Source organism: Clostridium sp. OM05-6BH, from assembly GCF_003481635.1.
In the GTDB taxonomy this organism is placed as follows: Bacteria; Bacillota; Clostridia; order Lachnospirales; family Lachnospiraceae; genus Butyribacter.
In genome coordinates this window covers 1-57,671 of the sequence record NZ_QULH01000013.1, presented here as the reverse complement: position 1 = coordinate 57,671, position 57,671 = coordinate 1, and the positions used below count along the sequence as shown (strand labels likewise).

The 57,671-nt window shown below is 37.9% G+C and carries 45 protein-coding genes, 1 tRNA gene and 1 pseudogene (1 of these 47 running past the window's edge); 26 read left to right on the top strand and 21 right to left on the bottom strand.

Going from position 1 to position 57,671, the window contains the following annotated elements; all coding sequences use genetic code 11:
* The 6 genes from DXB73_RS10730 to DXB73_RS10705 form a co-directional block, all read right to left on the bottom strand.
* Window positions 1-1,674, bottom strand: the 5' portion of a protein-coding gene (locus DXB73_RS10730) for a hypothetical protein (protein WP_118691134.1). 33 nt of this gene lie to the left of the window's left edge; only the first 1,674 of its 1,707 coding nucleotides appear in the window; it begins with the start codon at window positions 1,672-1,674; its stop codon lies off the left edge, out of view.
* 121 nt (window positions 1,675-1,795) lie between these two features.
* A complete protein-coding gene (locus DXB73_RS10725) occupies window positions 1,796-2,764 on the bottom strand; it encodes a carbohydrate ABC transporter permease (protein ID WP_118691133.1) in 969 nt (322 codons plus the stop codon).
* Between the two features lie 13 nt (window positions 2,765-2,777).
* Entirely contained in the window at window positions 2,778-4,244 is a 1,467-nt protein-coding gene (locus DXB73_RS10720; RefSeq protein ID WP_243104064.1) for an ABC transporter permease subunit, read from the bottom strand.
* Window positions 4,245-4,634: 390 nt separating this feature from the next.
* On the bottom strand, window positions 4,635-5,510 hold the full coding sequence (locus DXB73_RS10715; RefSeq protein WP_118691132.1) for a hypothetical protein: 876 nt from the start codon (window positions 5,508-5,510) through the stop codon (window positions 4,635-4,637).
* A gap of 212 nt (window positions 5,511-5,722) precedes the next feature.
* Window positions 5,723-7,543, bottom strand: coding sequence for a sensor histidine kinase (locus DXB73_RS10710; RefSeq protein ID WP_118697924.1), 1,821 nt, complete (start codon window positions 7,541-7,543; stop codon window positions 5,723-5,725).
* 36 nt (window positions 7,544-7,579) lie between these two features.
* Window positions 7,580-7,954, bottom strand: coding sequence for an Ig-like domain-containing protein (locus DXB73_RS10705; protein ID WP_022024740.1), 375 nt, complete (start codon window positions 7,952-7,954; stop codon window positions 7,580-7,582).
* 182 nt (window positions 7,955-8,136) lie between these two features.
* Here DXB73_RS10705 and DXB73_RS10700 point away from each other — a divergent pair, with 182 nt between their 5' ends.
* From DXB73_RS10700 to DXB73_RS10690, 3 genes are all read left to right on the top strand, one after another.
* Complete coding sequence (locus DXB73_RS10700) at window positions 8,137-8,730, top strand: flavin reductase family protein (protein WP_118691130.1); 594 nt, start codon at window positions 8,137-8,139, stop codon at window positions 8,728-8,730.
* A gap of 105 nt (window positions 8,731-8,835) precedes the next feature.
* Entirely contained in the window at window positions 8,836-10,695 is a 1,860-nt protein-coding gene (locus DXB73_RS10695) for an AAA family ATPase (RefSeq protein WP_118691129.1), read from the top strand.
* Window positions 10,696-10,808: 113 nt separating this feature from the next.
* On the top strand, window positions 10,809-12,113 hold the full coding sequence (locus tag DXB73_RS10690; RefSeq protein ID WP_118691128.1) for a UDP-N-acetylglucosamine 1-carboxyvinyltransferase: 1,305 nt from the start codon (window positions 10,809-10,811) through the stop codon (window positions 12,111-12,113).
* Between the two features lie 136 nt (window positions 12,114-12,249).
* Here the strand turns inward: DXB73_RS10690 and DXB73_RS10685 are convergent, their stop codons facing one another.
* Entirely contained in the window at window positions 12,250-13,164 is a 915-nt protein-coding gene (locus DXB73_RS10685; RefSeq protein ID WP_182448309.1) for an HD-GYP domain-containing protein, read from the bottom strand.
* A gap of 228 nt (window positions 13,165-13,392) precedes the next feature.
* Between DXB73_RS10685 and tmk the strand changes: the two genes are divergently transcribed.
* The 7 genes and pseudogenes from tmk (at window position 13,393) to DXB73_RS10650 (ending at window position 19,005) form a co-directional block, all read left to right on the top strand.
* Entirely contained in the window at window positions 13,393-14,019 is a 627-nt protein-coding gene (tmk, locus tag DXB73_RS10680; protein WP_118691126.1) for a dTMP kinase, read from the top strand.
* A 24-nt stretch (window positions 14,020-14,043) separates the two neighbouring features.
* A complete protein-coding gene (locus DXB73_RS10675) occupies window positions 14,044-14,484 on the top strand; it encodes a YaaR family protein (RefSeq protein WP_022024734.1) in 441 nt (146 codons plus the stop codon).
* A 31-nt stretch (window positions 14,485-14,515) separates the two neighbouring features.
* Entirely contained in the window at window positions 14,516-15,511 is a 996-nt protein-coding gene (gene holB / locus DXB73_RS10670; RefSeq protein WP_022024733.1) for a DNA polymerase III subunit delta', read from the top strand.
* Between the two features lie 34 nt (window positions 15,512-15,545).
* Window positions 15,546-16,457 (top strand): annotated as a pseudogene (locus DXB73_RS10665) (stage 0 sporulation family protein); the annotation flags it as partial.
* Between the two features lie 352 nt (window positions 16,458-16,809).
* Window positions 16,810-17,565, top strand: coding sequence for a tRNA1(Val) (adenine(37)-N6)-methyltransferase (locus tag DXB73_RS10660; protein WP_118691124.1), 756 nt, complete (start codon window positions 16,810-16,812; stop codon window positions 17,563-17,565).
* Between the two features lie 24 nt (window positions 17,566-17,589).
* Window positions 17,590-18,438 carry a 16S rRNA (cytidine(1402)-2'-O)-methyltransferase gene (gene rsmI / locus DXB73_RS10655; RefSeq protein WP_118691123.1) on the top strand — a complete coding sequence of 283 codons (849 nt, stop codon included), beginning with the start codon at window positions 17,590-17,592 and terminating at the stop codon, window positions 18,436-18,438.
* A gap of 69 nt (window positions 18,439-18,507) precedes the next feature.
* Entirely contained in the window at window positions 18,508-19,005 is a 498-nt protein-coding gene (locus DXB73_RS10650) for a hypothetical protein (RefSeq protein ID WP_118691122.1), read from the top strand.
* A 2-nt stretch (window positions 19,006-19,007) separates the two neighbouring features.
* Here the strand turns inward: DXB73_RS10650 and DXB73_RS10645 are convergent, their stop codons facing one another.
* Complete coding sequence (locus DXB73_RS10645; RefSeq protein ID WP_022024729.1) at window positions 19,008-19,349, bottom strand: hypothetical protein; 342 nt, start codon at window positions 19,347-19,349, stop codon at window positions 19,008-19,010.
* Between the two features lie 274 nt (window positions 19,350-19,623).
* On the opposite strand from DXB73_RS10645, the gene DXB73_RS10640 reads away from it, so the two are divergent.
* From DXB73_RS10640 to DXB73_RS10625, 4 genes are all read left to right on the top strand, one after another.
* Window positions 19,624-22,140, top strand: coding sequence for a papain-like cysteine protease family protein (locus DXB73_RS10640; RefSeq protein ID WP_118691121.1), 2,517 nt, complete (start codon window positions 19,624-19,626; stop codon window positions 22,138-22,140).
* 402 nt (window positions 22,141-22,542) lie between these two features.
* Window positions 22,543-23,571, top strand: coding sequence for a hypothetical protein (locus DXB73_RS14405; RefSeq protein ID WP_147354479.1), 1,029 nt, complete (start codon window positions 22,543-22,545; stop codon window positions 23,569-23,571).
* 155 nt (window positions 23,572-23,726) lie between these two features.
* Entirely contained in the window at window positions 23,727-25,325 is a 1,599-nt protein-coding gene (locus DXB73_RS10630) for a protein kinase (RefSeq protein WP_118691119.1), read from the top strand.
* A gap of 154 nt (window positions 25,326-25,479) precedes the next feature.
* Window positions 25,480-27,810, top strand: coding sequence for a hypothetical protein (locus DXB73_RS10625; RefSeq protein ID WP_118691118.1), 2,331 nt, complete (start codon window positions 25,480-25,482; stop codon window positions 27,808-27,810).
* 123 nt (window positions 27,811-27,933) lie between these two features.
* Here the strand turns inward: DXB73_RS10625 and DXB73_RS10620 are convergent, their stop codons facing one another.
* Together DXB73_RS10620 and cdd are read right to left on the bottom strand one after the other, a co-directional pair.
* Window positions 27,934-29,235, bottom strand: coding sequence for a thymidine phosphorylase (locus DXB73_RS10620; protein WP_118691117.1), 1,302 nt, complete (start codon window positions 29,233-29,235; stop codon window positions 27,934-27,936).
* Window positions 29,236-29,311: 76 nt separating this feature from the next.
* Entirely contained in the window at window positions 29,312-29,728 is a 417-nt protein-coding gene (gene cdd, locus DXB73_RS10615; protein ID WP_118691116.1) for a cytidine deaminase, read from the bottom strand.
* 347 nt (window positions 29,729-30,075) lie between these two features.
* Here cdd and DXB73_RS10610 point away from each other — a divergent pair, with 347 nt between their 5' ends.
* The gene (locus DXB73_RS10610; protein WP_118691115.1) at window positions 30,076-31,092 is read left to right on the top strand and encodes a glycosyltransferase family 2 protein; all 1,017 of its coding nucleotides are present in this window, start codon (window positions 30,076-30,078) and stop codon (window positions 31,090-31,092) included.
* Window positions 31,093-31,185: 93 nt separating this feature from the next.
* Here the strand turns inward: DXB73_RS10610 and DXB73_RS10605 are convergent, their stop codons facing one another.
* The 11 genes from DXB73_RS10605 to rpmH all read right to left on the bottom strand — a co-directional run bounded on the left by DXB73_RS10605 (window position 31,186) and on the right by rpmH (window position 40,919).
* A complete protein-coding gene (locus DXB73_RS10605) occupies window positions 31,186-31,707 on the bottom strand; it encodes a DUF4446 family protein (RefSeq protein WP_118691114.1) in 522 nt (173 codons plus the stop codon).
* Window positions 31,708-31,721: 14 nt separating this feature from the next.
* Window positions 31,722-32,714, bottom strand: a complete 993-nt coding sequence (locus DXB73_RS10600) for a ParB/RepB/Spo0J family partition protein (RefSeq protein WP_347474590.1) — start codon at window positions 32,712-32,714, stop codon at window positions 31,722-31,724.
* 9 nt (window positions 32,715-32,723) lie between these two features.
* A complete protein-coding gene (locus DXB73_RS10595; RefSeq protein ID WP_022024104.1) occupies window positions 32,724-33,497 on the bottom strand; it encodes an AAA family ATPase in 774 nt (257 codons plus the stop codon).
* A 199-nt stretch (window positions 33,498-33,696) separates the two neighbouring features.
* Window positions 33,697-34,404: a 16S rRNA (guanine(527)-N(7))-methyltransferase RsmG gene (gene rsmG, locus DXB73_RS10590; RefSeq protein ID WP_022024103.1), complete on the bottom strand. Its 708-nt coding sequence runs from the start codon at window positions 34,402-34,404 to the stop codon at window positions 33,697-33,699.
* Between the two features lie 91 nt (window positions 34,405-34,495).
* Entirely contained in the window at window positions 34,496-36,382 is a 1,887-nt protein-coding gene (gene mnmG / locus DXB73_RS10585; RefSeq protein ID WP_243104066.1) for a tRNA uridine-5-carboxymethylaminomethyl(34) synthesis enzyme MnmG, read from the bottom strand.
* Window positions 36,383-36,441: 59 nt separating this feature from the next.
* Window positions 36,442-37,848 (bottom strand): tRNA uridine-5-carboxymethylaminomethyl(34) synthesis GTPase MnmE, encoded by a 1,407-nt coding sequence (mnmE, locus tag DXB73_RS10580; protein ID WP_118691111.1) that lies wholly within the window; start codon window positions 37,846-37,848, stop codon window positions 36,442-36,444.
* 125 nt (window positions 37,849-37,973) lie between these two features.
* Window positions 37,974-38,762 carry an RNA-binding cell elongation regulator Jag/EloR gene (gene jag, locus DXB73_RS10575; RefSeq protein WP_118508127.1) on the bottom strand — a complete coding sequence of 263 codons (789 nt, stop codon included), beginning with the start codon at window positions 38,760-38,762 and terminating at the stop codon, window positions 37,974-37,976.
* Window positions 38,763-38,838: 76 nt separating this feature from the next.
* A complete protein-coding gene (locus DXB73_RS10570; protein ID WP_118508126.1) occupies window positions 38,839-40,128 on the bottom strand; it encodes a YidC/Oxa1 family membrane protein insertase in 1,290 nt (429 codons plus the stop codon).
* A gap of 32 nt (window positions 40,129-40,160) precedes the next feature.
* Window positions 40,161-40,373, bottom strand: a complete 213-nt coding sequence (gene yidD, locus DXB73_RS10565; protein ID WP_118508125.1) for a membrane protein insertion efficiency factor YidD — start codon at window positions 40,371-40,373, stop codon at window positions 40,161-40,163.
* 7 nt (window positions 40,374-40,380) lie between these two features.
* Window positions 40,381-40,719, bottom strand: a complete 339-nt coding sequence (gene rnpA / locus DXB73_RS10560) for a ribonuclease P protein component (protein ID WP_118508124.1) — start codon at window positions 40,717-40,719, stop codon at window positions 40,381-40,383.
* 65 nt (window positions 40,720-40,784) lie between these two features.
* Window positions 40,785-40,919 (bottom strand): 50S ribosomal protein L34, encoded by a 135-nt coding sequence (gene rpmH, locus DXB73_RS10555; RefSeq protein WP_022024097.1) that lies wholly within the window; start codon window positions 40,917-40,919, stop codon window positions 40,785-40,787.
* A 928-nt stretch (window positions 40,920-41,847) separates the two neighbouring features.
* Between rpmH and dnaA the strand changes: the two genes are divergently transcribed.
* From dnaA to DXB73_RS10500, 11 genes are all read left to right on the top strand, one after another.
* A complete protein-coding gene (dnaA, locus tag DXB73_RS10550; RefSeq protein ID WP_118691110.1) occupies window positions 41,848-43,215 on the top strand; it encodes a chromosomal replication initiator protein DnaA in 1,368 nt (455 codons plus the stop codon).
* Window positions 43,216-43,560: 345 nt separating this feature from the next.
* Complete coding sequence (gene dnaN, locus DXB73_RS10545) at window positions 43,561-44,664, top strand: DNA polymerase III subunit beta (protein ID WP_118691109.1); 1,104 nt, start codon at window positions 43,561-43,563, stop codon at window positions 44,662-44,664.
* A 20-nt stretch (window positions 44,665-44,684) separates the two neighbouring features.
* Window positions 44,685-44,900 carry an RNA-binding S4 domain-containing protein gene (locus DXB73_RS10540; protein ID WP_118691108.1) on the top strand — a complete coding sequence of 72 codons (216 nt, stop codon included), beginning with the start codon at window positions 44,685-44,687 and terminating at the stop codon, window positions 44,898-44,900.
* The gene (recF, locus tag DXB73_RS10535) at window positions 44,900-45,988 is read left to right on the top strand and encodes a DNA replication/repair protein RecF (RefSeq protein WP_118691107.1); all 1,089 of its coding nucleotides are present in this window, start codon (window positions 44,900-44,902) and stop codon (window positions 45,986-45,988) included. Before DXB73_RS10540 ends, recF begins: the two co-directional genes overlap by 1 nt.
* Before the next feature lie 16 nt (window positions 45,989-46,004).
* Window positions 46,005-47,927, top strand: coding sequence for a DNA topoisomerase (ATP-hydrolyzing) subunit B (gene gyrB / locus DXB73_RS10530; RefSeq protein WP_118691106.1), 1,923 nt, complete (start codon window positions 46,005-46,007; stop codon window positions 47,925-47,927).
* A 26-nt stretch (window positions 47,928-47,953) separates the two neighbouring features.
* A complete protein-coding gene (gene gyrA / locus DXB73_RS10525; RefSeq protein WP_118507963.1) occupies window positions 47,954-50,416 on the top strand; it encodes a DNA gyrase subunit A in 2,463 nt (820 codons plus the stop codon).
* A 70-nt stretch (window positions 50,417-50,486) separates the two neighbouring features.
* Window positions 50,487-51,329, top strand: a complete 843-nt coding sequence (locus DXB73_RS10520; RefSeq protein WP_118691105.1) for a fumarate hydratase — start codon at window positions 50,487-50,489, stop codon at window positions 51,327-51,329.
* 60 nt (window positions 51,330-51,389) lie between these two features.
* Window positions 51,390-51,917 (top strand): Fe-S-containing hydro-lyase, encoded by a 528-nt coding sequence (locus DXB73_RS10515; protein WP_022024599.1) that lies wholly within the window; start codon window positions 51,390-51,392, stop codon window positions 51,915-51,917.
* A 248-nt stretch (window positions 51,918-52,165) separates the two neighbouring features.
* Window positions 52,166-52,645: a hypothetical protein gene (locus DXB73_RS10510; protein WP_118691104.1), complete on the top strand. Its 480-nt coding sequence runs from the start codon at window positions 52,166-52,168 to the stop codon at window positions 52,643-52,645.
* A 42-nt stretch (window positions 52,646-52,687) separates the two neighbouring features.
* Window positions 52,688-57,016 carry a cellulase family glycosylhydrolase gene (locus DXB73_RS10505; protein WP_118691103.1) on the top strand — a complete coding sequence of 1,443 codons (4,329 nt, stop codon included), beginning with the start codon at window positions 52,688-52,690 and terminating at the stop codon, window positions 57,014-57,016.
* Window positions 57,017-57,464: 448 nt separating this feature from the next.
* Window positions 57,465-57,552: transfer RNA gene (locus tag DXB73_RS10500), tRNA-Ser, on the top strand.
* The last annotated feature ends 119 nt before the right edge of the window (window positions 57,553-57,671 follow it).

Below are 57,671 nucleotides of genomic sequence, written 5' to 3'. Positions count from 1 at the left end.
TCTGGAAGCCTGGTTACGTGACCACTCAACGCATTTATCATAACCATACTTCTTAGCGCTCTTCTTCATACCAGCAACAATGCTATCAAACTTTTTGTCAGATTTAGCATAGATTGCTTTCCAAGAAGAGTTCTTGATCTCAGTTGTAACCTGATTCCAAGTAGTCTTAAGAGTAGTATCCTGAGTCTCCTTGGAGAATGATGTACCAGGAGCTACAGTATATTTACCTTTCTCCATGTACTCATTGATCGTTGTACAACCAGTCTTATCACGCCAATCTTTCTCGATATCGCTAGATGGAGTAGCGTTGTAGCTTGCCCAGCTCTCCTTGTTGTATGTCTCACCGTCAGAATCCGGGTTAGAAGCATCGAGAGACCATGTTATGTTGTTGATCTGTAACTCGCCATCATGGTAAGATCCCTTATAACCGCCACCCATTGTGGTAGTCTTATCGTTCTGACATTTCATTCCGACATCTGTCAAGTATGCATGTTTCTGATCATCATAATCCCAAGTATAACCCTTTGGACCATATTCCATTGTCATACGACCCTCTGGAGTAGAGAGATAGTTGATAATTTCCATACATTTCTCAGGGTACTCAGTCTTAGCACCGATAGACCAAACTCTATCTCCACCCTGTGTATTCATACCATAAACGATTGGTGAAGCATCTTCTGGTTTCATGCAGTACATAAGCTTGCCGGCAGATGTATGCTCTTTTGTGTTGTAACCAAGAGATCCACTGTAGTTGAAGATGGAGAACAATGTACCACCATTCTGAACCTTAGCGATCATCTCATCATATGTCTGTGTCATAGAGTCAGGGTCGATCAATCCATCCTGATACAGATCGTTGAACCACTTCAACATCTCAAGATATGGACCATTCTCTTCCAATGCATCATGATACTTACCATTGGTTGGATCATATAATCCAAGTGCCAACTCATCGTATCCATAATATGCAGTAGCCATAGCCTTAACATACATTACCATTGCATCATCCCAGTCTGGCCATAAGGATACAGCGTATACCTTATTACCGGAATCATCAGATGGGCAAAGCTTCTGCATGTTCTTCAGCATTTTGTGGTAATCCTGAAGGTTTTTAACCTTTGGATAACCAAGTTTCTTGTAAAGATCCCAACGAGTATCCCATGTATAGAAGAAGGACTCATGATCTTTACTGTTCAATGCCACGTTAGCACCAAAACCATAAAGCTTGTCACTGGCACCATTTGTGATCGTCTTTGTCAACTCTTTGTTTTTCTTAAGAGCATCCGGCATGTTTTTCTTGATGTATGGACCGTACTCATCTAATACATTGTCATCTTCCCATCCGAATAATAAATTATTCTTTACGGCCAAAGGATACTTATCATTATCAGCACCCCATACAACAATATCACCTAAGTTACCACTTGTCATACGTGTCTCAAACACGCCATCTCCCTCAGGAATGATATTCAACTCTACGTTGAATTTCTTCTTAAGGATGTCTGCAGACCAACCGATCTGCTTTCCGGAGAAGTTTGCCAACTGACTGTATACGTTCAATTTGATAACTTCGTTCTTTTTGCTTCCACAACCTGTTAATGCAGATGCAGAACCAATTACCATACTAGAAGCCAACAGTACAGAAAGTAACTTCTTTGAAAAAAGTTTTCTCATAATTTTCCTCCATTCTGAAGTGTTTTAATTCTTCTTATTATTAAGTTCGAATGGCATTACACCATTCGAACTCATTCACTTTACGATTTGGTTCACTAAACCATCAGTGTACCAATATACATTAACCCTTTACAGCACCAAGCATAATACCTTTTTCGAAATATCTCTGCATGAAAGGATATACGCAAAGGATAGGGATAACAGATACCATGGCTACCGTGTACTTGATAACCTTGGTATTCAATGCAGCAGCTGCTGCATCTGATGTCTGTGCACCGGTTGTAGAGTTCATGATCGAGCCCAAGTTACTTGATGTGTTCAAGTAGGTATACAATCTATGCTGCAATGTAAACAACTTAGCGTTACCCTGCATGTAAATCAAGGAATCCTGGAAGGAATTCCAATGACCTACCGCACCGAAGATTGCGATTGTAGCAAGAATCGGCTTACTCAAAGGCCAGATCAACTTGCGAAATACTACCATATATGATGCACCATCAATAAATGCACTCTCTTCCAACTCGCCCGGTATAGACTCTATATACGTCTTAACGAGGATAATGTTGTACGGAGCAACAATTCCTGGGATGATGTATACCCAGTAGTTATTTGTAAGACCTAACATAACTAAGTTCAAGTATGTTGGGATCAAACCAGCGTTAAAATACATTGTGATAACGAGGAAACGATACCATAAACTTCTATGCCACATTTCCTGCTTTGTCACCAAGTAACCAACGAATGCAGAAGCAAGTACCATCAATGCAGTACCAAGAATCGTTCTGCTGACAGATACCAAGAACGCATTTCCCAGATCACCAACTTCACGCAATTTCAAATAGTTATCAATATTCAGTCCCTTCGGGTAGAAATTGATCATACCCTTTTTAACCAGATCATTACTTGAAATCGTATTGATAAACAAGTAATAGAACGGGAAGATACATGTTAATGTAAACACTGTAAAGAATATATAGTTGAGTACATCAAAGACAACGTCTCCGACAGATCTCTTGTACATTCTTTTATGTTTCTTGTTGTACTCTTTTTCTCTTTTAGCATCTAACTTTTCCTGTGCTGTCTTAGCCATACGATTTCACCTCCTATACAATACTCTCGCCGCGCAATGCCTTAGATACACTATTAGCACCAAACAGCAACGCTACGCTGACAACGGATTTTGCCATACCAATTACCGTGGATAGCGGGATACTACCGCCATTAATACCTAAGTCGTATACCCACAGATCCAATACACGGATCGTATCCATGTTGTTCGGGTTACGGAATACAAGGTACTGATCCAAACCATTGCTCAAGCAGCCTGCGATTGCCATCAACAGCAATACGAAGAATGTAGGAAGCAAACCAGGTAAAGTAATGTGACGCATCTTTTGGAATCGACCGGCACCATCTACTGTTGCCGCCTCATATAAGGACTGATCGATACCGGAAATACCTGCGATGTAGATAATAGCACTCCAACCTACACCTTTCCATGTTCCCCATGCCCACATCTTAAGCCATGTATGCTTAGAACTCATCAACCACGCTTTACCCTGTGCGTTCTGTGCAATAACACCAATCTCCTTCAAGAATGTGTTAATGAAACCATCTGTAGAGAAGATAGCCAATGCAACCGCATACACAAGTACCCAGCTGATAAAGTTAGGAATCGTCGTGAATGTCTGTACAAAACGGCGGAATCTCAAGTTCTTCATCTCGCAAAGGAAGATTGCAAAGATCATAGGAAGCCAGCTGGTACCCACTCCCAAGAAACTCATGATCAATGTATTTCTCATGGTATTGATCATATCAGTACGTGTAGCTGAGTTCTGGAACAAATATGTAAACCACTTGAATCCTACGAAGCTACTCATAGAAAGCGTATCTCCTGATTTATAATCGAAGAACGCATATCTCCAACCATACAAAGGCAGGTAGCAGAATACAAATGCTAATGCAATGAATGGAAGGAACATAAGGAATAACTTATACTTTGATTCCATCTCATACTTCTCACCCTTGTCAACACTAGGAAGAGAAATAAATACAACAATTGCTGTAATAAGCATAATAGCTGTTAATACTGCATAACCATAAAATGCTGTTGGGATCTGAGGTAAGATCTTGTTAGCCTTTGTTGGATCTGTAGAAGAATTTACCAGCATATAACTCACTACAGTTACAACTAATCCAAGTGTCTCAGCGACTGAGCCACCCAACGTAAACTGAGCACCTGTTTTCTGCATTCTCAGATTACCGAGGGACATACAAGCTCCCACGCCGAGTAAAATGATACCGATCACCAATATAATAGATGCAATCATTACAACGGCAAAGCTGCTTTCATTGACCCAGTTCATACGGAACGCTCTGGCGAACTCACTTGTCAAACTGTTGTAGGATACTGCTGATGTAAACAGGGATACATTTGAACTGATCATCTTAGCAACTCTAGTTGGATTAAATGTCGGGAAAAATGCACCAACGATCAACAGAATTGTAATGATTCTCTGACAGATGTATAGTCCTGAAGCAGCTCCTTTCTTGTTTTCTTTGTCTTTCATAAATAACCTCCTCGTATTATTTATCGTGCGCTAAGTGCTTTTTAGTGCAAAATTGCTCAAAATCACACCAACGTAGTTACTTCATCATGTAATTATACCTAAAGAATTCGTTAAAAAATACCATAATCTTTCAAGAAAAAATACACGATTTTTTCACACTTTTAACAAAAAATATATAAATTTTTGTGCAATTTATCAAATTTGAGTAAGATTTCCACGATTTTGATTTTCTATAAGGATCAAAGGGGCATAAGTTCAAAAAAATAGCCTGTTAGGGAAATTCAGACCTTTTCACACTTTAATCCTATAAATCAAACAGAAAGGGAGAGATGAGACAATATTGTCTCACCTCTCCACACGATCACTCTCCCAAATGGGATATGCGTTTCATTAGTCTTTCTTTCTCTTAACAACTACTACGATACCTGCAATCACTACAACTGCAACTACTACGATAGCTGCTACTGCTCCACCACTGATAGAAGAAGAGCTACTGCTGCTGCTAGAAGATGAAGAAGATGCGTCTGCTGCAGGCGTTGGTGTTGCTTCTACTGCATCAGGATTATCAACGTCAAATCCGCTAACCTTGAATGTGATCTCTACAGAATCATTAGGTGTTCTAACGCTTGGGCAACTAGGATAAGCACCATTATCCTTCTGATATGAGTTAAATGGATCAAAACGGAACAATCCACTCTCATCTGTGTACTCTGTTGGAACGAAGATGTCGTCCTGAAGTGTTACAGATGTATTATCGATCTTAAGCTTCCAGTCTGTTACCTGGATCTTGCCGTCTTTGTATGCAGACATCGGAATATCTGTACTTACATACAACATGGACATTACTGCCTGCTGGCTGCTCTCTGCGCTTGTTAATACACCGCCCAAATCCTTAACGCCAACTGTGTAAACACCGTTACCTTTGATCTCAGCATCTGTTACTGTTGCGCCCGGAACTTCTGAATTTGCATTGTCTTTACTCTGATACATCTTACCTTCATAAGCACCGTTTGGAAGATTTTTACCATTCAAACCATTCTCTTCCTGATACCATTCATCACGGAAGATCCAAGACTGTGTCTGCTGTAAACCAAAGTATGCATGATATGTAGTCTTACCAGATGCATCGAATGCAGCCTTTGCTGCTTCCTTTGCTGCTTTGCTGACTGTTCCTGCACTTGCATTTGGTGCAGATGTTACTGCAAATGTCAACGCCATTACGCTGGCAGAAGCGATTGCAATGATTTTTCTAATTGATTTTCTCATTGTTATTCCTCCTAATCAATATATTTGTTTGCTTTTCGTTTTGCTGCCTGCAAAACTATTCACTTGCTTATTTTAGCAGAACGAAGCGATATTAAAACCATAATTATTAGACATATTTACCCGAAAAATTCCTTGCCACGTATATTTTTTTCATATTTTTACCAAATAATTGTCCTGTTTTGGATGCGATTTTTGCCAATAACCGCTATTTATTATGGTAATTCCTGCTCATCACTTCGCTCGATTGCTGTCGAAGCATTCTTCGGGATCCGTATTGTCACAACTGTCCCCTCATTCAAACGGCTATCCACCTTTACTGCATACTCTTTTCCATACTGCATGATCAATCGCTGATTCACATTGCTGATCCCAATATGCCCCCTGCTTCCATCTGTTTGTGTCAATGAGTGGCGCAATTCACCCAATTGATAATAATTCATCCCAGTTCCATTATCAATCACTTCTATAATAATGTCTTTTTCATCTTGAGACACTTTCACTTCAAGCCTTCCGTCCTTCGGTTTATTTTCCAGGCCATGTATAAAGGCATTCTCCACAAACGGCTGAATGATGAGTGGCATCACTTCCTGCGTCATATCTACGTCATCATCTACCACAATTTCGGAATGGATACGATCCCCAAAGCGATAGTCCTGTATCCTCATATAATTATCGATCAGTTCTATTTCCGATTGCAAACTTACCAGCTTATGACTGACCTGTATATTCCGCCGCATGATCTTTGCAAGCATTTTGACCAGATCTTCAATCTCCGGCTGATGATTAACCCTCGCCTTCATTCTGATCGTTTCTAATGTATTGTATAGGAAGTGAGGGTTAATCTGACTAGCTAACATTTTAAATTCAACTTCCTTTTGCCGTGTATGCATTTTCTCTTTCTGCACTTTTTCTTCTACCATTGATTCTGTCAGATTTTGGATATCGTCCATCATCGTTCCGAGTTCGGCATAAATTTCGCCGATCTCGTCGTTTCCCCCCACCATTTTTACACGATCATAACGACCGGTTGCTACCAAATGCATCTGATGACGCAATTCTTTCAATCGGCTGGAAAAGCTGGTCGAATATCCTATGATCATCGCAAACGAGATTAGCATTCCAATTCCCACGATCAAATACGCATTAAAGGTAACCTGATTGATCTGCTCCGTGATTCCGGAGTAATCCTGTACACTGACAAGAGAGTAGTAATTGGTCGTATTTTGCGGATGTACTTTCTTATACGTAACAAATCTGTCTTTTCCGATAACACTAAAACGCGTATTTCCCGTCCATCTTGTCGTACCGCGCAAATATGTTTCCAGCGCGAGCTCCTCTGTTCCCGAAACTTCATAGTTCGTATACAACACATTTACATCATTGTACAGAAGAACCGTATTTTCTTCCCGCTCTGCAATTGCCGAATTGATCAGATCCATATTCATCTGCACCGCCAATATGCCAAGCTGCTCCCCGTCAGCACTAATGATCTGTTTTGCGACCTGTATGCACTTTTGCTTTTCTTCTCGGTCTTCACCGTAACACCAGATCAATCCACCTTTTTTATCACATACATCGCTATACCAAGACTGTTGTGTGACAGATGGTCCCAGATAAGTAAACGGCCGATCATAACATAGGGTTTCATTGCTGACATAGATCACTATATCCGAAATCGACTGCTTATACTCCTGCATATAACGATCAATCTCCCACAATTTTCCCTTATCTTTCTGCCATTTCTTTTCATCGGTATAATCTTTTGTGATCATATTAGACAGCACCGTATTTATATTCATGTTTTCGCAAACTTTTTCCATATCCGGCACAGCATCTTCAAGAATACTTGCCATCAAGTGCAATTCTTGTTTTTGCGCCTTCTTATTTTGTTCGATCAAACTGTTGGCTGCTCTATTGTTTAAATATACAGTTACGCCAAAAAAGGGAATAACGCCACCTATCACAAAGACAAGTATCATCTTCCCTCTAAATCGGATATTCTTAAATAATTTAGTCCTCCAACTGCTTTTCACATCAATCCTCCATGCTGCGAACCGGCTCCGTCTCCATTATATTTTGAAACGTAACTGCTGTGGTTCTCGCAGTGCCTTGCCAGACAAAGATGTCACATTCGTTGTGATATTCAGGATATACGTCTCATCTTGTGCATATGGCTCAAGCGGCTCAATTTCGATAATATTTTCTAATGAATTGTATCGGATCGCTGTCTTAAGCGGAGACAGATTTTCCGTTGTGACATACAAATTTACATTATTTACGGTTTTTGGATCCAACGGAACATTAAACTTTACCTTCCAAAGAAAATTTCCCGTTTTGTATTTCAGATCCTGTTTTACTTTTCCCTCTAAATCTTCTGTCATCCCCTCTATCGATAAATAATCCGTCATATCGTTACCACCTTTCTTAACGGTCTCGTCAAACATTGGGAGTCACCCATCTTTTTTGTTATCGTTTTTGTATTTAAAGTGTACCACAAATCATGCAGTTTGTGTAGTCCAAGGCGGGTATCATGTGGTATACTAATACTACTTATATCGGATATGTCTGCCAGCATGTAAATTCTGCCGGCTAACGGATTCCAAATTTCAATACAGGAGGCATTTTTTTGAGCAAAATAAATTTTAAGCCGGGTAATATGCTTTACCCACTTCCTGCGGTTATGGTAAGCTGCGGCGATATCGCACAAGAGTCTAATATCCTTACCGTTGCGTGGACTGGCACCATCTGTACCAACCCACCGATGGTCTATATTTCCGTGCGGCCCGAACGATATTCCTATGCCATGATCCGCGAAACAGGCGAATTTGTGATCAATCTCACTACCAAAAAACTTGCACGTGCAACGGATTTTTGCGGGGTACGTTCCGGTCGTGATCTTGACAAATGGAACGAATGTCATCTAACTAAGATCCCGGCAGATACCGTGCGCTGCCCGATGATCGCTGAATCGCCCGTTAACATTGAATGTCAGGTAACAGAAATAAACGAACTTGGTTCTCATCATATGTTTTTGGCCAAGGTCACCGCTGTACACGTGGACGATGCCTATATTGATGAGAAAGGGACCTTCCATTTGAATGATACCGGTCTGCTTGCCTATTCACATGGCACTTACCACGAATTAGCCAAAGCCACGGGGAACTTTGGTTATTCTGTACGTAAAACACACGGAAAAAAGCAAAAGCGAAAGAAACGGTAAATAATTAACATAATTTTTTGGGGAACATATAATGTATTAGGAGGTCGCGCTTAGGCAGCGTTTATTCCTATCTTTATCGCAAATAGCGATAGAATGGAGTGCAATATGAAAATAACATATCTGAAGATTTGCAATTACAAATCGATCGAACAACTTGAGATCACTGATATTGAAAATGCTTTGATCTTAGTCGGCAAGAATAACACCGGAAAAACAGCAGTAATCGATGCCATTTTACTGGCAATGGGGATGCGTAACTGTGCAGAACATGAATTTTTAGATGCCGGCAAACCCATCTCCATCTCGGTTCATATCGAGTATTCCGAAAGCGATATTATGCTGCTACACTCACGGAGTGTATTGTGCAAAGTGAAAGATTATGAACGATGGCTTGCAGATTTTCAGAGCAAGATCCCGTCCTATCAGGATGGTATTTTGTCATTTACTTTTATCGTCACACCAAATATGGCAACACGATATTCCGATGGATTTTCAAAGCATAACGAATATATCCCGGAAGTACTGCCCAAAATTTATCATATTGATCAAAACCGAAATCTCGAGGCGCTGCAGAATGATGTATTCAGTTTCTATGACAAAGAATCTTTTCAGAAATTAAAAGATAATCAATGTACGTTTGACCCTGCCCGTACCTGCAACCGCTGTTTTCAGTGTATTGGGCTGATCAATAAAAAAACACCGGAGGAACTGACCGTTTTCGAAACTGTGCGCCTCTTACAATACAAATTGTTTCACACCAACCTTACGCAATTTGCAGAAAAAGTCAACCGTTATTTCCATGCGAACGGAAGTCCTTCACAGGAAGTCCGCTACGTACTCGATTACGACACCGACAACCTTCTGCATGTTTCCACACAAATTTATAACAAGGATCGGCATAATCTCGTCGGACCACTCAATATGCTGAGCGAAGGGTTGCGCAGTATTTACGCACTTTCCCTCCTTGAAGCCTATATTGATGAAGAAAATACGCTTCCAAGCATTATTATGATGGAAGATCCGGAAATCTATCTCCATCCACAGCTTCAAAAGAGTGCCAGCGAAATTTTATACCGCCTTTCCAAGAAAAATCAGGTTATTTTTTCGACACACTCACCAAATCTCATTTTTAATTTTTCATCCCGGCAGATACGGGAGGTCGTTTTGAACGAGCGTTACTTCACAACGATTCATACTGAAACAGATGTAGATGAGATTTTGGACGATCTCGGCTATACCGCGAATGATCTGATGAATGTCAGCTTTGTTTTTATCGTGGAGGGCAAGCAGGACAGCAACCGTCTGCCGCTTCTTTTAGAAAAATATTACTCCGAAATTTACGATGAAAACGGCAATTTACAGCGTATTTCCATTGTTCCCGTCAATAGCTGCACCAACATCAAAACTTATGCAAATTTGAAATATATCAACAAATTGTATTTAAAAGACCAATTTTTGATGATACGTGACAGCGATGGCAAAAATCCAAAATATCTCAAGAAGCAGTTGTGCAGCTATTATAGCAAACGCTCTTCGGAAGATGTTGGTAATCTTCCGCGCGTCGAACCCAAAAACGTACTGATCCTTAAATATTATTCATTTGAAAACTATTTTTTGGATCCAAAGGTTATGGCAAAGATTGGCGTGATTAAAAATGAAGAAGAGTTTTACAATATATTGTATAAGAAATTTAAGGACTATCTGTTTAAGCTTAACAGCGTAAAGCGAATGCAGCGTACTCTCAACATCCGCATTCGCAGCAAGCAGGACATCAAAGACAATATTGAGTCGATCAAAATTTATGTGAGAGGTCACAATCTGTTCGACATTTTTTATGGCAGATATCATGGTAGTGATGAGCAGGCGATCCTCAAAAAATACATTGATGTTGCTCCTCGTGAAACCTTTCAGGATATCTTTGATGCAATTGACTCTTTCGTGTATTTCGAAAATCGCCGAAAGTAATTTTCGTAATAAATGTTTTTTTGGTTGACATGTTAGCACTTTTAATTATAATATAGTGATGTGTTGACTTCTGTTTATTTGGAAATAGCCTAACAAACTGTGTGAGGTGTAATATGGAAAATCAGTATATAATCAAAGGAGGAACACCATTAAATGGTGAGGTGACGATCGGCGGTGCCAAAAATGCTGCGTTAGGCATCTTAGCTGCTGCTATTATGGCAGATGAAACCGTTGTCATCGATAATCTTCCGAATGTTAGAGATATTAATGTTTTGTTAACAGCAATTGAGAGCATCGGCGCTACTGTAAAGCGTATCGGTCCTCATGTGGTATCTATTAATGGCAGCACGATCAATGATATGACCATTGATTATGACTCCATCCGCAAGATCCGTGCATCTTATTATCTGCTTGGCGCACTGCTTGGCAAATACAAGAAGGCACAGGTTGCTTTGCCGGGTGGCTGTGAGATCGGAAGCCGTCCGATCGACCTTCATTTGAAGGGATTTCGCGCACTGGGTGCTACCGTTAGTATTGAACACGGTATGATCAATACCTCGGCCGACGAATTAGTAGGAAACCATATCTTTATGGATACTGTTTCTGTTGGTGCTACGATCAACATTATGCTGGCTGCCTGTATGGCAGAGGGCAAAACAGTTATTGAAAATGCTGCTAAAGAACCACATATCGTTGACGTAGCCAACTTCTTAAACAGTATGGGTGCCAATATCAAAGGTGCCGGTACTGACAAGATCCGTATGACTGGTGTAACATCGCTGCATGCGAGCGAATATTCCATTATTCCGGATCAGATCGAGGCAGGTACATTTATGGTTGCCGCTGCCGCAACACGCGGTGATGTTTTAATTAAAAATGTAATTCCTAAGCATTTAGAGGCAATTTCTGTAAAACTGATGGAAATTGGTGCTACTGTTGAGGAATTTGATGACGCTATCCGTGTTACAAGTGATCATCGTTTAGGACACACCCAGATAAAGACACTACCTTATCCGGGATTTCCTACCGATATGCAGCCACAGATCGCAACATTATTGGCTTTGTCCGATGGAACAAGCATTGTAACTGAGAGCATTTTTGAGAATCGTTTCAAATATGTGGATGAATTATCGCGTATGGGTGCTTCCATCAAGGTTGAGGGTGGCAATGTTGCAATCATAGAAGGTGTGGAAGGCTTTACCGGCGCTGCTATTAGCGCACCGGATCTTCGTGCCGGTGCTGCACTGGTCGTTGCAGCATTAGTGGCAGAAGGCTACTCTACCGTTGACTGTATCCATTACATTGAACGTGGTTATGAATGCTTTGAAGATAAATTGGCCGCTTTAGGTGGATATATTGAAAAAATTCCTGTTGACGATGAACGTGCAGTTCAGAAGTTTAAGCTCAAAGTAGGTTGATTGAATTTCATTTTCTCTATAAAAAGGATGTCGTCTGATAATAAAAGACGGCATCCTTTTTTATTTCGTTCTAATTTACATTCCTTGCTTTAGCAGTCGATCTGTGACTGCTATCTGAAAATATCTTAATATAAAATTATAACATCATTTGTATCGTCACGTCGGACATTTCGCGTAGATCCAACACTTTCCCACTGACACATACGGAGGGTCGCGCCAATTCATCCGCATGCATTGCAACAATCGTGCCCTTTTCCCCATCAGAAAGCACTACCTCGCATCCAATAAAGGACTTTACAATCCCCTCTAAAAACGGATGCAGATACTTTGGATCAAAACGCTTGTCCCCATCCTGTTCTACAACCATGTTGATCACCTCAAACGGACACAATGCCCCACGATAAACCCTCGCAGAAGTCAGTGCATCATATACATCGGCAATTGCCACGATCTTCGCAAACTCATCAATCTGATCTCCCCGCAAGCCATCCGGATAACCACTTCCATCACAACGCTCATGATGCATCAACGCAACTTTTTTAATCCTCTCATCCAACTTCATTGGTTTCAATAGATTATAGCCGCGTCTCGGATGATTCTTAATTTCTGTATATTCCTCTTCCGTCAAAATGCCGGGCTTTTTGATGATCTCTTCCGGTATTTTCATCTTGCCAACATCATGCAGTAATCCCGCTAACGTCAACACATCCAGATCATCCTGTGGCATATTGATCCAATGCCCAAACATGTTGCATAATATTGCCACATTCAGACTATGAATAAAAGTTGCATCATCATATTTGCGGATCTTATGCATCATATGAAATGTCCGAATCGGATTTTCGCTCATAACTATGATCTCTTTCGTCTGATTCAGCAATTCATTACTACTCAGATCCCCATCTGCATTCGTGATAAACATAGAAAGCGAATCTTCCAGCGTCTTTGCTGACTGGATCACATTTTCATTAAATTTATTATAACTTATGGATTTCCTAAGCAGATCAGCAATAACCTGCATATCATCCGGTAAATTGGTAGATCTTTTCATTTTCACTCCATTCCACGATGCCACCCTGTGAACACTCGTGGCTCCCATCTATCTTCTACTATTTGCGATTTTCATTATAATCTATATCATATTATAAAGTCAACGCCCCTCAGCTTGCAATGAAGCGTAAAAAAGAGTAAAATAATATGGATATTGGGTTCTTATATCAGAACTCCATGATCACAACAAAAGCCATGCTTTCTTGCATGAGTAGAAATGAGGATTATCATGAATAAGCGAGGACACTTTTTTGTATTTGAGGGTATCGACGGAAGTGGCAAAACAACGCAGATTCATCTATTACAGAAGCGCATTGAGCAACAGGGCGTTCGCTGTATGGAAACCAAGGAGCCGACTGATGGTCCCATTGGATCTCTCCTGCGCCAATGTTTGACAGGCCGCATGAATATCGATGAATACTCGATCTCCGCGATGTTTGCAGCTGATCGTCTTGATCATCTGCAGAATGAAACAGATGGCTTATGTCACAAGATCGAAGAAGGCATATCCGTCATCTCTGACCGCTATGTTTTCTCCAACTACGCTTACCAAAGTGTCTCCGTACCTTTAGAATGGCTTGTCCAATTAAATGCACAGGCAGCTAAGCTTCTGCGCCCGGACTGTCATATATTCATTGATGTAGATCCAACCACTGCTATGGAGCGCATGGCCGCAGGTCGTTTTCACACAGAACGCTACGAAACATCGGATCGCCTTACAAAAGTACGCGATAGGTATTTATCGTTGTTTGAGCAATTTCAAGACACCGAGCGTATTCTTATCGTTGACGGCAATCGTCCGGTAGATACTATTGCCAATGACATCTGGGCACAAGTATCGGCTTTGTACTCGTAGTGATCTAAGGCTTGGAGGATTCATATGGATTTAAAAATACATAATCTGCAGCAGATCAGTCAGCCGGAACGCATTACGCAGACTCCGGAAGCAGACGGCAGCTTTCGCTTTACCCTGCTAAGCAACATCGAGGAAAGCGAATTGCAGGCAGCCCTCTCCGGCATGATGGAAGAAATCACGCAGCAGGGTTACCGTCTTGGCAAACGCAGAGACATACGCGATATGAAACAGTACCGCAAATTGATCCAGGAATTTATGAACGAGATCGTCAGCCATTCACACAAGTTCAGCCGTGAAAACTTTTTGGATAAACACGGAAGACACCGCGTATATGGCATTGTAAAGCAGGTCAATCAGGCACTGGATGAGCTCGCCGAAGAACTGATGAATGAAGAGCAGGATCACCTCGCCATTCTTAGTAAAATAGACGAGATACGCGGATTACTGCTGGACATTTTCACTTGATATTTCAACCACAACAGAAAGGATGACAGATATGATTCGTTTTAATGATATTATAGGACAGGAGCCAATTAAAAAGCATTTACAGACCGCATTGGCGCAAAATAATGTTTCTCATGCATACCTGTTTTGCGGCGATTCCGGTTCCGGACGGCATACCCTGGCAAAAGCCTTTGCCAGAGCATTGTTGTGTGAACAGCCAACTCCGGATCACGATGCCTGCGGGCACTGCAAATCATGTCTACAGGCTGCTTCTGCTAACCACCCGGATATCCGTGTCATTACACACGAAAAGTTCAACATCCGTGTTGATGAGATCCGCGAACAGCTCAACAACGACATTCAGATCAAACCGTATAGCAGCAAATATAAAGTATATATTATCCCGGACGCACACCGCATGAATGAACAGGCTCAAAATGCACTGCTTAAAACGTTGGAAGAACCTCCTGCTTACGCAGTGATCATTCTTTTGTCAGATAATGAATCTGCATTACTACCTACGATCGTATCCCGTTGCATCACACTGCAGATGAAGCCGGTTTCAGAAAAGGATATTGCTGACTATCTGGTACAGAAATTGCAGATGGAACAAGATGTCGCCGAAATCGCTGCAGGATTTTGCCAGGGCAATATCGGTCAGGCGATCCGTTTTGCGCAGTCGGAAGATTTTCAGATCATGAAAAATCAGGTGATGCAATTGTTAAAACAGATCGATGATCTTCCATTATCTTCTATTATGGAGATCGTACACGGTTTTTCCAAAGAAAAGGGTAATTTTTACGATTACTTAGATCTGATGCTTCTGTGGTACCGTGATATTTTAATGTATAAGGCGACGAAAGACACAAATCTGCTCTTATATCGTGATGAATACAGCACGATCACGAAGCAGGCAAGCAAACGCAGCTATGAAGAATTAGAGCGTATTATCGAAGCGATCAATAAAGTAAAGCTTCGTCTTGATGCAAATGTTAATTTTGAATTAGCCGTCGAATTGATGCTGCTTGTGATCAAAGAAACGTGTTAAATATAACAGACTAAAAGAAAGGCAAAACAATTCTATGATAAAAATTATTGGCGTTAAATTCCGTAAGCCCGGCAAGGTATACTACTTTGATCCAACCGGCTTTACGGTACAAAAAGGGGATCACGTCATTGTGGAAACAGCACGCGGTGTTGAATACGGTACTGTTGTTCTTGGTCCCAAGGAAGTAACCGATGATCAGGTCGTGCAGCCACTCAAGCCATTAATGCGCGTGGCAACCGAGGAAGATGCTGCCGTATGTGCTTCCAACGAAGAGAAAGAAAAAGATGCATTTCAAATCTGTCTGGAAAAGATCAAAAAACATGGTTTGGAAATGAAACTGATCGATTCGGAATATACCTTTGATCGCAATAAATTATTGTTTTATTTTACGGCGGATGGTCGTATTGATTTTCGCGAATTGGTAAAGGATCTTGCATCCGTTTTCCACACAAGAATCGAGCTTCGACAGATCGGCGTTCGTGACGAAACAAAAATGCTTGGCGGTATTGCCATATGTGGTCGACCGCTTTGCTGTCACTCTTATCTGTCCGACTTTGTGCCGGTTTCTATCAAGATGGCAAAAGAGCAAAACTTATCCCTCAACCCGGCTAAGATTTCCGGCGTATGCGGACGTTTGATGTGCTGTCTGAAAAATGAGCAGGAAGCTTATGAACATCTCAATCGTTCCCTGCCACATATCGGAACAAAAACTACAACTCCGGAAGGCTATCCCGGTGAAGTTCAAAGTGTCAGCGTACTGCGCCAGCTTGTAAAAGTTGTCTTTACAAATGACAATGGCGAAAAAGAGGTTCGCGAATATCCGGTCGCTGAATTACAGTTTGACCAAAAGAAAAACTTTGGCAAAAACATTCCGCAGCAGACTCTTCCGGATGAAAAGTTGGATGAAGAGGAGCTGATCGCTCTGGAAGAACTTTCTCAGGAAGAAGAATTGATCGATGAGGAAGATAAACCGGAGCAGGCGAAACGCAATCGTAATAATCGATCAAACAACCGTCGACGTAGTTCCGGTAACCGCCGTAACGAATATCCAAACAACCGTGAACGTGGCAGCAACAATAATCGCGAACGTAACGGCAATAGCAATCGCGATCACGGTGGCAGCAATAACCGCGAATCTAATAATCGTGACCACAATAATAACGGCGGCCGCGGCAATCGTAACAATAACCGTGGTGACAAAAATAATAACGATCATCGCCGTGACGAGCATGGTGGCAATGATCGTACACGCAAATATCACAACCGCAAACCACGCAGAGAATCAAGAGAACACAAAGATGCAGAATAAAGATTGTCTCCTACGAGAGGGCGAACGACTGGATGATCTGCAGTGTCAAGGATTACAAATAATACAGCATCCCGGTAAATTCTGTTTTGGTATGGATGCTGTATTATTAAGTTCTTTTGCTGCACTGCGAAACAAAGATACCGTCATGGATTTATGTACCGGTACCGGAATCTTGCCTATTTTGCTGTCAGCCAAAACAAAAGCTGACCACATTGATGCTTTAGAAGTTCAAAAAGAAAGTGCTGAAATGGCGCGCAGAAGCATTATTTTGAACGAATTATCGAATAGGATCACCATTTACGAAGGTGATGTCAAAACCGCTTCTGATCAATTTGGCAAAAATTGCTACGATGCTGTCACCGTCAATCCGCCGTATATGAATCAGGGACATGGTCTCAAAAATCCCAATATGCCAATGGCGATTGCCAGACATGAGATACTATGCACCTTAGAGGATGTCATACGCGAAAGCGCAAATCTTCTCAAACCAAAAGGGCGTTTTTACATGGTTCACCGCCCATTTCGGCTTGCAGAAATCTTTGTTATCATGAATAGCTATCGATTAGAACCAAAACGAATGCAGCTGGTGTACCCTTTTGCGGACAAGGAACCAAACATGGTGCTTATCGAAGGCGTGAAAGACGGAAATCCGATGTTAAAGATCACGCCGCCTTTGATCGTATACCGCCCTGATGGAACATATACCGACGAGCTGCTTGCATTATATGGCATGACAAGAAAATAATTATAAGAATAAAAGAGGTTCATTATGTCAGGTACTTTATATTTATGTGCTACTCCAATCGGCAATTTAGAAGACATCACCTTACGTGTTCTTCGCACCCTGCAGGAAGTAGATGTTATTGCGGCAGAAGATACACGCAATACGATCAAATTATTAAATCATTTTGAAATAAAAACTCCAATGACAAGCTATCATGAGTACAACAAAGTGGACAAAGCCGCCTATCTTGTTGAACAGCTTGCTAACGGCAAAAATATTGCCTTAGTTACCGATGCGGGTACTCCTGCCATTTCGGATCCCGGAGAAGAACTGGTCAAACAGGCTTATGCTGCGGGAATTCCCGTCACCTCTCTCCCCGGAGCCTGTGCGTGCGTTACTGCACTCACTCTGTCCGGTTTATCGACCAGACGTTTTGCATTTGAAGCCTTTCTGCCATCTGACAAAAAATTACGCCGTAAAATTTTGGATTCTTTGTGTACCGAAACACGGACAGTAATAATTTATGAAGCACCACATCACTTACGTGCAACTCTTCAGGAATTATTCGCCGCTCTCGGAGACCGCAGACTGACTATCTGTCGTGAATTGACAAAAATTCACGAAAGTGCAATGCAATTTACACTGTCAGAAGCGATTTATTATTATGAGCAAAACGCACCAAAAGGTGAATATGTTCTCGTCATCGAAGGACGCAATATGGCAGATCTCGAGCAGGAATCACGTGATGCCTGGGCACAACTTTCCGTTGACGAACATATGCAGCACTATTTATCCGAGGGAATGGATCGCAAAGATGCTATGAAACAAGTAGCCAAAGACCGCGGTGTCCCAAAAAGGGAAATTTATCAACAATTATTAAATAAAGACATTTAAGTATATATTCTGTAAAAACGGGAAACATGATAAAGTAACAAATGTTATTTTAAAGGAGGTTACTTTATCATGTATGACAAAAAACATCGAATACGAAATTCATATATATTGATCAGCTTGCTTGCAGGTGTCTGTTGGATACTCGCTTTAACTGCCATCTTGTTTCAGTTATCTGATACTTCTGCAAACGCAGGATCTGCGGTCCCCGCCTATTCATCCCACTCCCCTGTATACTCTAATACCAATTTCCGCTTAAACGCTGTTTCAGAACACACCTATGAACTAACCCCGAAAGACTCTGTCAAAACAAATAATAAACTCAATAATTCTGACGCATTCCCAGAAGGTTCCCAGGTTAGATCCTATTTTGCTACTCTGCTTCATGATCCCTCACTTCAATTAGTTTCCTCCCACATAGAAACCAATTATGCAGACTATTATCTGTATAGCACAAAGCTAAATAAACTTGGCTTTCCTGCGTCTTCTTTTGGTCAGAATCTGCATATTGCTGTCACAAAAAACGGACACATATACCTTGCATCACCACAGATCGATTATGACTTTTAATATTAGTGCAGAATACGTTTTTTATGGCAATCACGACGATTTCTTCTGCATCTCATCTCCTTACACAACATGACCTGTACCAATGCATTGTAATATGGATCGTTACACCGTTCTCCACAGATTTTTTGCACCATTCGCCCTATTATTATGCGATCAGGATAGCAGTCAAACATTGGACTTCCATCATATTCCATCTGATCACACATTTCCATTACTTCTAATTGTATCTTTTTGGCTTCCATCGGCATTAAGTACTGATCATCCCATTCTTTTTGTTCTTCTGTTACCTCCGTAAATTCCAGTGGAAATGTCATCATCGTTCCTTTTCCATATTTATGCAGCATAAGATCGATTCTCCTAAATCATTCTTTGCTAGTTATCCTATGCACATTTTTCGTAAATCGTGATAAGTTATGCACATTTTTTGAGTGATCTACACACATTTTCACAATATTTACTTGTTTATGATCCCCAAAATTTAAGAATATGTTCATTGCCTTTTATGGACAAACATCTTATACTATTGTAGTGAATATTTTTTGAAAATGAATTTCAGTTAAGAAAATTGAGTGTGATAGGAACTTTTCCTTATAACATTCAATCTTGAGGAGGATACCATTGAAACATTTATATAAATTTATTGCTTTAGTATTTATTTTTATGATAGGGATTGCTTTTTTCAGCAAAAGTATTCCATCGATTTCCGTAAGTACAACGACTGCAAGCAGCATTCAGGATTCTACATTTCCTATGGTTTATCTGCAGGTAGGAGAATCGTTTATCAATCCACTGCACGGATACAGCAGCGAACTTAACAGCAGCACAGTTCGAGAATCCATCACACCACTGGACACCGGCAAAACTTTTGCCGTGAATATCGCCGAAAACGATTCTAAGATCAAGAAACTTTCTTATGAATTGCGCGATATTGCCAATAATAAATCCATTGAAACCGGAGATATTACTGCCTTTGACAAAAACAAAAAATATAAAGTTGCTACCGTCCACTTAAAAGAGGCAATGGACACGAGTACTGAGTATGGATTCTGCATGACACTTATAACCAATTATAGCAAAAAGATTCATTTTTATACTCGTATAAAATATTATGACAATGACTTTTTCCTATCCAAAAAATTGGACTTTGTAGCGAAATTTCATGCAGCAACTTTTGACCAGGGTAAGTCTCTGGATCTTTCGCAGTATTTAGAGAGTGGCACAAACGATGATTCTTCTTATGAATCCGTTGATATTCATTCCAGCCGCAAGCTTATCACTTGGGGAAAATTAAAACCTAGAAAATTAACGGATGTTGTGCCTACTGTCAAAGAGCTCAACATTGAAACTGCTGCCATCTCTCAGACATACTTTGTGTCTGCCACAACAGCATCCGGTTCTGAGACGTATCAGGTGAAAGAATTTTATCGTGTGCGCTATTCCGGCGGGCGCATATATTTGTTATATTTCAAGCGAACTATGGAAGCAATTTTTGATCCTTCCCTGATTTCAATCAACAAAAGTGAGGTCAAAATTGGTATTTCTTCCGCTGAAGATCTGGATATTACTTCCAGCGACTCCAATAAAAAATTCGCTTTTGTTCGCAATGGCTCTTTGTGGTATTACGATCTCAAAAAAAATGAGCTGAATAATGTATTTAGTTTTGAAACCGGCAACAATGATTATATCCGCGAATACTACGACCAGCATAATATTCGCATACTAAACTTAGACGATGATGGAAATATCAGCTTTGTCGTTTATGGCTATATGAACTGTGGTGATTATGAAGGCCGAGTTGGTATCCTCCTCTATGATTACAGCGTTGCTGATAACCAGATTACCGAGCGTGTATATCTGCCTCTCACCACGACTTACGAGCAGCTTAAAGAAGACTTTGGTGATTTTTGTTATATTAACAACAAAAACATCTTTTACTTCTCGTTACAGGACACGGTATATGCGTATAACATATCATCCAAGCGATATGATATCCTTACACAAAATGCCTCAGCTAATAATTTCTTAATGTTGGAACAGGCTCACTGCTTTATCTGGTCCAATGCATCGGCAAACGGTAACGCAAGCAAGCTGACTATTCTTGACCTTAATTCCTCCAAAGAATTAACGTTAAAGGCTCCTTCCGGCCAAAGTCTGGTTGCCCTTGGAACTATAGACTCTAACGTCGTATATGGATTTGTACGCAACAAAGATATTCACGAATCAACGACCGGTGACATTATTCGTCCCGCTTACAAGCTTGTTATTTCCGACTGTACAGGAAACATTTTACGCGAATACAATACCCGAAATACCTATGTAACAAATGCTGTAGTCGATGGAAATGTCATCCGACTAAAACGACTGAAACGTGTTTCCGGTGCCTGGAAAAAGGCATCTGATGATAGTATCATGAACCAGAAAAATACAGCTGCGCAGGCGATCAAGCTAACTACGCGTATTACCGATAAAGCATTGACCGAAAAATATATTTCCCTGCCAGCCGGTTATGTGATGCAGTCTCTTCCAAAAACTCACGCAACAAAGAGTGTAATGATCACGGAAGATACTACTTTTCATCTTAAAGAAGAAGATACAAACGCCACTAAGAAATACTATATTTACGCATATGGCGGAATTACCGGATCCTATGGCGATGCTTCTAAAGCGATCACTCTCGCTGATGAACAGATGGGCGTTGTTATGGATAGTGATTCTCATATCATCTGGGAACGTGGCGGTAAATTTTTAAGCAAAGAAATTGCCGGAATCACATATCCATCCGGTAATATTTCTACAATAAAAGCAAGCACGCAAATGTTATTGCAAGCCGCTCAAGTAACTACAACAGTCTCCGAGTTAAAAGGATCAACCATTATGAAAATGCTGCGATCCCATCTCGACACTCCGGTAAATCTCACCGGATGTACTGTCGATGAAATACTCTATTTTGTCAGCAGTGAAAAACCTGTCATTGCGATGGAAAGCAGCGGACACGCCGTCCTTATCATCGGCTATGATTCTTCCTCCGTTACTTGGATGGATCCTGCCACACACAGAAAACGCAAAGTATCATTAAATCAGGCAGAGCACATGTTTAAGCAGGCAGGATATGTATTTGTCAGCTATGTCGATTGATATCGAAATCTAAATTGATCTATAATTTCCAAAAGCTCTACGCAGATTTTGCGTAGAGCTTTTTAACTCAAACCTTACTCATTAAAAACTGCTATCGGGTCACATATTACTTACTAATGCTCCCCATACCTAAAGTTACTGTTCTAACCACATATTGTGTATTATGTCAAGAACAAAGAGTCGCTTGCGACTCTTTCGCGCTCGAGCGGTGCTGTTTGCAGTCACAGCATAGTGATTACTACGCTAATGCGGAAAAAATTTAATATAATATTTTTTGTGTATTTAAACAAACATATGTTGCGTTTTTTGTAATGTTTGTCAATAGACAACTTCTTATTATTTCATTACAATACTCATTACTCACAGATTTATATTAACTTGCATTACAAGAAAGGAGTCTCTATGCAGTATATACAACAACTATTGTCTCGAATCAACCTTCTATATCTTTGTCCCTTTGTTCAAAAGATATTGCACCTCTCGCTCATACTCTGCCTTGTGGCACTTACTCCGATGTCTGCCTATGCAGCTGGTGACTCTCTCACTTCTTCTATTTCTCTTTCATTCAATAGCACAAAGAAGTTTCAGTTAGAAGCCTATGAACATTTTTATGCCTATTACACCGTGCCGTCCTCTTACTCCCGCACCAAAAATACGCTTTCTGTTACAGTTAGTAATCTCTCTAATTTTTCCATCTCCGTCATGAATAGCGACGGATCCTCTATATCCACCACAAGAAAGAAAAATATCTTATATTTCAAGAACAATGCTTTTATTGCAGAAAACCGCTATTTTATAAAAATTCATAATCAGCGTAATATACGTTCTGCCGGCTCTATTAATATTCGATACACCACCGATACAACTGCTTCTCCCAAAACAAGCCACAAAGACGCCACCAATATTGCGTCCTCTCACAAGCGACATCAGCAAAAAAGCACTAAGAGCTCTTCTTCCCGGAATGCCAGCCGACAGAAAACCACTAAGAGCTCTTCTTCCCGGAATGCCAGCCGACAGAAAACCGCTAATAACTCTTCTTCCCGGAATGACAGCCGGCAGAAAGCCACTAATAACTCTTCTTCCCGGAATGACAGCCGGCAGAAAGCCACTAAGAGCTCTTCTTCCCGGAAAGGAAAAACGGCTGCTACGAATAATGCGTCCACCTCTTCCAAAAAATATATATCTTCCGGCACCACTCTTTCCCCTGTTACTCCAGCCATACACTATATTCGGCTCAAGAAAGGAACTTCTATCGCATTAGCAGAAAGAATATACACAACCGTCCCAAATCATCCCATTTCGTTTACACCCTCTTCCTCGTCTCTTCATATCACCGACGGTATCGTGTATGCAACCTCTGCCGGATTGTTTTATATTATTATTCAAGATGGATCTTATTCTTCTTCATGTACCGTAAAGGTTGATCCTTGAACTGTTACTGCCATAAGGTTACGTATTCCTCTTCCTAACTCAAACTTCGAATGTGCGAAGTTTGAATTCCTAGGAAATAACAATAGATGGCTAAAACCTTTTCCATAACATGATAACTATGTGATCAAATAATAACTCAAAAAGGAGCACTTGATATGATACACTTCAAACTCGATTCCAACTGGAAAATATTATCTGTAATACGTTGTTCTAATAGTCATGCAACGCTGTCCGTGCAGCATATTTACTCTGGAGAAATTAAAGTTTTATCCATATATGCCAAAGAACACTTTCAACACAAACTTTATTTTGACATATCCCACATTAAGCACAGACATCTATTGCCAATATCACAAATACAGTTAAAGCATGGATGGCGTCTTGTCTATTTTCCAATGCTCACGCCTCTTAAAGACTATATTCGTTCAAATGCACTTTCCTTGTCGGATATCCTATCATTAGCTCACCAACTATGCTCTGCATTGGAAATTCTCCACCAGCATAATATATTACACTTGGATGTGTCTCCGGATAATATCTTTGTGGATTATGATGGTTCTTTTGTATTAGGTGATTATTCCTCGTCCAGATATGTTTTTCAAAACAATTGGGATAATTATTTCACGCCACATTTTGCACCTCCTGAATATCAGCTTTTCAAGCCATCCATTCAATCGGATTTGTACAGCTTTGCCGTTCTCCTATTTGGTTTGCTTCACAATGGAATGATTCCGGATAATATTGCCTCTTTATCTCTCTCCGATTACGCTGATTATCAGAAAAAGATGGAAACTCATGGAATTTCGTATCCAATGGAATTATATTCTTGTTTTCAAAAAGCACTTCACACCGATGTTCATCAACGTTATCACGATGTTACTAGTTTTGTAGATAATTTAGAACAATTATTGCATCCTCTATTGGCACTTTCCTCCTATCATCTCCAATTAATTAAAGTTACGGAACCATTCTTCAATATTCGCACCACATCTCTAGCCAAGTCGTCCTTAAAGGATGCCAATTGTCCCAAAAACACAGCTAATTCGCCATTTCATTTTGCGAAGCCACACATAACTCTCCCGATAAGGTTCGACTTTAATCGAAGGCAAAGACCGGTTCGATCACCTAAATTTCAATTTTTTAAATTTTCTTGTATTCACAAGATTCTAGGAATATCGATCTGTTGTGCTATTGTCCTATTATTTTTTGTCGGGAGCAGATTATTACATCCTTTTCGAAATCAAACCTCACAAAATACATATCCGGAATCCGAAACCGAACATAACTTTTCAGCAAAAACAGCATCCGGCCCTTCCATCGAAATTTTAGACATTAGTAATAAGCAAGCATCTACTATTGCTGAATTATGTAACGAACAGATGTTAGAGCAAAACTGGTCCATCCTCTACGGTGAAAATAACAGGTTTTCTTCAGTTGATGAACTCAGTGACTTTTCTAATACAAAGCAATTATTTCTTAGTGGAAATAAAATTTCATCCTTAGAACCATTAGAAAACCTCACCACCCTGGAAACTTTAATTATATCCGATAATAGTTGCACCGATCTTCTTCCGATCAGTAACTTAAAGCAACTGAAAGTTTTAGATTTGTCAGGCAACCAACAATTAGCATCCATTGATTGCCTTGCCTCTCTGACAAAACTTCGAATACTTATCCTTTCGGATACATCTGTCGACCCCGCAAGTATCAAAAAGTTACAAGTTTCTCTCCCCACCTGTAACATTATTTACTGACAATATCAATACCAAGCATTGTGCATACGCAAGCTGCCATTATCATCATTAGCACTTTGCATTTCATACGCAAGCTGCTATTTACCGTTATTATTAACACTGCGCACACTGAAACAGATTTTTCTGTATATAGTGTGCAGAATTGGAGGATCTTATGAACACACTATTCAAAAAAACAGGACGACTTTTTCTATTATCATTGCTGCTATTTTCTATTGCATTTCATAATAATGCTTCTGCACAGGCAAAGCAAAAAAAACCGCAGATCAAGTCATTTTCTAAAAAATTATTTGTTGGAAAATCTTATTATGTAAAAGTCAAAAATCGTCCCAAAAAATCGACATTATCTTATTCGTTAAGTAAAACATCTCGTGCCAAGATCAACAAAAAAACAGGGCAATTAACCACTCGTAAATCTGGCAAAATCACCATACGTGTACGCATTAAAATTAAAAACAGGAAATACAAATCACTCCATAAATCTGTCCAAATTTACGAACAGACTAAAACATCAAAAATTTCTGGCAAATTCTTGCCAAACGCCACTATTAAAACTCGTACAGCAATCAACCCATGGAATCACTCTATTGTGTTATACAGCAGTCGTATATTGTTGCAAAAAGAAGTAAGCAGTTCCAAAATCACTTTAACCGGAAAATCAAATTCCACCACACCTAAACTACAGGCACACTTCGATTCATTATCTTCTGATGGCAAAAAAATAACATATCAGCTTGACAAATATAGTGAAGAAAAATTATGTCCCGGAAATGGTTCAGCAAACGGTGTTTATAAAATTACCGCACCTTTTCTTTCTAAGCCTCTTTCCATAAACTATAAAGAACGTCTAACTCCAAACAAAGTACAGGGATTTGTTTTTGATAGTGAGCAACGTCCTATTTTTGGTACAACAGTATCTCTTTGCTCAATCAACGATCAAAATAGAATCACGAAAAATATATCCTCTGCAAAAACTGATAAAAATGGTCATTACTGTATTTCCGACATTCACTCCGGACAATACATCATCGCTTTTCAAAAGGACGAATATATTACTTCCTATTCTCAAAAATTTAATCTTTCACAAACTGTTTTATGTCAAAACATTACTCTAAAAAAGAAGCAACTTCGTCTTTCCTGCAAAATAGCTAATGCTAAACAAAATATGAAAGGTGTTTCTGTTTCTCTGAAAGATGAATCTAACACTGTCTTGACCTCTGGTCTGACAGACAGTAACGGCATGATCACGTTCTCTTATAACACGAATATTTCTCGTAAAAACTATACCAAAATCACGTATAAAGATACTATTAAAGAAAGTATTTATTGCAATAATACTTTGCCGGATGCCTACACATCATCGCAGATAAAACTTTCTTCTTACACCCCTAATAAATTATATTATTTGGAAGTTTCACCTGCTTCTCCTCTCTCCGATGATCGACTGTCATATAGTAATTACCAAACAATTTCCATTTCTTTCTGTCCTAATAATAGTACATCTGAACAATTATTTATAGACTGCAATTTATCAGAGATCCCCACCACAAAGATTAAATCGTTGTATGCAAATACGGACACAATATCTTCTTATATAAACACTGATTCTACAATAAATAACTCACAGGGAAGCTTTCGAACCTGTTTATATCAAGAGGATGGCTGTCAGATTACATCAACAACTATCCCCTTTGTCAATCTATCATTTTCCTCTCATCAAGTACAATTGACCAATGCACTAAATTCCTTTTTTACTACCTATAATATCTGTCTGCCGGATGGAAAATACTATATTTCCATTCAGCCGCTTAATGAGGATCATTCTCCCATAGCAACAGCATTTCTATCAAAGATCTCTATTACCAATAATACTATTTGTCCTACCTCTGCCTTTTTTCAAAAGGGTGTTTCGAAAACAGCAATATTGTATGGTAATTTTACGAACAAGGTCTATTCCTCTCTTCCTTATACACTGTACCAAAAACAGGACAATAAATGGTTTGCACTTACCTCGCTCCAAAGTTCTTCATTTGAACATATTTCCGATCAATCTTATCGTTCCTCCATATCACTTCCTGTCCTAGAAATCGGACAGCAATACAAATTGTGCTCTAGAAATCCCTACATCGATTTTGTTGATTCTGCCGAGATTAATACAACATGGAATTTCAATAATACTACTTCCAATCTGCAATTTAAGTGCCAAGAAGTATTAGCATCCTCCCATACTGCAACACTACACCACCACAATATAAAACAAATTATGATTGCAGAAAATGTATTGCTAAATGCGCAGAACAAGAAAGATTGTGTGTTTGTTGATTACGATAAGAATGGAACTATTATATCCGCCTGTTATGTCAATTCCAATGAAGGACATTCTTTTTATGCAAGTTCACATAATATCTTTTTCTTTGATAAAATGGAAACCGGCAAATCCATAAAAACCACTCAGGCCTCTTATAAAAATACCAAGTTTTATTAATTTGGTTCTTACTTCTCACTAGCAGAGGACTTTTACCTCTTATATGCTAGTGTTACTCAATATAACCATCATCTAACGTCCCAATCTCATGCGGATCAGCCTTTTACCTCTTATATGCTTATGTTACTCAATATAACCAATAATTTCAGGTACTACTTGCGGTCTCTTGTCCACAATATCATAAATATCACTAATTTTTTGCACCCCTTGCTGCAGTTTTTCTTTCGAGGAACTATATGCTATTGCAACTATATCCCCTTGTTTCACAGCATCTCCTGTTTTTTTATTAAATTTGATGCCAGCCGTCATATCAATTGGATCATCCTTAACCTCTCTTCCTGCTCCAAGCAAAACTGCAGCTTTTCCGCATTCTTCCGTATTCATTGTTCCAATATATCCGCTATTATTTGCTATTATCTCATGCTGATATATTGCTTTTTCAAATTGATCCGGATTTTCGATATAACTGCCGTCTCCTCCCTGTCTTTCTACCATAAGTTTTAATTTTTCAAGTGCAGATCCATCTGCAATAACTCGCTTTACTTTCTTCATACATTCTTCTTTTGTACCTATCTGTGCCAAATAAAGCATCGTCGATGCTATTTCAACAACTACCGCTATCAAATCTTCCGGACCTCTTCCCTTAAGAGTTTCGATTGCTTCAACTACTTCTAAGTTATTTCCAACCATTTTTCCTAACGGTACATCCATATTTGTCAAAATTGCAACCGTCTTCTTCCCGGCCCCATTTCCAATCGCAACCATTTTTTCAGCCAATTGCACTGCATTTTCTTTATCCTTCATAAAAGCACCACTACCTACAGTAACATCTAAAACAATCTTATCGCTTCCGGCAGCCAGCTTCTTACTCATGATAGAAGATGCTATCAGCGGAATGCTGTCCACTGTAGCCGTCACATCCCTCAACGCATATAGCTTTTTGTCCGCTGGTGCAATATCTGCAGATTGCCCCATAACAGCCAATCCTATTTCATTCACCATATTAAAAAAATCTTCTTCCGCCAAAGCAGTTTTCAAGCCGGGAATTGCTTCTAACTTATCAATTGTTCCTCCCGTAAATCCTAACCCCCGACCACTCATTTTAGCAACTTTTCCACCACACGCTGCAACAATTGGAGCAACAACTAAAGTAACTTTATCACCAACTCCCCCAGTACTATGCTTGTCCACTTTTACTCCCATAATACTTGATAAATCCACAATTTCACCGGATTTTGTCATACAATTTGTCAACGCCAAAAGTTCACGATCTGTCATCCCCTGAAAGTAAACTGCCATCAACCAAGCCGATATTTGATAATCAGGAATTTCATTATTTACATATCCATTGATCAAATACTCAATTTCTGTTTGGTTAAGCTCCAAACCCCTTTTTTTCTTATCAATAATTTCATACACATTCATATTTCTTCTCCTCTCTTTTCATCATCTCTCTGCGTTTCTTGTAAAACCTGTTTTTCTATCTTGTCCTACTCTTGCGCTATTTTATATTTTCTGGCCCAAATCCTTTTGGCAGCAAATCCCTTAATAAGTATGTGATATCATTTTCACCATCTCCTAAAATTATCTCAAAATGATCCGGATCACAGAATTCCATCATGACCTGCAGACAAATTCCACAAGGTGGACATATTTGAAGTGCTCCATTTCGTTGTCCTCCCGCAATAGCAATTCTTGAAAAATGAGTTATTCCATCACTTACTGCTTTGAAAAAAGCTGTTCTCTCTGCACAATTGGTTGCTCCATAACTGGAGTTTTCAATGTTACACCCGGTAATATATTTTCCATCCGTACATTCTAAACATGCACCTACACAAAAATTCGAATAAGGTGCATATGATTTTTTTCTCATTTCTATTGCTTTCTCCAGCATTTCTTTTGCTGTCTTTTTTACCATTGCTCTCCTCCTCATTTTTAATCAACAAATAATAAATTCTAGCTTACATCATTATTCTGCTTTTATTCTAATGTATCATATAATTTCCATTTTAACACTATTTTTATTATTTATAACTCAAACTTTCCATACCACAAATCCTCTACGACCGCATATCGCTTATTATGTCATAATAATTGCCGCAGAACGCAATGTTTTTGCGTGATTTCTTATTTTGTTAGAAAACTTTCAGAATTTTTTTCTTTAATAATGGGTATATTCATGTTATGATTTTACTATAGTATTGGAGAGAATTGTCGATTTTCGATAGTTCTTTCTCGTGTTTTGCATAAAGAAATGAGGTAACTATGAAATTATTAACCGTTACAATACCCTGCTACAATTCGCAGGATTACATGGCAAAGGCAATAGAGTCTGCCTTACTAGGTGGCGACGATGTTGAAATTTTAGTGATAGATGATGGATCTAAAGACGATACTCTAACTATTGCTCAACAATATGAATCCAAATATCCACATATCGTTCGTGCAATTCATAAAGAAAATGGTGGACATGGTTCTGCAGTCAATATGGGAATTGCAAACGCTACCGGACTTTATTTTAAGGTATTAGACAGCGATGATTGGTTTGACAAAACTGCTATGCTGAAGTTAATCAAATTTTTACGTCAGTCAGTAGTAGAATCTATGTCTTTGGACATGATCATTGCCAACTATGTTTATGAAAAACCAAGCGCCCACAAGCGAAAAGCCATCAATTATAATATGGCGATTCCTAAGAATAAGATCATCAGCTGGAGCGACGTAAAACATTTTCGTATGAGTCAAAACTTATTGATGCACTCGATAATCTACAAAACTAAGTTACTACGTGATTGTAACTTGCACCTTCCAGAACACACGTTCTATGTAGACAATATTTATGCATATACGCCTCTTCCATATGTTAAGAAGATGTATTATCTAAATATTGATCTTTATCGTTATTATATAGGTCGAGAAGGACAATCTGTTAATGAAGCAATTATGACCAAACGAATCGATCAGCAAATTAAAGTTACTAAATTGATGATTGATTCACAGGATTTAATGTCGATCCATGACAAGAAATTACGTAATTATATGATGAAATACCTTGCAATGATGATGATCGTCAGCTCTGCTTTATTAGTAAAATCTGGATCCCCAGATAACCTTAATAAAAGAGATGAACTTTGGCATTATTTAAAGGTCAAAAACAAGACAGTCTATCGTATTATTACACATCGCAAACTTGGACTTCCTCTTCAGTCTAAGAATAGAGCCGGTCGCAAGATTATTGTTTGGGGTTATTATTTTTTCAACCGCATTTATAGTTTCAACTAGATTCTGAAGAGTAAAGCATTAAATATTATAGTTTTAAATATCACAGGGTCCCTCATATTTGAGGAACCCTGTGATATAATACAATATTTTATATTAGTCTTCTATTTTATGCAATGGCTTATTTGCTTTTGCCGCCTCTAAAGCTTGCTGTTCTTCTTCTGACAAAATCACAAATGCCTCTCCATTTACAACTTCTTTTGCATACGTATAGCATCCATCTTTTGTACTGTGCATCGAGTTTATAATAAAACCATTATTGTCCTCTGTCAGCAGTACCAATACAAAACTTAACTTTCCACCAATTTCCTTGAAAGCATCATACTTTACTAATCCAATTTTCTGGTATGCTGTAGTCAATTGATTTGTAATTTTTATTATATGTCCATTAATATTTTTAACATCATCCTGCAATTGATCAATCGCTTCAAACTTATCGGAAAATGCCTTTTCCAATGATCTGCCATTTTCTCCTTCCATAAACTGTTTATATTTTTTCCGCAGCAAATGGTTTCTGACCATCATTACAATTATCATGATCAATAGTAATAATACTACACCTGCTAAACCAATTACAACATATCCTATATCAATACCATATTGTTCAAATAAGTACATTTATTTTTCCTCCATTACTTTTGTGTGATAGCCTCAATAATTCTGTCAAAATCATCAGCAGAATAGTACTCGATTTCTATCTTTCCTTTTCCATTATTCTTTTGATTGATTTTGACTTTCGTACCAAGTTTATTTTTCAATTTTTCTTCATACTGCTCATAAATAATCTGTAATTGTTTATTTATTTCTACATCTTCTTTCTTGCTTGGCTTAGGTTCCTCTAACAATTTTTTGACCAGTTTTTCAGTTTCTCGAACTGTTAAATTTCCATCAAAAATTTGCAAAGCTGTTTCATATTGCAATTCTCCGTCTTTAATAGATAGCAATGCTCTGGCATGTCCGCTTTTTATCTTATCTTCAACAACCATTCTTCTTACACGCTCATCTAATTTTAAAAGGCGTAATGCATTCGTAATTGCAACTCGACTTTTTGACACTTTATCAGCGACTTCATCTTGTTTTAGTTTATATTCACTTATTAATCTCTGATATGCTTCTGCTTCTTCAATGGGGTTCAAATCCTCTCTCTGAATATTCTCAATCAGAGCAATTTCCATAATTTCTTGGTCGGTATAGTCCTTAACAATTGCAGGAACTTTTTTTAATCCTGCTAATCTCGCAGCTCTCCATCGTCTTTCACCAGCAATAATCTGATAAAAACCCTTTTTACCTTCTTGAACAATAATTGGTTCAATCAAACCATGCTGTTTTATAGAATCTGCTAACTCTTGTAATGCATCTTCATTAAATTCTTTTCTTGGCTGATTTTCATTTGGCTCGACCTTATTGATGTCAATTTCATTCGTTTCTTTCAAAACTTCTTTGACAACTTCTTTGACAACCTTCTTTTCGTCTTTACCTGTCGAATGTTTTACTTCCGGTATTAAAACATCAATTCCTTTTCCTAATCCTCTAGCCATTTTTTCTCCATTTCTGCACTCTCTAAAATTTCTTTTAATCTTCATGTCAAGAGTACTGTTCATAAAGATTTCTGCAAAATGTTTCACGTGAAACATTTACTCCTCTTCTTTTCCTCGATTTATAACCTCATCTGCCAGACTTCTGTAACCATCTGCCCCCGCAGATTTTGGCTCATAAAGATTTATTGGAAGTCCATGACTTGGTGCTTCCGCCAATCTTACATTTCTTGGTATTATAGTTTTATAAATATTTTGATGAAGATTCTGTTTTACATTTTCAACTACCTGCAATGAAAGACAGGTTCTAGCATCATACATTGTAAAAACAACACCTTCTATTTCCAATTTATTATTAAGACGTTCCTTAACAAGCTCAATGGTATAGATTAGTTCACTCAATCCTTCTAACGCATAATATTCACACTGGATTGGAACAAGAACCGTATCTGCTGTTGTCATTGCATTAACGGTAAGTGTATTTAAGGAAGGGGGACAATCAATAATCACAAAATCATAATTATCACGAACTTTATCAACTTCTTTTTTTAAAATAAATTCGCGATCTTCAACTCCAATTAATTCAATTTCAGCGCCTGCCAAACTACGTTCAGACGCAATTACAGAAAGACCAGGGACAATTGAAGGAGTCATAGCCTCCCAAATTGTAGTTTCATTCGTCAACAACTGATAACTTGTATGTTCCACTGTTGATTTATCAATACCCAATCCACTAGTAGTATTTCCCTGCGGATCCATGTCAATTGTTAATACTCTCTTTCCTTTCTCTGCTAGACAAGCAGACAAATTAATTGCTGTCGTTGTTTTACCAACGCCACCTTTTTGATTTGATATTGCGATTACCCTTCCCATATATTCCTCCATAGTTTTACAATTGTATTGATCAAAGTGAGCATATCTACACTACTCCTTATTTTTCATAAGGACATTATCATACTTTGCATCACCAAATAACTGAACTGCCTAAGCAGTTTTCTTCGGTCTTAGAAAATGTTTCACGTGAAACATTTCACCATTTAAGTATATCATATTTTTCAAAAAAGAACCACTATCAAAGTGGTTCTTTTCTTGGTTTTCCACCTTGCCGAGGATACTTTTTTGCGCATTTGTTAATTTTATCATAAATAACAAATTTTCTATCCATATCCGTATTTGGCAATTGAAAATCAATAGAAATATTCAATTTACATCCTAATATTTTCATAGCATTTTGTGCACCGGATAATTCTTCTTCCACCTTACCGGATTTATATGAAATAAATTGACCACCAACTTTTAGGAATGGCGTACAGTATTCTAACAGAGTAGACATGTTAGCCACAGCCCTTGAAACAACATAATCAAATTTTTCACGATATTCTTCTTTACGTGATATTTCTTCAGCTCGTCCATGTATGGTAATAACATTACTCAAGTTACATAGATTGCACACTTCATTTAAAAAGTTAATTCGCTTATTCAAAGAATCCAATAATACAAACGAAGTCTGCGGATTCATAATAGCAAGAGGAATTCCTGGAAATCCTGCCCCTGTTCCAATATCAATAACTTTTTTTTCATCGAAATCAGTATACTTCATGATATATATACTATCAATGAAATGTTTCAACACAACATCCTCTTTTTCTATGATTGTCGTTAAATTCATTACTTTGTTTTTTTCCACCAAAAAACGATAGTAATCATCAAACTGTTGTAACTGTGTATCTGTTATATCAAGCTCTATTTTTTTACAATAATCACTTAATAAGTCAATCATATCATTCCTCATTTCTACTACAATATATTTATGGTAAATATTTCTTACAGTCGGTAAAAAATAATAAATCTATACAAGTACTAATTAACCATTACAGTTTTTTCTGATTGTAATGTTCCAGATAAATCAGTAAAACAGAAATATCTGCGGGAGAAACACCGGATATTCTCGATGCTTGACCAACTGATGTCGGACGAAGATCGTCCAGCTTCTGAACAGCCTCCTTACGAAGACTGTTTACTTGTGTATAATCAATATCCTCTGGAATTTTACGATTTTCCAATTTTTGATACTGTGCCACCTGTTTCTGTTGTCTTGTTATATATCCCTCATATTTCAAGGAAATATTTACCTGTTCACAGACATCCTCAGGTAAATTCTGTCTGTCTTCATCAATTGGTGCCAAAATATCATATGATAATTCCGGTCGCTTTAATAAATCAGCTAATGTGGAACCCGACTGTAATAACGTACTACCATATTGTTCTAATAATTTTTGAACTTCCTTTTTACCACCAATTGTAGTATGCTGCAATCGTTGTATTTCTTTTTCAATCATTTTCTCCTTGATCAATAATTTTTCATAGCGGCTATCGTCAATCAATCCGACCTCGTGACCAATTTTTGTTAATCGAAGATCTGCATTATCCTGACGCAAAAGTAAACGATATTCTGCTCTTGATGTCATCATACGATATGGCTCATTCGTTCCTTTTGTAATGAGGTCGTCAATTAAAACTCCGATATATGCCTGTGAACGATTTAAGATCAAAGGATCTTTTCCTTGTAATTTTCTTGCGGCATTAATTCCTGCAATAATACCCTGTGCACCAGCTTCTTCATAGCCAGAACTACCATTTGCCTGTCCCGCACTAAAAAATCCACTGATCTTTTTATATTCCAAGGATGCCTTTAACTGCGTTGGATTTATACAATCATACTCAATAGCATATGCATTTCTCACAATTGTTGCATGTTCCAATCCCGGTACAGAATGATACATCGCATATTGTACATCCTCGGGAAGAGAACTTGACATTCCGCCAACATACATTTCGTTTGTATAATTACCCTCCGGCTCCAGAAAAACCTGATGGCGTTTTTTATCTGCAAAACGAACTACTTTATCCTCAATTGACGGACAATATCTTGGTCCTGTCCCCTCAATATCCCCAGAGTAAAGTGGTGAACGATTTATATTATTACGTATGATATTATGTGTATTTTCATTGGTATAGGTCAGCCAACAAGATACCTGTTCTCGCTCTAATTTTTCCGGTGTATTTGTAAATGAAAAAGGTACCACTCTTTCACTTCCCTTTTGCTCTTCCATCTTTGAAAAATCTATAGTTCTTCCATCTACTCGCGCAGGTGTTCCTGTCTTAAAACGGCGAACTTCTATTCCAAGATCAATCAGATTTTGTGTCAGATGATTTGCTGCAGTTAAACCGTTTGGCCCGGTATATTGACTAACGTCCCCATAAATACAACGTGCTCTCAAATATGTTCCCGTACACATTATAACAGCCTTACATGGATAAATAGCATCTGATGTTGTTTTAACTCCAACAACACATTTGTTTTCCACCAATATTTCTGCAACTTCTCCTTGTTTAATAACCAAATTATCTGTATTCTCTAGAACATGTCTCATGGAATTACTATATTCTTTTTTGTCTGCTTGTGCACGCAGTGAATGTACTGCAGGTCCTTTGGACATATTGAGCATCTTAGATTGTATAAATGTTCGATCAATATTTTTTCCCATCTCACCACCAAGTGCATCAATTTCTCGAACAAGATGTCCTTTCGAGCTTCCTCCAATATTTGGATTACACGGCATCATTGCAATACTATCAACACTAACTGTAAATACCAATGTTTGCATTCCTAATCTTGCGGAGGCAAGTGCTGCTTCACAACCTGCATGTCCTGCACCAATAACAACAACATCGTACTCCTCGTATGTATATGACATAGTCCACTCCATTCTGCTAATTTATTGCTTAGCTTTCCTATTCAACCAATTTAAACCCACTATTTTCCCATACAAAATTCTTCAAAGATCTTATTTACCAAATCTTCCGTTGCTGTATCTCCATTAATCAATCCTAATTGTTGATAAGCTTCCATCAAATCAATAGTAAAAAAATCTTCCGGCATTCCATCCTTAATACTTTGTTCTACACGATGCAATGCATTCACTGCCTGCATAACAGCATTTTTGTGTCGAATACTTGTAAGACATATTTGATCGTTGAATTGCAGATCTCCCCGTTCAAACTTGTCCGTAATATATTGTTCCAATTGCTGCAATCCCTGTTTTGTCTCATTGGAAAATGCTATCGTATCCCATGAAAGTTTATCTTTCAAAAATAGTTCGGATACTTTTACTTTTAGGTCTGCTTTATTCAAAAGAATAATTCCTTTTTTCTGTGCGATCAACGGAAGAATCTGTTCATCTTCATCAGACCATTCTTCACTTCCATCAACCACAAATAGAATAAAATCAGCCTGCTCAATATATTGTTTTGCTCGATCAACACCAATTTTTTCAACTGTATCTTCCGTATTATGAATACCTGCAGTATCTATTAAATTAAGCATCAATCCACCAAGCCGAACTGACTCCTGTAAAGCATCTCTAGTTGTTCCTGCAATATCTGTTACGATTGCACGATCTTCATCCAGCAAAATGTTCATCAAAGAAGATTTTCCGGCATTTGGTTTTCCAACAATGACTGTATTAATCCCCTCAGATTTCATTCTACCATTTTCAAAACGATCCAATAATCTTTGCAAAGAAACAATCTGCTGCTCTGTTTTATCAAATAATTCATCAGAATATCCCGTCAGATCATAGTGTTCCGGATCATCCAAAGCACTTTCAATACGTCCCATCTCATATAAAATCTGTTCTCTGATCTGCTGAATATATTTTGATACAGACCCCTCCAACTGTTTTACAGCACTTTGTAATGCAAATTCATTTTTAGATGAAATCATTTTCATTACTGCTTCTGCCTGTGATAGATCAATACGTCCATTCAAAAAAGCCCGTTTTGTAAACTCTCCCGGCTCTGCCAAAAAAGCACCTTTTTCTAATAAAAGCTGCATAACTCTCTGTAATATATAATTGCCACCATGGCAATTAATTTCGACAACATCCTCTCGCGTATAAGTTGCAGGCGCTTTCATAACAGAAACCATAACTTCATCTACAACCTCATTATTACCATCTATAATAAATCCATAATGAATGGTATGCGATTTCTGTTGTTGGAGATATGATTTATCTATCAATGCTTCATTTTCTTCGTTATTAAATTTTCCCGGATGAAAAATCGAATCAACAATCTTCATTGATTCTGATCCACTTACACGAATGATGCCAATCCCGCCACCTGCAGCACTAGCAATTCCAACAATTGTTTTTTCTTCCATTGCTGTCTCCTATTTGTCTTATTACAAAATGTGTAAATCTAAATCCACCTTTACATTATTTAAAAACTATTTCAATTGAAAAAGAAAGGAGCCAAACCAGCCCCTTTCCTCGATTCCTAATGCTATTATTCATTATCCTGAACATCTTCAGAAGAATCTTTCTCATACTCATCATATTTCTTCTGATAAGAATTATTATATTTTTTACGGTATCCTCCGTTATTTCTTTTTCCATAACGAGAATTGCCATAAGAATATTTTCCACGACGCTCATAACCTGTATCCACACCCGGCTTCAATGTAATTACCACTTTGCGATATGGCTCATCTCCCTCGCTATGTGTTTCAACATATTTATCCTTCTGCAAAGCAGAATGAATAACTCGACGCTCATAAGGATTCATTGGCTCTAAATATACCGGTCTGTGAATTCTCTTAACTTTATGTGCTAAGTTGTGTGCTAAATTTTCCAGTGTTTCTTTTCTTCTTTCACGATAATTTTCAGTATCAAGCTTTACTTTCATATAATCTTCTGTATTACGATTAATAACTAAACTAACCAAATACTGAAGAGAATCTAAGGTAATTCCGCGCTTACCGATCAAAATACCCATCTCTTCACCAGAAAGATCAATGTTCATCTGATTTTCAACTTCATCGATCGTAATTTCAATGTTTACCTGCATTCCCATTGATTGGAACACCTTGTCCAAAAAATTAGAAGCGATAGCATCCAAAGAAAGTTTTACGCGAGCACGAATCTTTGCAGGTTTGCTGATCAATCCTAACAATCTGCTTGATCCTTCCTCAATTACTTCATATTCCAACTGATCACTTGATGTCTGCATAGATACAACTGCATTTGTTAATGCCTCATCAACTGTTTTTGCTGTAAACTCCTGCCATTCTGACATAATAAACCTCATTTCTGCACACTCTTTCACGTATCTTTTACTTCATGCCAAGTGTACGTAGACATAAAGTAAATTACTATTTGTTATCATTATTGTCTCTTGCAAGCATATTTGCATAAGAAGCAATACTTCCCTCTTTATATTTTTTATTTGTTTCCGGCCTTTTATAATCCTTTTCTGCTAAAGATTTCTTCGGTCGGTTTACTTTCTTACGCTGCTGCGTTGTCTTTGTTGTAGTATTAATGTTGCTTGTACGCTGTTTTGTCACATCTGAAAAAGCAGTATTGGGATCAATTCCAAGTCTTTCATACTTTTTCTTTGCCTTTTCTGTATTTTTTGCAATAATTGCATCCATATCAGTATGCTTAAAATATGCATCAATAGCCAATGTCTGCAATATACGAAATACATTGCCGGCAACCCAATAAATACCAACACCAATTGGGAACATAAAGCACATTACACCAGATACATATGGCATAACTTTATTCATCATATTCATGGATGCCATCGCAGTATTATCGGAATTCTGTGTCTGTGGTGTCGATGCCATACTAAGCTTCATGCTTATAATCTGAGTAATTACAGATAATATCGGAATCAATACACTGGCAGATAATGCTGCACCTCCGATAAATGGAATAACCGGCAGATCTGAGATATTAAGACCCAAAAAGGAATTAATATGAAATGCCTGACTTCCTACATCAGATACCATGTCAGCAATTGATGAAAATCCCTTGCTATTGCATGTATTCGCCAAACTATCCCATGCATCCTGATTAAACTGTCCTAACACATCTATATAATAGTTAAGTGCAGAACTCTTCGCACTAACTGCATTCTGAATAACATACGTCTTACTGTTTGTCATCTGACTCAGATCAGAAACGCTAATTCCTAACTTACGAACAGATTCAGCCACGTTTGTGTACATATTATATATTGGTGTTACATATGCCGGTATATTATATATAACGCGATACAAAGCAAAAAGAATAGGCATTGTGATCAACATTGGCAAGCATCCGCTTGCCGGGCTTACCCCATATTTTTGATATACAGCCTGTGTCTCCATTGACATCTTTTGCTGAGATGCCTGATCTTTTTTATTTTTATACTTTTGTTGAATTGCCATGATCTCCGGATTCATAATACTGGACATCTTAGCAAATTTCTGTTGTTTTAATACTAAAGGAAACATTAATAAGTTTACAATAAAAGTAAACAATATCATGCAAATTCCTACATTCTCAATTCCAAGTTTTGACATGAACAGATACAGCCATTCCAAAATCTGTCCAAGCATCCTAGCAATCGGTCCCAAAATGGATCCCTGATAGGTCGTCAATATAACATCAACCATTCTAATTAATCCTCCTGATTTAACAGGGCAAGCTACGGTACCGGATCATATCCACCTTTCGCAAACGGGTGGCATCTCAATATACGTTTTATACTCAAAAAACTCCCCTTCATAAAACCATACTTCTCTAATGCCTCTATTGCATATTGTGAACATGTTGGCGTATAGATACATGTAGGTCTTCCTTTCAAGGGAGATATTATCTTCCGGTATACCTTTATTAAAAAAATCAACGATTTTTTCATTCTAACATCATCTCACTACTATATTGTGCAGCTTCCCCAAATGTAATACAGCACTCTCAATTTCCTGGCATTTTCTGCCCTTTGCCGTATTTCTAGCTATTATTACAATATCATATCCATTCTCAAACTTCTCCACATTCAAACGGATACTTTCTCTTATCAACCTGGTAACCCTATGCCTTACAACACTGTTTCCAACTTTTTTACTGACTGTAATTCCGTATCTGTTTCTGTCCAGGTCATTCTTACGAACATACATAACTAAATACCTGTTGGCATAGGATTTTCCATGGCGATATGCTTTCAAAAAATCACTATTATTCTTAATTGATTCAAACACAATAATCCCTCTGCAAAAGCAAACTTAAAGTAAGGCTACTTTATAAGAAGAAAAGGTCACATAAATGCGACCTATGCAGATAACTTATGTCTTCCTTTTGCTCTTCTGCTTGCTAAAACCTTACGTCCGTTAGCTGTCTGCATTCTCTTTCTGAATCCATGAACTCTACTTCTGGATTTCTTCTTAGGCTGAAATGTCATCTTCATACTCAAAACACCTCCTTCTTCAAAATTAACACATCATGACTCAACAGGACTGTCCCTGAAAAATCACATACAAATAAAATGCATAAAACGCATACAGCCCATATTATAACGGTAAATGCCCATTTCGTCAAGCATATTCTAGCTATAACTCTAATTTTTCCTACAAACTGAAGTAAAAAGTTTGTTTACTTGTTAATGAGCCTCAGATAAGAACAAATGAATCAAATTGTAAAATGTGAATTATTCCACTCATTATCCACAATATAATGCACATGTTAATAATGTGAATTTAAAATTCACATCACAATAAACTAAATTTTAATCTTATATAATAGGAAGAAACTCATTTCCATTTATTTTATTCTACACACGAAGTATCATTAATATACACATTATACAGCAATAGTATTTAAACGAAAAAATCCTTGAATTTTCATAGTTCTACATCAGTAGACAGAATGCATGTTCTGTATAAAGTTATAAACACACTATACACATTTTGTGAATAACTTTTTGTTTTGTCCTAATTCAATTCACAGTTATTAACAAAGTTATTCACATTATCCACTTTTTAATATAAAAATAACGTAAAATAGGGGCTTTTAACAGTTTTACACAGTTATTAACAAATTTTGTGGATAACACACTAATAACTGTGGATATTATACTTTTTCATTTTATCCACAATTATTCACAAAAGGCTATTCTTATTATTGACATCAAATTGCGATGAAATTGTCTTCAATGATAATTTATTTATGTGCGAAGTTTGCTTTATAACCCATCTTAGAACTTGTAATTTTCCCTTATTTGATATAAAATAATGTTATATGGTGCAAAATAGGCTTTTTCTCCGAAAAATGGCTGTATAAGCCTTATAATGCATTTATATAAGTAATGATTATTGTTGGAAAAGAGGGAAGTTACTGTGAAAAACGAACTTTACGAAAAATGGGATGATATTTTAGAAAATATGAAGACGGAATTTGAGATATCTGCTCCTATCTATCGCACTTTCGTTAAAACCTTAAGCATTTACCATGTGGAGGGTAATAAGCTTACTGTTTTGATCGATGACGTAAAGATTGGAAACAGTAAATCCTTCGTTGAACAGAGATATTCGCTGTTTTTAGCAATCTCGATTGAAGAGTTTACTGGGATTCAATATGATATTTCTTTCGTATCACGTTCAGAATTAGGTCAGCAAAAAACTGATGATCCTGAAAAGAAAGAAAAGAAGCATAATAATCCAACGATCAATTCCAAATATACGTTTGACACCTTTGTCGTTGGTGATAACAACGATTATGCACACGCAGCAGCATTAAAAGTTGCTGAAGAGCCTGGTGACACATACAATCCGCTTTACATTTATGGTGGACCGGGACTTGGCAAAACGCATCTTATGCATGCAATTGCTAATTATATTCAAGAACACGATGCAAGTAAAAAGGTTATATACGTAACCAGTGAAACCTTTACAAATGACATTGTCGATGCTGTCCGTGACAGCCATCATAATGAACATACAATGACAAAGCAGGAGTTTCGCAATAAATACCGCAACGTTGATGTTCTATTGATCGACGATATTCAATTTATTATAGGTAAGGAATCTACTCAGTTGGAATTTTTCCATACCTTTAATCATTTATATGAATCGCAGAAGCAGATCATTATCTCCTCAGATAAACATCCTTCTACGATGACAACATTAGAAGAGAGACTTCGTTCCCGTTTCGAAATGGGGCTGACTGTAGATATTAAGGCTCCTACCTACGAAACGAGGATGGCTATTTTAAGAAAAAAAGTTGCTGAAGAAAATATAAATATTGATGATTCTATTCTCGATTATATTGCCAGCAACATTATTTCCAATATTCGAGAGCTACAGGGAGCAATTAATAAAGTGCTATCCTTCTCAGATTTTTGTAATACAGAAATCACCTTGGAATCTGCTAAAAAAGCATTGGTAGACATCATCAATCCTAATATGAAGCGGCAGATTACCATTGATTATATTATGGAGACTGTAGCAGATCATTTTCATATTACAATGAAAGATCTCCTCTCCTCCAAAAGAAACTCCAATATTGTTTATCCAAGACATATTTGTATGTATCTGTGCCGGCAATTGACAAATAGCACATACGAAGAGATTGGAAGCAAAATTGGTAATCGTCATCACTCAACCATTCTTCATGGGGAAGAAATCATCAAAAAGAAATTAGATGAGGGTGATGAAGAATCTATCAAGACGATTGATGTTTTGACCAAAAAGATCGATCCTCAATAACAAGTAACATTATAATAGGTAGAAACACCGTTTTCTTTCCTATCGTTTTGTTCCGATAATAGCTTATTCTCTGTGAATATGTGGATATATTATTGACATATCGACATTTTTTGTGAATAAAGCATAAGCTCGATTTAGCAGCAAATTTTCGGATTGTGTATAAAAGAATGGTTTTTCACAGAAATCAGAAACTTATTTATGAACTTGTCCTAAAGCTTCGATTCAATGATTTCTAAGGCTAAAACCACTTTTCCTCAAATCCACAACCCCTACTACTGCTACTACTGAAAAATATTTAAATATTATTTATTTATTTTTCTCTGATTTTTGAAAGGAGTTATAAACATGCATATCATATGTGACAAATCCAAACTCATTGAGGGAATGAATATTGTTATGAAAGCAATTCCCGGTAAAACTACAATGATGATTTTGGAATGTGTAGTTATAGAAGTAAAAGATAATCAGATCAAATTGATTGCTAATGATCTTCAATTGGGAATTGAAACTTTGATTGATGGTGAGATTAAGCAGGAAGGATCTGTTGCAGTTGGAGCTAAGGTATTTTTTGAAATTATACGTAAACTCCCATCCGACAATGTATCCATCACGGTAGATGAAGACTATCATATGAATATTAGTTGTGGTAAGGCAAAATTTAATATTATGGCAAAAGCAACGGACGAATTTCCGTATCTGCCTAATATTGTCAAAGATAAAAACGTAAATATCTCTCAATTTACACTCAAAGATATTATACGTCAGACTGTGTTTTCTATTTCTGATAATGAAAATGCGAAAGTCATGACTGGTGAGTTATTTGAGATTCACGACTCTGAGTTGAAAGTTGTATCCTTAGATGGACATCGTATTTCTATTCGTAAAGTAAAATTGAATCGGTCCTATGATGATGTTAGTGTTATCATTCCGGGTAAGACGTTGATCGAAATCAGTAAGATCATCAACGGTGGAATGGACGATGAGGTTTCTATTTTCTTTACAGATAAACATGTATTGTTTGAATTTGAAGATACGATCGTTTTGTCCCGTCTTATCGAAGGAGAATATTATAAAATTGACAAGATGCTCTCTACGGACTACGAGACGAAAGTAACCGTAAATAAGAGGAAAATGTTAGAATGCATTGATAGATCTACGCTTCTTTTGAAAGAATCCGACAAAAAACCGGTTATTATTGATGTTCAGGATGATTATATGAAATTTGCCATGAATTCAGCAATCGGTTCGATGGATGAGGATATTGATGCTTCAAAAGAAGGAAAAGATATTTTGATTGGTTTCAATCCTCGCTTTCTCATGGATGCACTGCGTGTTATTGATGAAGACGAGATTACAATGTATATGATCAATCCAAAAGCACCATGTTTCATTAGAGACCAGGAGGAAACCTATATTTACTTAATTCTTCCTGTCAACTTTAATGTGTGATAATAAGGAGGAATGCTTAAATGGAGGCAATTGAGATCAGTGATGAATTTATTAAACTTGGTCAGGCTTTGAAGCTGGCTGGATTAGTATCCTCTGGTGTAGAAGCTAAAATTATGATTCAAAATGGTGAAGTTACTGTAAATGGGGAGGTTGATACAAGACGCGGACGTAAATTGTATCCGCAGGATAATTTTTGCTATCAAGGGCAGGAAGTTACAGTAATAGGTGAATCATAATGAAATTAGAATCCATTGAGGTGGGTAATTTTAGAAATTATGAAAATGCCAAGTTGGAATTTCATCCAAAGACCAATATTCTTTATGGGGATAATGCGCAAGGAAAGACAAATATATTAGAGTCTATCTATGTTTGTGCAACGACCAATTCTCACAAAGGAAGCAAAGATAAGGAATTAATAAGGTTTGGTGAAGATGACGCGCACATACGTATGTTTCTCACTAAACGAGAAATGACTCATAAGATTGATATGCATTTGAGAAAGAGCAAAGGAAAAGGAATTGCTATTGATGGTGTTCCGATCAAACGCTCTAGTGAATTAATGGGTCTTGCACATGTTATATTTTTTTCTCCGGAGGATTTAAAGATTATAAAAAATGGTCCGTCCGAGAGAAGAAGATTTGTAAATATGGAATTGTGTCAGTTAGATCCTTTGTATTTGTATGATCTGGCTGAATACAATAAGGTGCTTATGCAGCGTAATAAACTGCTAAAGCAGATATCCTTTTCGCCATCTTTGGAAAGTACTTTGTCCATATGGGATGAGAAATTGATCGAGTATGGAGAAAAAATCATTGTAAGACGGCAGCAATTTGTGGATGAATTAGATAAAATTGTTCTTCAAGTTGCAAAAAATCTTACCGGAGAGAAGGAAATTATAAAAACATTGTATGAACCGGATGTCTCTGTAGGAAACTTTGAGAAAGCTCTAGCTGAATCAAAGGAAAGAGACATGAAGTTTTGTTCTACAAATGTCGGACCACATCGTGATGATCTGTGTTTTATGAATGGAGAATTGGACCTGCGCAAGTTTGGTTCTCAGGGACAACAGAGAACTTGTGCATTGGCATTAAAACTTGCAGAAATTGAAATTGTAAAAAAATCATCACAAGATTGTCCAATATTATTATTAGACGATGTTTTGTCTGAACTCGATAGAAATAGGCAAAACTATTTGTTAGATAGTATTCATGACATACAAACCATAATCACCTGCACCGGTTTGGAAGAGTTTATTGATAGCCGTTTAACGCTTGACAGGGTTTTCCGAGTGAAAGAGGGAACAGTGACATTGGAAACAAGGTAAAGAAATGGAGAAAACTATGGGAACAGAAGTGAAAAATGAATATGGAGCGGATCAAATTCAGATTTTGGAAGGTCTGGAAGCAGTACGTAAAAGACCGGGAATGTATATTGGAAGTACGTCTACCCGTGGTTTGCATCATCTCGTTTATGAGATCGTTGATAATGCGGTCGATGAGGCTTTAGCCGGATATTGTACAGAAATCGAAGTGACGATCAATAAGGATAATTCCATTAAAGTTATTGATAATGGACGTGGTATCCCGGTAGGTATCAATCACAAAGCAGGTCTGCCTGCGGTTGAGGTCGTATTTACGATCCTTCATGCCGGTGGTAAATTCGGTGGTGGGGGATACAAGGTATCAGGTGGATTGCATGGTGTTGGTGCTTCGGTTGTAAATGCTCTTTCGGAGTGGCTGGAAGTTACCATTCATCAAAATGGCAAGATGTATCGTCAAAGATATGAACGCGGAAAAGTAATGTATCCACTGAAAGAAATTGGAGAAACAGATCATACCGGTACAGAAGTTGTATTTTTGCCGGATAAAGAAATTTTTGAAGAAACAGTATTTGATTATGATACACTACGTCAAAGACTTAGAGAAATGGCATTTTTGACAAAAGGATTAAAGATTATTTTGATTGACCGTCGTTTGGAAGAACCAAAGATTCGTTCGTTCCACTATGAGGGTGGTATCAAAGAATATGTGTCTTATTTGAATAAACAAAAAGATGCTTTGTATGAAGATGTTATTTATTGTGAGGGACAGAGAAATGATATTTATGTTGAAGTTGCAATGCAGCACAACAGCTCTTATCAAGAAGGAACTTACAGCTTTGTAAATAATATTACGACGCCGGAAGGTGGAACACATTTAACAGGTTTTAGAAATGCATTAACTAAGACGTTTAATGATTATGCAAAGAAAAATAAAATTCTGAAAGATAGCGATGCAAACTTAGCGGGTGAAGATATTCGTGAAGGATTATCAGCTATTATCAGTATTAAAATATCAGAACCGCAGTTTGAGGGACAGACAAAGCAGAAATTAGGTAATAGTGAGGCAAGAGGTGCCGTTGAATCGGTGGTAACCGAGCAGCTTACTTATTTCTTAGAGCAGAATCCTGCAATCGCTAAGATTATTTGTGAAAAAGCTGTCGTTGCACAGCGTGCCAGAGATGCAGCACGTAAAGCCAGAGATCTCACAAGAAGAAAAACTGCCCTTGAGGGAAGTGCTCTTCCCGGTAAATTGGCAGATTGCAGTGATAAAGATCCGAAAAACTGTGAGATTTACATCGTAGAGGGTGATTCTGCAGGTGGAAGTGCCAAAACTGCAAGAAATAGAGCAACTCAAGCGATTCTTCCATTGCGTGGTAAAATTTTGAATGTAGAAAAATCACGCTTGGATAAAATTTTGGTCAATAATGAGATTAAAGCAATGATAACTGCATTTGGTACAGGAATCGGCGATGATTTTGATATTAGCAAGCTTCGTTACGATAAGATTGTCATTATGACAGATGCCGATGTAGATGGTGCACATATTGCAACATTGATGCTGACATTTTTATATCGATTTATGCCGGAGTTGATCAGACAAGGACATGTTTATCTGGCGCAGCCGCCATTGTATAAAGTCGAAAAAAATAAAATGATTCGTTATGCTTATGATGATAATGAATTGAATGAAATTTTGACAGAGATAGGACGAGACGGCAACAACAAGATTCAACGTTACAAAGGTCTTGGTGAGATGGATGCAGAACAGCTTTGGGATACTACGATGGATCCGGAAAAACGTATTTTGCTCCGTGTTAATATTGGAGATAATTCGGAAGCGGAAATTGATCTGACGTTCAATACACTTATGGGAGATAAAGTGGAACCGCGTCGTGAATTTATTGAAGCAAATGCAAAATATGTGAAGAATTTAGATATTTAATGGTTGAGTAAGTATTGGAGGACAAGATGGACGAAAATATTTTTGATAAGATTCATGAAGTGGATCTAAAAGAGAAAATGGAAACGTCATACATTGATTATGCCATGTCTGTTATTGCTGCAAGAGCTTTGCCAGATGTAAGAGATGGTCTAAAACCTGTACAAAGACGTATTCTGTATGCAATGGATGAGTTGAATAATGGACCGGATAAGCCTCACCGTAAATGTGCACGTATCGTTGGTGATACAATGGGTAAATATCATCCACATGGTGATAGCTCTATTTATGGTGCATTGGTAAATATGGCACAGGATTGGTCAACCAGATATCCTTTGGTAGACGGCCATGGTAACTTTGGATCTGTCGATGGCGACGGAGCAGCCGCAATGCGTTATACAGAGGCAAGATTAAGCAGAATTTCTGTTGAAATGCTTGCAGATATTGGCAAGGATACAGTTGACTTTATACCAAACTTTGATGAAACGGAAAAAGAGCCGACAGTATTACCATCCAGATATCCAAATCTATTGGTGAATGGTACTTCCGGAATTGCCGTAGGTATGGCAACTAACATTCCACCACACAATTTGCGTGAAGTGATCAATGCCGTTGTACAGATTATTGATGATATCAAGGAAGATAAAGAAACAACCATTGAAGAGATTATGCAGATCATTAAGGGACCGGATTTTCCAACAGGTGCACAGATTCTTGGTACACGTGGTATTGAGGAGGCATATCGTACCGGTCGTGGTAAAATTCGTGTCCGTGCTGTGACAGAAATTGAGCCTATGGATAACGGCAAAAATAGGATCGTAGTAACGGAATTGCCGTATTTGGTCAATAAAGCACGTTTGATCGAGAAAATTTCAGAATTACATAGAGATAAAAAAGTAGATGGTATTACGGATCTTCGTGACGAGACAAGTCGTGAGGGAATGCGTGTATGTATAGAACTTCGCCGCGATGTTAATCCAAATATTGTATTGAATCAATTGTATAAACATACGCAATTGCAGGACACATTCGGTGTCATAATGTTAGCTCTTGTTAACAATGAGCCGGTTGTTATGAATATTATGCAGATGCTTCAGTATTATCTGAAACATCAGGAAGAAGTAGTTACTCGTCGTACAAAATATGATCTGAATAAAGCAGAAGAAAGAGCACACATTTTAGAAGGTTTGCTGATCGCTTTAGATCATATTGATGAAGTAATTAAAATCATTCGTGCTTCCAAGAATACTGCGGAAGCTAAAAATTCATTGATAGAACGCTTTGAACTTACTGATGCGCAGGCACAGGCAATCGTTGATATGCGTTTGCGTGCTCTGACCGGTTTGGAAAGAGAAAAGATTGAAAATGAATATGCAGAATTGCAAAAGAAGATTGAAGAATACAAAGCAATCCTTGCAGATCGAAAGGTATTATTGGGAGTGATCAAAGAAGAGATTATTTTGATCCGCGATAAATATGGTGACGAGCGTAGAACATCAATCGGTTATGATGAGTATGACATTTCCATGGAAGACATGATTCCACATGAAAATACGATCATAACAATGACAAAGCTTGGATACATCAAGCGCATGACCGTTGATAATTTTAAGAGTCAGCATCGTGGTGGCAAAGGAATTAAGGGAATGCAGACGATTGAAGATGATTATATCGATGATATGATCATGACAACGACGCATCATTATATCATGTTCTTTACCAATACGGGACGCGTTTATCGAATTAAGGCTTATGAAATACCAGAGTCAAGTCGTACAGCAAGAGGAACTGCTATTATCAATCTGCTGCAGCTTATGCCTGGAGAGAAGATCACAGCGGTCATTCCTTTCAAAGAATACGAAGAAGATAAATATTTGTTCATGGTTACGAAGCGCGGTATTGCTAAAAAGACACCGATATTAGAATATTTTAATATCCGTAAATCAGGACTGCAGGCAATCAATCTTCGTGATGATGACGAGTTGATTGAAGTTAAGATCACAGATAACAAGAAGGATATTATCATGGTAACAAAGCATGGACAGTGTATTCGTTTCCATGAAAAAGATGTCAGAACTACCGGCAGAAATTCTATGGGCGTTATTGGTATGAATTTGTCTTACGATGATGAAGTTGTAGCAATGCAGTTAAATACACAGGGAACACAGTTGTTACTGGTATCTGAGTATGGAATGGGCAAATGTACCAACATTGAAGAATTTACACCACAGCATCGTGGCGGTAAAGGAATTAAGTGTTATAAGATTACCGAAAAAACCGGTAATGTTGTTGCTGCAAAGGCAGTAAATAGTGATAACGAAGTAATGCTTATTACAACAGAGGGAATCATTATTCAGATCATGGTGGATGAGATTTCTATCTTGGGACGAATCACATCAGGAGTCAAACTGATTGATCTGGATCCGAATAAGGAAATTGTTGTAGCAAGTATTACAAAGGTTAGAGATGTTATCCCAGAGGATATAAATTAATACCGAAGCAACGATAATAGTTGGTCCGGCAGTAATGTCGGACCAAAAGTGTTTAGAAATGAGGAGAGTTATGAGAACAATTACAACAGACACTATTATTCAAAACATCAAGGAAATGTGTATTGAAGCAAATTATTCTTTAACGTCGGATGTAAAAGATAAATTATATCAGGCAGCAGAAGAAGAAAATTCTCCCTTGGGCAGACAGATCCTTTCGCAGTTGAAAGAAAATTTACAGATTGCGAAAGATGATGAAATACCGATTTGTCAGGACACAGGTATGGCAGTTGTATTTTTAAGAATAGGACAGGATGTCCATATTGAAGGACAAAATCTTGAGGATGCTGTGAATGAAGGAATCCGGCAAGGTTATATAGAAGGATATTTAAGAAAGTCAGTTGTATCGGATCCTATTTTGCGTGAAAATACCAAAGACAATACGCCGGGTGTTATTCATTATGAGATCGTAGCAGGTGAAAATATCGAAATCACGGTAGCTCCAAAAGGATTTGGCAGTGAAAACATGAGTCGTGTGTGTATGCTTAAACCGGCAGATGGAATTGAAGGTGTTAAAAATGCTGTTATTGAGACAGTTAAAATAGCGGGTCCAAACGCATGTCCACCGGTAGTAGTTGGTGTCGGAGTAGGCGGTACATTTGAAAAATGTGCTATTTTAGCCAAAAAAGCATTAACAAGAGATTTGAATACACATAATGAAATTTCATATGTTGCAGATTTAGAAAAAGAATTATTAGAAAAAATTAATGAACTTGAAATTGGACCGGGTGGTTTAGGTGGAAAAATGACAGCGTTGGGTGTTAATGTTGAAGTATATCCAACACACATTGCCGGTCTTCCGGTTGCGATTAATATGTGTTGTCATGTTAACAGACATGTTCATCGCATCATATGATGAGTCAAAAGTTATGAAGGAGATAAAGTTTGCAGGCTGAGAAAGGAATGTAGGATTATTATGGAAAAATATATCAATACACCAATTGATGATAAAATTGTTTCCGAGTTAAAAGCCGGAGATTATGTATATTTAACAGGAACCGTATATACTGCTCGAGATGCTGCACACAAGAGACTTTATGAAGCATTGCAGCGTGGAGAAGATATTCCATTAGAGCTTCAGAATAATATTATATATTATTTAGGGCCATCTCCTGCCAGAGAAGGTCAGGTTATTGGATCTGCCGGTCCGACAACGAGCAGCCGCATGGATAAATACACACCATTATTGCTTGAAAAAGGACTTAAAGGTATGATCGGTAAAGGAAAAAGATCCGATGAAGTAATTGAGTCCATGCACAAAAATCACGCAGTATATTTTGCAGCAATTGGAGGAGCAGGAGCTCTATTATCCAAATGCATAAAAAAATCAGAAGTAATAGCTTACGAAGATCTTGGAACGGAGGCAATTCGTAAATTGGAGGTAGAAAATTTACCAATCATTGTAGTAATTGATGATGAAAAAACTAACTTGTATAATAGATAGTAACCGTGTATAATGAAAACAAGTTGAGATTCTAAATTTAACATCTGTTGATATAATAAAAAGGGAAAGTTTTACTGTGGAGTGCATGCCGCAGTTGCTTTTGCTTTTTGTTTATATACAATTTTTTAGCAAACTTTTATGGGGAGGAAAGTTGCTTAATACAAATAGAAAGGGGGACGTAGCAAAAACAGTGATTCTTTAGTATACAGGGTGTGAAAAATGTTTATTAAAGAAAGGGGATCAACAAGATGAAGAGAAACAAAAGAATAATGGCAATCATTATGACTATTGCTATGGTTCTGACATCGGCAAATCTGCCTCAGATCAGTATCAAAGCAAAGGCAGCAGTAACACCACCGGCAGAAAATATGAAGGATACAAGCATATTGACGGTAAAGGGAGATGATTTATCATCCAATTTAGGAAATCATGTATCAGGAGAGGCTTATAATGGATATCTCCAGTCTATGACAAAAGCTTCAGCAAATGCGGATTATTACAAAATCACATTTAAGGTAGCAGAGGGAACAGCAGAGGATACAAAGATTGTGACATTCCAGCCATATGATACTTCATATCAAGGATGGCAGGATAACATTATCAAATTATCCGATGCACAGTATGATGAAGAGAATGCACAGTATGTTGCTTATATCAGTGGTGACAAGATTCGTGATTCTTATACGACAGGCGGCAAATTTAACGGTATTAATGTCAGCTTTTGTTAGGCAGAGCCTGCAATTACATTAACCGGTCTTTATACCAGCAAAGTGGTAGATCCGAATGCGACCCCTTCTCCTGAAGAAGTAAGATGGGAAGAAGAGCAGAAAGTTGTTGTATGGGGTGATGACTCTAAGACAACATACGGACATGAGATTATGCAGGATGTCAGCGTACAGGATATCGTTGCAGGTCTTGGCGATGCAGGAAGTAAATTTGCATTCAGCAAAGTAAAAGGACAGAAAGTAACAGTATATATTAAAGTGACAAAATGTTCCAGATACTCACGTATTAAGATCAGTGGTGGTAATCTTGCAGCCAACAGTGTTACTTCCAACAAAGAATTGATCGGTGTTGACAATACGACCAATATGAAAGAAAACGGTGGCAGCGGTTACAAAAATAGTGCACATTTTCTTCATGCCGGATGGGGAACTACAGGTGGTTATGGTTCCGGTATGGGACAAAAAGAAAGTGCTATTTACAAATTTGCAGATTCTAGTGTAAAAACAGGAACGGAAGAATCTGCAGGTGTTCGTCTGAGAAGAATGACTACAGATGTAGAAGCATATATTTGTGGAATTAAGTTTGGTTCTGTAGGATCTGTTACAGTATCTCAGCCGGATGCAGATGGAAAAGTAACATTCAAAGAAGGATTTGATGCTTCTAATGTTGAATCTTGGAATAAAGATGATACTGACGTAGAGCCAAAGCCGGAACCGGAACTTCGCGCTGATGAAGCAAAGGCAATCCAGACCATCATTGATATCTTCAAAGGTTACAAACAGTCTGAAATTTTAGATGAAACAGTTTGGAATACAATTAAGAGTGATATCAAAGATGCAGAAGCATTAGTAGCAGATGAGACATCTCTTTCTAAAGATATCAAGGCTTTAAGAAAACAGATGGAATCTTATACTGCGACGGTAACTGAGGAAATTGACCGCACCGCTACAAGAAATGGTTTGAAAGAGTCTATTGACTATTGCAAGTCATTGAAAGAAGGAGATTATTCTAACAAAGATACATTTGCTAAACTTGCAGATGCTATTACGACAGCAGAAAAAGCATATACTAATGTTTCAGACACAAGATTAAATTATAAAGCAGCAAGAGATACTTTGGAAAAAGTACGTGTTGCTTTGGCAAAGAACGTTTCCACGGAAAGTAGTAATCCGAAAACCTTCCGTATTCTTGACAAGAAAACGGTAACCAAAGAAATGGGTGCCGGTATCAACTTAGGTAATACAATGGATGGAGGATTATATGATTCTTCAGAAACAGGATGGCAGGCATATAAGACAACAAAGGATTATATCAAAGCACTTCATGATGCAGGATACAATACAGTTCGTATTCCGGTAACTTGGGGATCACATATTAACGATGATTATACAATTGACGAAGCATGGATCAATCGTGTACAGGAGATTGTAGATTATTGTGTAGATCAGGATATGTATGCAATTGTTAATATCCATCATGATGGTGCAGCTAACCATGATGATCGTGGTAACAATACTCCAGCATGCTGGTTGGACACATATTCTCAAAATATTGAAAAGGTATATCAGAAATATGAGGGAGTATGGAATACTATTGCAAACCGCTTTAAGGATTACGATGAGCATGTAATCTTTGAGAGCATGAACGAGGTTACAGATGCACATGGAACAGCAACAAACGAAGACGATGCAGTGTTAAACGCATTGAATCAGTTGTTCATTAACACAGTACGTGCAACAGGATCTAATAATACAAAGCGCTGGTTAGCAATTACCGGACGTTTTGCAACAACAGCTGCTATTATAACAATGCCGGAGGACACATTGGCAGATAGCGGTGATCTTGGAACAACAAGATTAATGTTTGCAGTTCATATTTACAAATCTAATAACAATGTTAGATGGAGTTATGATGATTTGAAACAGTGGCAGAGTTCTATGAGTTCCAGCTACAAAAATGTTGGAAATCTTGATGTAAATATGCCGATTTATGTTGGTGAATATGGTGTTAGAACCAAAGCACAGAACGGATCTGCTACAGGATATAACAATGCAGAGAGAGCGCTGAATTATGAAATGTGTGCAGCAATCGCAGACTTTTATAATGCAGTTCCGGTTGTATGGGATCAGGGAACAGGTAACTATTTAGGCGTTGAGACAGAGCAGGGTCTATTCACAGACTGGAACAGACCAGAGTTAAAACCGGTATATGACGATGTTGTACATGGAACGATCCGTGGAACATTGGAAGCAGGAAAGAGCACTGATCTTTCCGAAAGAATGTCTGCGATTTATACAAGTTATGGTCATGCAACGACATCAGACAATAGCGTTTCTAAAGATCCTGAGATCGAGAAAGCTACAGATATTGCGTTGAGTGATACAAAGGTAGAAATCAAAGCAGGCGAGAGAAAAACAATTACTGCAACACCAGACTCTTCTAGAGACATTGTTCTTTGGAGCACAGCCGATGATACAGTAGCAACAGTTTATGATGGGGTGATCCATGCAAAGGCAGGCGGTGTAACAACAGTATATGCTAAGTCACAGTCTGGATCTGTAGAAAAGGCAATTCAGGTAATTGTACAGTCTACAGGTGAAGAAACAGCAACAGCGATCAAAACAGAAAAAGCTTACTATGAGATGACAGAGGGTGACACATTAACATTAAATGCGTCATTAACACCAGCTGACAGCAAAGATGCTATTACATACACATCTTCTAATACATCTATCGCAACAGTAAGCAGTTCTGGTAAAGTAACAGCAGAAAATGCAGGAAAGACATACATTATTGTTAAAGCAGCAAGTGGTGTAAGTACAATTGTTGCTATCAAAGTTAATAAGAAGTCTTCCAGCGGTACAGTAAATGTAACATTAAATGCACTATTTGCTAACGGATTAACAGAAAAGAGTGAGCCGGTAACAATGAATGGTGATGGACAGTATACTTTAACATTTGATTTGGGTAAAGATCTGTCAGATGATGGCGTAAAAGCCGGAATTACCAAGTTAGAAGATCTTACTGCAATCTATATCCGTGATACAAACACATTGAAACCGGTCGTTTCAGCAGCATCGATTCGTTATGATAAGATCACTGTAAATGACAAAGAACTTACCTTAAAGAAACTGGATTCTATGGATGCAGACGGATTCAAGAATTTGCTGAAAGACAACGGACAGCTTGATTCTAATGATCCGATCAATGGATGGGATGGTTGCGCAGTAGAAGAAGTATCCATCAATTCCAGCAAGCATAGCGTAAGTTTTACAGGTGTAGATAACCCAACAAAGATCTCTGTAACATTTACCATTAAGGGAATGAAATTCTTCCCAGGTAAAGAAAAAGAGAAAGAGGCTACAAAGATAGAATCTGTTACGGCAAATAAGATTGTTATGCCGGAAATTGGATCAAGTACAGAAATCGAATTAAATATGACTCCGGTTACAACAGATTCAGAAGTGACGTTCTATTCAACAGATAGTGCTGTAGCGGTAGTTGATAATGCAGCACATACGGTAGATGCAGACGGAAAGATTAAAGTTAATGTAACAGCCGTAGGCAAAGGAACAACTACAATTGTCGGCATCACTGAAAATGGACTTAAGGTATTCTATACGGTAGGTGTAGGTGATATGTCTGCTGATGATTTAGCAGAGCCACAGGATCCAACACCAAGTGGATTAGATGGCAGTGAACCAGAACCAACGCCGACAGTAGAGCCAACAGCAACGCCGACAGTAGAGCCAACAGCAACGCCGACAGTAGAGCCAACAGCAACTCCAACCAACAAACCTGCAGAACCGACATCACCTGCAAATGGAGCTAAAGACCAGAAGATTACAGCACCGGCTAAACTGACGAAAGCAATCAGCAGCAAAGCATTTGCAATTAAAGCAAAGACGGATGGAAATGGTAAATTGACATATAAGTCATCCAATACTAAAGTAGCAGCGATTAACGCTAAAGGTGTTATCAAAGTAAAAGCATATGGAACAACAAATATTGTAATCAATGCAGCAGCAACGAATAATTACAAAGCTGCGCAGAAAGTATGCAAATTAACAGTAACACCAAAGGCTGTTAAAGTTACTAAAGTGACAAGAGCAAAATCCGGCAAGAAGATTTCTTTGAAATGGAAGAAAGACAAGACAGTCAAAGGATATCAGGTTACATACTCTACAGATAAGAAGTTCAAGAAGGGAGTAAAGAAAGTAACTGTTAAAAAGGCTAAGACTGTAAAGAAGACTATATCAAAGGGAATCAAGGCAAAGAAGAAATGCTATGTAAAAGTACGTTCTTATGTCAAAGCTGGCGGAAAGACAATCTATGGACCATATTCAAAGGTTCGCAAGGTATCTGCAAAATAATTAGTCATATCATGATGATAAAATTGCAGATATAATAAGAAGAGGCATGGTTTTATGTAAACATAGAATTATGCCTCTTTTGTTAGCTTAAAATTAGAGGGTTAACAATCTAAAACCATTTATAACATTTATCAGAAAATATAGTTCTATGAAAATAGTGTTTCAACATTTTATTTATGAGAACAACCCATACCGGAAGTAACTGTAAAAACCATATATTGCATATTCGTGCGAGCACAAGCGCACATTACCCTTATTTACACTTACATCATAATATAAAATGAAAAAGAAAAACATCTATATATTGTAGTAGAGAATGAGAATTATAAATAGATATAGAATAAAGAATAAATTTGTAAAAAAATGCAATAAAATTCAAAAATATTGTTGACATAATGGCAACAAATTGATATACTAATTCTTGCTGACGGTAAAGAAAACGTCGTGAGGAGAAATACTCAAGAGGCTGAAGAGGCGCCCCTGCTAAGGGTGTAGGTCGGGCAACCGGCGCGAGGGTTCAAATCCCTCTTTCTCCGTTAGAAATTCTACTTTTTATAACAAAAAAAGAATTTCAAAAAAAATAAAAAAAGTTGTTGACAAGCTCTTCACAGTGTGATAATATATATCTCGCTGACGCACGAGAGAGCGAACAGCA

Excerpts from the sequence above, each read along its gene's own strand:
- DXB73_RS10705 (WP_022024740.1), bottom strand. The coding sequence starts at position 7,954 with ATGTTTGACGAGACCGTTAAGAAAGGTGGTAACGATATGACGGATTAT.
- gyrB (WP_118691106.1), top strand. The coding sequence starts at position 46,005 with ATGGGAACAGAAGTGAAAAATGAATATGGAGCGGATCAAATTCAGATT.
- yidD (WP_118508125.1), bottom strand. The coding sequence starts at position 40,373 with ATGAAAAAATCGTTGATTTTTTTAATAAAGGTATACCGGAAGATAATA.
- DXB73_RS10720 (WP_243104064.1), bottom strand. The coding sequence starts at position 4,244 with ATGAAAGACAAAGAAAACAAGAAAGGAGCTGCTTCAGGACTATACATC.
- rsmI (WP_118691123.1), top strand. The coding sequence starts at position 17,590 with ATGTCAGGTACTTTATATTTATGTGCTACTCCAATCGGCAATTTAGAA.
- DXB73_RS10515 (WP_022024599.1), top strand. The coding sequence starts at position 51,390 with ATGGAAAAATATATCAATACACCAATTGATGATAAAATTGTTTCCGAG.
- DXB73_RS10520 (WP_118691105.1), top strand. The coding sequence starts at position 50,487 with ATGAGAACAATTACAACAGACACTATTATTCAAAACATCAAGGAAATG.
- DXB73_RS10510 (WP_118691104.1), top strand. The coding sequence starts at position 52,166 with ATGAAGAGAAACAAAAGAATAATGGCAATCATTATGACTATTGCTATG.
- mnmG (WP_243104066.1), bottom strand. The coding sequence starts at position 36,382 with ATGTCATATACATACGAGGAGTACGATGTTGTTGTTATTGGTGCAGGA.
- DXB73_RS10715 (WP_118691132.1), bottom strand. The coding sequence starts at position 5,510 with ATGAGAAAATCAATTAGAAAAATCATTGCAATCGCTTCTGCCAGCGTA.
- DXB73_RS10540 (WP_118691108.1), top strand. The coding sequence starts at position 44,685 with ATGGAGGCAATTGAGATCAGTGATGAATTTATTAAACTTGGTCAGGCT.
- DXB73_RS10690 (WP_118691128.1), top strand. The coding sequence starts at position 10,809 with ATGGAAAATCAGTATATAATCAAAGGAGGAACACCATTAAATGGTGAG.
- DXB73_RS10570 (WP_118508126.1), bottom strand. The coding sequence starts at position 40,128 with ATGGTTGATGTTATATTGACGACCTATCAGGGATCCATTTTGGGACCG.
- holB (WP_022024733.1), top strand. The coding sequence starts at position 14,516 with ATGATTCGTTTTAATGATATTATAGGACAGGAGCCAATTAAAAAGCAT.
- recF (WP_118691107.1), top strand. The coding sequence starts at position 44,900 with ATGAAATTAGAATCCATTGAGGTGGGTAATTTTAGAAATTATGAAAAT.
- DXB73_RS10725 (WP_118691133.1), bottom strand. The coding sequence starts at position 2,764 with ATGGCTAAGACAGCACAGGAAAAGTTAGATGCTAAAAGAGAAAAAGAG.
- DXB73_RS10605 (WP_118691114.1), bottom strand. The coding sequence starts at position 31,707 with ATGTACTTATTTGAACAATATGGTATTGATATAGGATATGTTGTAATT.
- rpmH (WP_022024097.1), bottom strand. The coding sequence starts at position 40,919 with ATGAAGATGACATTTCAGCCTAAGAAGAAATCCAGAAGTAGAGTTCAT.
- DXB73_RS10620 (WP_118691117.1), bottom strand. The coding sequence starts at position 29,235 with ATGAATGTGTATGAAATTATTGATAAGAAAAAAAGGGGTTTGGAGCTT.
- DXB73_RS10625 (WP_118691118.1), top strand. The coding sequence starts at position 25,480 with ATGAACACACTATTCAAAAAAACAGGACGACTTTTTCTATTATCATTG.
- DXB73_RS10660 (WP_118691124.1), top strand. The coding sequence starts at position 16,810 with ATGCAGAATAAAGATTGTCTCCTACGAGAGGGCGAACGACTGGATGAT.
- DXB73_RS10650 (WP_118691122.1), top strand. The coding sequence starts at position 18,508 with ATGTATGACAAAAAACATCGAATACGAAATTCATATATATTGATCAGC.
- tmk (WP_118691126.1), top strand. The coding sequence starts at position 13,393 with ATGAATAAGCGAGGACACTTTTTTGTATTTGAGGGTATCGACGGAAGT.
- rsmG (WP_022024103.1), bottom strand. The coding sequence starts at position 34,404 with ATGATTGACTTATTAAGTGATTATTGTAAAAAAATAGAGCTTGATATA.
- gyrA (WP_118507963.1), top strand. The coding sequence starts at position 47,954 with ATGGACGAAAATATTTTTGATAAGATTCATGAAGTGGATCTAAAAGAG.
- DXB73_RS10595 (WP_022024104.1), bottom strand. The coding sequence starts at position 33,497 with ATGGGAAGGGTAATCGCAATATCAAATCAAAAAGGTGGCGTTGGTAAA.
- DXB73_RS14405 (WP_147354479.1), top strand. The coding sequence starts at position 22,543 with ATGCAGTATATACAACAACTATTGTCTCGAATCAACCTTCTATATCTT.
- DXB73_RS10610 (WP_118691115.1), top strand. The coding sequence starts at position 30,076 with ATGAAATTATTAACCGTTACAATACCCTGCTACAATTCGCAGGATTAC.
- DXB73_RS10645 (WP_022024729.1), bottom strand. The coding sequence starts at position 19,349 with ATGCTGCATAAATATGGAAAAGGAACGATGATGACATTTCCACTGGAA.
- mnmE (WP_118691111.1), bottom strand. The coding sequence starts at position 37,848 with ATGGAAGAAAAAACAATTGTTGGAATTGCTAGTGCTGCAGGTGGCGGG.
- dnaN (WP_118691109.1), top strand. The coding sequence starts at position 43,561 with ATGCATATCATATGTGACAAATCCAAACTCATTGAGGGAATGAATATT.
- DXB73_RS10685 (WP_182448309.1), bottom strand. The coding sequence starts at position 13,164 with ATGAAAAGATCTACCAATTTACCGGATGATATGCAGGTTATTGCTGAT.
- DXB73_RS10695 (WP_118691129.1), top strand. The coding sequence starts at position 8,836 with ATGAAAATAACATATCTGAAGATTTGCAATTACAAATCGATCGAACAA.
- DXB73_RS10675 (WP_022024734.1), top strand. The coding sequence starts at position 14,044 with ATGGATTTAAAAATACATAATCTGCAGCAGATCAGTCAGCCGGAACGC.
- DXB73_RS10630 (WP_118691119.1), top strand. The coding sequence starts at position 23,727 with ATGATACACTTCAAACTCGATTCCAACTGGAAAATATTATCTGTAATA.
- cdd (WP_118691116.1), bottom strand. The coding sequence starts at position 29,728 with ATGGTAAAAAAGACAGCAAAAGAAATGCTGGAGAAAGCAATAGAAATG.
- jag (WP_118508127.1), bottom strand. The coding sequence starts at position 38,762 with ATGTCAGAATGGCAGGAGTTTACAGCAAAAACAGTTGATGAGGCATTA.